We start from the raw sequence: 56,635 nt of genomic DNA, 5'->3' as shown, positions 1-56,635 counted from the left end.
CGCCTCGGCGAGTTGACGATCCCCGTCCTGGTCACCGCCGGCGCCGCGGACGTGCCGGATATCAGTCGACTCGCCGACCGGATAGCCGCCGAGGTCCCCGGCGCGGTACGGCTGCCCGACGTGCCGGACGCCGGGCACCTGCTGCCGCTGGAACGTCCGGAGCCGGTCAACGCCGCCCTGCTCGACTTCCTGAACTAGCGGCACGGGCGGCGAGCCGCCCGTGCCGCTGGTGTCGCCAGAGCGGGCGGACCGCGCCGACCGGGACGCCGCCGCCGAAGAGCGGCACCTCCGCGTACTCGGTCAGCACCGGGGCGTCCACACCTAGCCGGCGCAGCGCGGAGACCAGCACCGGCATCCGGGCCCGGTCGGCGCCGTCGTCGATCTTCAGTGCGACGGCGCCGACGCCCGGCAGGGCCACCGCGATCACACCCTCGGCACCAATCTTGGCCAGCAGGCCCGGGACCCCACGCATGAGCCGGGTGTCGTCGGCCTGGGTGCCACCGACGATCTCCGGGTACGCGCGCATGGCGTCGGCCACGGCGCGGGGCACCGAGCCGGGCTCGGCGTCGACCAGCCGGAAGAACGCCCCGGCAAGGCCGGTCAGCGACACGGCGAGCACCGGGGCGCCGCAGCCGTCCACGCCCACCGCCCCCGCCTGTTCCCCGGTGAACTCCTCGATGGCCGCCCGCAGCCGCTGCTGCAACGGATGCTCCGGCCGCCAGTAGCCATCCCGCGGCCACCCGGCGGCCGCGCAGGTCAGCAGCATCCCGCTGTGCTTGCCGGAGCAGTTCATCTGCACCCGGGTGGGTCCGCCACCGGCGCGCAACACGGCCTCCCGGGCCGCCGTGCCCGCCGGCAGGTCGGGTGGGCAGTGCAGGGCCGAGGCGTCCAGCCCGGCGCGCTCCAGCAGCGCACCGACCCGGGCCAGGTGGAAGTCCTCACCCGCGTGGCTCGCCGACACCAGGGCCAGGTCGGCCGGGTCGGTCAACGACAGACCGGCCCGAAGCATCCCGATCGCCTGCATCGGCTTACTGGCCGAGCGGGGGAAGATCGGCGACGTCACGTCCCCGGCGGCGGCCACCGCCGCCCCGGTGCGGTCCAGCACCACCACCGAGCCGCGGTGCGCACCCTCCACGAACCCGGACCGGACCACCTCGGCGAGCGGCGCGCCGCCCTCGTACGTCTTCGTCACGCGCTGGACGGTACCGACGGTCCCGGGGTGCCCGTCGGCGGGGTGACCAGGTGGTCCTCCACCCGGGTGACAGGAGCGCGGGACAGACCCGGCCTTACAGCCCGAGCAGCTCGCGGGCCTCGGTGGTGGTCAGTGGCGGGCGCTGGGCGAGCTGGGCGAACCCCACCGCGCGGGCGACCAGTTGCATGTTGGACTCCACCGGACGCCCCTTCGCGTACGTCACGGTGTCCTCCATGCCGACCCGCAGGTGCCCGCCGGTCGACAGCGCGGCCAACAGCACCGGAAGGGTGCTGCGGCCGACGCCGGTGGCCGAGAAGGTGGTGCCCTCGGGCAGGTCGCGCAGCATCCGGTGGGCGGCGACAAGGGTCTCGGTGGTGCCCGGCATGCCGCCGGGCACGCCCATCACGAAGTCGACGTGCACGTGCCCGCCAACCGGCAGCCCGTACTTGCCGAGCAGTCGCTGCAACGCGGACAGGTGGCCCAGGTCGAAGATCTCGTACTCCGGCACGATCCCGCGCTCCTGCATCCGCGTGTGCAGGTCGACGATGAACTCCCAGCGGTTGAGGAAGACGTCGTCGCCGAAGTTGACAGTGCCCATGGTGCAGGAGGCCATGTCCGGCCGGGCGTCGAGCACGGCGAGCCGGGCCGCCTCCGGGTCGGTCACCGCGCCGCCGGAGGAGAGCTGCACGATCAGGTCGGTGCTGTCCCGCAGCGCCGCCACCGTGTCGGCCAGCCGCACCGGGTCGAGCGTCGGCCGGGCCTCGTCGTCGCGGATGTGGACGTGGATCACGGCGGCGCCGAGCGCCTCGCACTCCTTCGCGGTGAGCAGCAGCTCGTCGAGGGTCACCGGCAGCGCCGGCACCTCCGCCTTGGCCGACTCCGCGCCCGTCGGAGCCACCGTGATCAACGTCCCTGTCGTCATGCCGGCGATCCTAGACGCCCCGCTCAGGACGGGTCGATCGCCGCCGCCGTCTCCCCGATCCGCAGCGCGGCGTCGTCCGGGACGTTCCGCTTCAGCACCGCGAGAGCGACCTGCCCCAGCTCGTGGTGCAGCACCGCGCTGCCGACGAAGCCCACCGCCCGGCCGTCGAGGGTCACCGGCGTACCGGCCACCGGCGGCTGGTCGGTGGTCACCCCGTCCAGGTGCAGCAGTACGAGGCGACGCGGCGGTCGTCCCATGTTGTGCACCCGGGCCACCGTCTCCTGCCCCCGGTAACAACCCTTGTCGAGATGCACCGCCGGGCCGATCAGATCCACCTCCGCCGGAATGGTCCGGTGGTCGGTGTCCACTCCGACCCGGGGCTGCCGAGCGGCCACCCGGATCGCCTCGTACGCCCACAGCCCCGCGACCGGCACGCCGGCGCCGCGCAGTTCCGCCACCACCTGGTCCATCGCCGAGCGGGGCACCAGCAGGTCCACCCCGAGCAGGCCGCGCCGCGCCCAGCCGCCGATCGGCAGCGGTTTGACGTCGTACCGGACACTCGCCCGCGGTGGCACGGCGCCGGCGGCGAACTTCGGACCCGGCACCGCGACCAGGTCCGGTGCGGCCAACCCGGTCACGCCGAGCGTGGCCAGCGCCTCGGTCGCCGCCGGCCCGACCAGCGACAGCAACGCCCGTTCGGCGGTCGCGTCGCGCGGGTCGACCCGGCTGAAGAACCGCATCTTCTCCAGGTAGGTCAGAAGGCCCTCGGTCGCACCCGGCTCGGTGTCCAGCCAGGCGGTCTCGCCGTCCTCCGCGACAAGCGCGTGCTGCTCCACGTGGCCGTGCGGGGAGAGCACCAGCAGCTCGGTGCCCTCACCGGCGGCCAGCGTCGTCAGGTGCTGCGAGGTGATCGTGTGCAACCAGCCGGCGCGCTCCTCCCCGGGCACCGCGATGACTCCCCGGTGCGACCGGTCGACCAGGCCGACCTCGGTGTCGAGGGTGCGCTGCTCGCGCAGCGGGTCCCCGTAGTGCGCGGCCACTCCCCGCACCCCGGCCGCGACGTGCGCCGGATCCGGCTGGTCGCGGCTCGCCTCGTCGATGCTCTCGACGGCCACCGCACCCGCGATGTCGATCATTTGTTGTCCCCGTTCTCGCAGCGTACGCAGACGCCGAAGAGTGACACGTGCCCGATATCCACCCGGAACCCCCGCTGCGCGGCCAACTCGTCGGCGAGCGGCCGGAGCAGCCCCGGATCGATCTCGTCGATCGCCCCGCACTCCCGGCAGACCAGGTGGACGTGTTGGTGCTCACCTGCGGCGTGATAGGTCGGTGAGCCGTGCGACAGGTGCGTGTGGGTGACCAGGCCGAGCCGTTCCAGCAGCTCAAGCGTGCGATAGATGGTGGTGATGTTGACGCCGGCGGCGACCTCCCGGACGGCGGTGTGCACCTGCTCCGGGCTGGCGTGCCCCAGATCGAGCACCGCCTGGAGGACGAGCTGTCGCTGGGGCGTCAGCCGCAGCCCACGGGCTCGCAGCATTTCCGCGAGGGAGGATTCGGACACCGTCCGATCATAGTTCGGCCACCGTGCCGGTCCGGGCACCGCGATCGACCGCCGCTACGCTCGATGGTCATGGTGAAGTCCCCAGCCGGAGAGGTCGGGGCCGATCCGACCGCGCGGACTGTCGTCCTCGGGCGCGGCCCGGTGCCGGCCGGTGACCCGATGCTCCGCGGTGACGACCTCGGCGTACTGCACGGCGACGGCCTCTTCGAGACCATGCACCTGCGTCAGGGCCGGCCGTGGCTGCGCGACGAACACCTCGCCCGGCTGGTCGCCGGGGCCGACGCCGTCGAACTGGCCGTGCCGCCCACCGCGGCGCTGATCGACCTGCTCGACGAGGTGTGTGCGGGCTGGCCAGCGGCTGTGGAGGGGGCACTGCGGTTGGTCTGCACCCGAGGCCCCGAGACCGGCGGCCCGCCCACGGTGTACGCCACGCTGGCGCCCGTACCGGCGGCCTCCCGAGCCGCCCGGCGGACCGGAATCAGCGTGGCCACCCTGCCGCTGGGGATGCCCGCCGACGCCCGCAGCGGACTGGGCTGGCTGCCCGCCGGGATCAAATCGACGTCGTACGCGCTCAGCAGCGCCGCCCGCCGCTGGGCCCGCCGGAGCGGCGTGGACGACGCGCTCTGGATCTCCTCCGACGGGTACGCGCTGGAGGGTCCCACCGCGAGTGTGGTGTGGCTCACCGACGACACGCTCTGCACGGTGCCGGCCGCCAGCACCGGCATCCTCGCCGGTACGACCGTGGCCTGGCTGCTCACCCACGCCGCCGAGCTGGGCCTGCGCGCCGCCGAGCGGATGGTCACCCCCGCCGAGCTGCACGCGGCGGACGGCGTGTGGTTCACCTCGTCGGTACGCGGGGCGGTCGAGGTCCACACGCTGGACGGGGTGCGTCGGGACCGTTGCCCGCGCACCCCCGCCCTACAGGCTCTGCTGGGTTTCCCCGGCTAGTCAGCCACCGACCCGGACGAGGCGGGCGGAGAGGTGCGGGCTGAGCCCGTGCCCCACGGCGGCCAACTCCTGGGCGTAGAGCAGCGCGCCCTCGACGATGCCGAAGAGCCGCTTCCCCCCGGTGACCTCCTTGGCGGTCGGAGTCCGCACCACCGCGTCGGTGGCGAACTCCACCTGCGTGCCGGTGCGCTTGCCCAGGTGCAGCTCCATGATCCCGGTCGGGGTGGTCAGCAGCACCTCCAGCTCATCGGTCGCCCGACCATCCACCAGCACCGGCCGCCACCAGCCGACCTCACGACCGGCCGGACGGACCGGCTTGCTCTGCTCGTCCAGGATCCAGGCGCGGGACTCGTAGTGCAGGAACGGCCGGCCGTCGTGGCTGATCCGGATCTCCTGCGCGTAGTCGAAATCCTCGATGGTGGGGAAACCGCCCTTGCCCCGGCCACGCCAGAGACCGATGTAGGGCAGGAGACCATCCAACGCCGGGTGCAGCTTCGGCCCGACCCGCAGGTCGTGACTCTCCTCGAAGGGGTACTCCTCGACCGGCGGCGCGTTCAGCCACGGCGGCTGCAGCGGATTCTCGCTCACCGGGCCACCTTTGTTCGCGACTGCGGGGCTCGCAAGCCCGGCTCACTCCTCGCGCTCACCGGGCCACCTTCGTTCGCGACTGCGGGGCTCGCAGACCCGGCTCACTCCTCGCGCTCACCGGGCCACCTTCGTTCGCGACTGCGGGGCTCGCAAGCCCGGCTCACTCCTCGCGCTCACCAACGTCCTCTCGAAATCCGTACGGCAAGGTAGACCAGGCCGCCGGCAAGCCCGCCTAGGCCAGCGACCAACAGGCTGACAAACCCGATCTCGGTAACCATCCCGACCATCCTATGCTGGGCCACATGGCCCGCACTCTCGTCGTCAAGGCCACCGCTGGGGCGGACGCCCCGGAGCGGTGCGCACAGGCATTCACGGTCGCCGCGACGGCGGTCGCGGCCGGCGTGGACGTATCGCTCTGGCTGACCGGTGAGTCAACCTGGTTCGCCCTGCCCGGACGCGCCCAGCAGTTCGAGCTGCCGCACTCCGCGCCGCTTGCCGAGTTGCTGCACGTCATCCTGACCAGTGGCCGGGTGACCGCGTGCACCCAGTGCGCGGCCCGACGGGAGATCGGCCCGGACGACGTACTGCCCGGGGTCCGGATCGCCGGTGCCGCCGTCTTCGTCGAGGAGGCGATGGCCGAGGGCGCGCAGGCGCTCGTCTACTGACCGCTTCACGCGGTTCGTCGATTCGAGCGGAGTGCGGATACCGGCCCGACAACCCGGGCAGCTGCCTACGATTCGGATGTGACCGAGGCGACGGAGAGGTTCTTCGAAGCACTGCCGTCCCGCGCCCCCGACATCCTGGGCGGCCTGGCCGACGGAACGCTTCAGATCGACCTCGGCGACGACCACCAGACCGAGCACTGGCTGGTCCGGATGCGGCCCGGGTCGGTGCAGGTCAGCCGAGGGCGCGGCCCGGCCGACGCCATCTGGTACAGCAGCGCCGCCCTCTTCGACCGACTGATCGTCGGCGAGGCACAGGGCGTCGCGGCGGTGCTGCGCAACGAGAGCACGTTCAGCGGAAACGTAGTGCTCTTCCTCGCCTTCCGCCGGTTCTTCCCGGACCCGCCCGGCACCCGCGACCCCCGCGAAACGGCGCGCAGGACAGCCGGACGACCGGCGTGAAGGAACTCGTCAGCATCCTGGACGGCAACACCTTCCTGGTCAGCGACCGGCGAGGGGACATCGAACCATCCTTCGACTTCCCCACCGGGCTGTTCTCCTTCGACACCCGATTCCTGTCCACGTGGGTGCTCACCCTGGACGGCGAACGGCTGCACGCCCTCTCCGTCGACGACGCCGAGTCGTACCGCACCAAGTTCTTCCTCGCCCCCGGGGAACCCACGCACTATCTGGACGCGAAGGCATCGGTGATCCGCAGCCGGGCGATCGTGGGCAGCTTCGAGGAGGAGCTGACCGTACTGAACCACCTCGGCGCGGAGGTCGAGTGCACCGTCCGGATCGAGATCGGGGCCGACTTCGCCGACCTGTTCGAGATCAAGAACTCGCGGCAGAAGCGGGGCCGGACCACCGTCTCGGTCGCCGAGAACGAGCTGCGGCTGACCTACCGGCGGGAGGCGTTCCACCGGGAGATGGTGGTCCGCAGCAGTGCGCCGGCGCAGGTCGATGCCAGCGGGATGACCTTCCGGATCCGGATCGCCCGGAACAGTAGTTGGACCACCCGGCTGCACGTGTCAAGCGTCGTCTACGGCGCCCGTGGCGAGGACATCCGGGCCACCCTGCCGTACGGGGGCAGCCGCAGCGCGGACGTCATCCGGGCAGAGCAGCAGGAACTGGTCGACCGGGCGCCGAAGCTCGGGTGCGACTGCGAACCACTGGCCGGGGCGTACCGGCGCAGCCTCAACGACCTGGCCGCCCTGCGCTACGAGTCGATCGCCCTGGGCGTGCGGCTGATCGCCGCGGGACTGCCCTGGTTCATGACCCTGTTCGGCCGGGACAGCATCATCACCTCACTGCAGGTGCTGCCGTTCCTGCCGGAGTTGGTCCCACCGACCATCCTGATGCTGGCCGGCCTTCAGGGGCACCGGGTGGACGACTTCCGGGACGAGGAGCCCGGCAAGATCCTGCACGAACTGCGGTACGGGGAGACCGCCGGCTTCGAGGAGCAGCCGCACTCGCCGTACTACGGGTCGGCCGACTCGACACCGCTGTTCATCATCCTGATCGACGAGTACGAGCGTTGGACCGGCGACTCCGCACTGGTACGCCGGCTGGAGCCGCAGGTCCGCGCGGCGTTGGAGTGGATCGACACGTACGGCGACCTGCTCGGCACCGGCTACCTCTGGTACCAGACCCGCAACCCGGAGACCGGCCTGCAGAACCAGTGCTGGAAGGACTCCTGGGACGCCATCTCGTACGCCGACGGCCAGTTCCCCGGGTTTCCCCGGGCCACCTGCGAACTACAGGGGTACGCGTACGACGCGAAGATCCGGGCCGCGCGGCTGGCCCGGACCTTCTGGAACGACCCGGAGTTCGCCGACCGACTGGAGGGCGAGGCCGCCGACCTCAAGCGGCGGTTCGACCGCGACTTCTGGATCGCCGACCGCGAGTACTACGCGGTCGCGCTGGACGCCGACGGCCGGCAGGTGGACGCGCTCACCTCGAACATCGGGCACCTGCTGTGGAGCGGAATCGTGGACGAGTCCCGTGCCGGCAAGGTGGTCGAGCACCTGCTCGGGCCACGGCTGTTCTCCGGCTGGGGGGTGCGCACGCTCGCCGCGGACGAGGGACGGTACAACCCGATCGGCTACCACGTGGGCACGGTCTGGCCGTTCGACAACTCGATCATCGCCTGGGGGTTGTGGCGGTACGGCTTCCGGAACGAGGCGGGGAAGCTCTGCGACACGTTGCTGGCGGCCTCCCGATACTTCGAGGGGCGGCTTCCGGAGGCGTTCGCCGGCTACGACCGGGATCTCACCGACTACCCGGTGGAGTACCCGACGGCGTGCAGCCCGCAGGCCTGGTCGACAGGCACCCCGCTGCTGCTGCTGCGGGTGATGCTGGGGTTGGAGCCGCAGGGCGAGCACCTGATCATCGACCCGGCCGTGCCACCGGGGATGGGCCGGGTCGAGCTGCTGGACATCCCGGGCCGGTGGGGCATGGTCGACGCGTTGGGGCGCAGCCGCGAACAGTCGGATCCACCGGGTGAGGGCTGACCCGAGGACCTGCCCGGTTCAGCTCGGGCAGCCGACGGTGGCGGCCAGCCGGGTGTCGTCCGGGACGAGCTCGGCGAGCACCGTGACCGCGCCGGTGCGGTACGCGTACACCGGGGGGTTGTCCAGCAGTGGGGTGGCGTCGGCCAGCGGAGCGAGGGCGGCCGGCGACACGGCCGGGCCGGGGCCGCCCGCGGACCGTGCGGTGCGAGCCGACCCGCCGCCCGGGCAGGGCGCGGTGACCAGCTCCGGCGCGGTGTCGCCGGGCCGGCCGAGGGCCGCCAGCGCGGCGGTCAGTGCGGCGGCTTCCGGACCGGCGGCGGTCGGCTGGGCTGGTCGGTAGCCGGAGCCGACCGGCCGGCAACCGGTGTCGACGAGCAACAGCACTCGGCCGTCCACGGTCGGCCGACCCTCGACGGCCACGAACTCACCCGCGTCGGCGTACAGCTCGGGGCCGTCCAGCCCGGAGCCGACGCCGGCCCGCCAGGTCGCCGGCAGCCGATCGGCGATGCCGTCCAACACGGCCTTCTCGGTGCCGGTGGGCGCGAGTACGCCGATCTCGCGTCGCAGCCTCGCCCCCTCCGCGAACGGGGTGACCCGGCAGCCGGCAGCGATCCGCGGCGGGCTCAGCTCCAGCAGGCCGGCGGCACCGGCGGCCCGCGCCAGCTCACCTATCGCCCGGTCGACCACCGGGCCGGCCTGGTCGAGGGAACGCTGCTCGCGAACGGTCGGCGGATCGGTGCGGACCGACATGGTGGTGAGCACGGCCAGCAGCACGGCCCACACCACGGTCGCGGCCAGCAGCCAACGCCGCCGTCGCCGGGCGGGTGCCGGCACGGTGGGACCGGCCGAAGAGGCCCAACCCGTCTGGACAGCACCGCTCACCCGGTCATGGTGTCACGCGCCCGCCGCCGGCCCGGCGGCGGAGGCAGTCGGCGGTACGGTCAGTGGCCGTTCAGCCGGGGCGGCGGGCCGAGTCGATAGCCGACGCCGCGCACCGCGTGCACCTGCGGTCCGCCCGGCAGGCCTCGTAACCTGCGCCGGAGCCGCTTGATCGTGGACTGCAGCGCCGCGGTGTCGGCGCCGCCCAGCGCGGAGGCGCAGAGCTGTTCGTAGCTCCACACCACCAGCGGCGGGCCGATGAGCCGGGCCAGCAGTTCCCGTTCGGCGCGGGAGAGCGGCAGCGGGTCGCCCCGCCAGGTCACCAGGTGTGCGGTCGGGTCGACGACCAGCTCACCCCAGCGGACGGGTCCCTGCGGCGTCGCGGGCGCGGCGACCGGCCCGACGACCGACGTCGAGCCACCCGGCGACGGGGACAGCAGCGCCCGCAACTGGGCCAGGTCGGCGCAGTTCACCACCGAGCCGACCCCGTCGAGCCGGCGCAGCACCCGACCGAGCACCCCGGCGTCCGCGCTGACGCAGACGACGATCGGAACCTCCGCGCCGGACTCGCCGCCACCCTGCGCACCAACCGTGATTTCCACCAGTAGATAGTGACGTACACCAATGGGTTTCGTTGGTCCGCACCGCCTGACGACCCTGCCGACAAACGACCGGGGCCGGCCACCCGCGTGGGTGTCCGGCCCCGGTCGATCGGAGCAGTGGGTCAGGCGACGGTGACGCCAACCTCGTTGACGCCCCGGCCGGCGGTGACGGCGGTGTCGCCGTTGCCGTGGCGGGACAGTGCCCGCAGCGTCCAGGAGCCCGGCGCGGCGAAGAACCGGAACTGGCCGGCCGCCGAGGTCACCACCTCGGCGGTGAACTCGCCCGTCGAGTCGAGCAGCCGGACGTACGCACCCGGCACCGGCTCGTCCTCAGCGGAGCGGACGATCCCGGTGATGACGGTTTCCTTCTCCAGGTCCAGGCTGGCCGGCAGCGGCGCGGCCTGGTCGGGTGCGGCGCAACCCGCGGCGGTGGGGAGCGTCATGATCAGGCCTCCCCGGGTTCGTCGCCGAGCGCGACCGGCACGCCGACCAGCGAGCCGTACTCGGTCCAGGAGCCGTCGTAGTTCTTGACGTTGCGGTGGCCCAGCAGCTCCTGGAGCACGAACCAGGTGTGCGAGGAGCGCTCACCGATGCGGCAGTAGGCGATGGTCTCCCTGCCGTCGTCGAGGCCCGCGTCGCCGTAGATCCGGCGCAGCTCGTCGTCGGACCGGAAGGTGCCGTCCTCGTTGGCCGCCTTGGACCACGGGACGCTGATCGCGGTCGGAATGTGGCCGCCCCGCTGCGCCTGCTCCTGGGGCAGGTGGGCGGGGGCGAGCAGCCGACCGGCGAACTCGTCGGGGCTGCGCACGTCGACCAGGTTCTTGGTGCCGATCGCCGCCACGACCTCGTCCCGGAAGGCCCGGATCGAGGTGTCCGGCTCCTGCGCGACGTACTGCGTCGCCGGGCGGGTCACCGAGTCGGTGACCAGCGGGCGGGCATCCAGCTCCCACTTCTTGCGACCGCCGTCGAGCAGCTTCACGTCGCCGTGGCCGTAGAGCTTGAAGTACCAGTAGGCGTACGCGGCGAACCAGTTGTTGTTGCCGCCGTAGAGGATGACGGTGTCGTCGTTGCTGATGCCCCGCTCGGAGAGCAACGCCTCGAACTGCGTCTTGTTGACGAAGTCCCGGCGGACCTGGTCCTGCAGGTCGGTCTTCCAGTCAATCTTGATGGCACCGGCGATGTGGCCGGTGTCGTAGGCCGAGGTGTCCTCGTCGACCTCGACGAAGACGACGCCCGGGGCGTCGAGGTTCTTCTCGGCCCACTCGGCCGAAACGAGTGCGGTGTCGCGACTCATCGAATCACTCCCTGGTGAGGATGGATGGTGAGCCAACGCGCGAGCATTGATGGGTGTAACTGTCGCACCACGCGCGGGACCCAGCGGAAGGACGGGATCACGGGTTCGTGCGACGGCGCCGCTGCCGGGCATTCGGTGGGATCACCGGAGGGTGCGAGAACCCTGTGCCGGTGGCCGCCGTCAGGCGGCCGGAGACAGCCCCGCCGTCAGATGACGGGGCGACACAGGCAGGTGGCCACGCGGCACAGGTCGACCGCGCGCCGTTTGGTGAGGTGGGTCCCCATGAGCAGGGAGCCTACCAGCCGGTGACCGTGCTGCCACTGGGTCGACCACCATCCGGGAACGACCCGGGCCGTCGTCCGGCCCGGGTCGCCACTCAGCTGACGGAATTGATGGGCACGTTCTTCGCGTCGGCGGTGACCGCCAAGCCTTCCGGCAGCGGGCGGACCTCCCGGACGGCGAGTTGGAACGGCAGATCCGGCAGGGGCACATCGATGGAGATGCTCTTGGCGAAGTTGTTCAGGAAGGTGCGGGCCAGCGGCAGGTTCGGCAGACCCGCGGCGTCCAGGTCGTTGAACCGCAGGGCGACCGCGCCGTTGTCGGCGACGGTGACGTCGGCGGTGCCGCTGATCGTGATCTTCTGACCGAGGATGTCGGCCGGACCTGTGACGGCGAGCTTGCCGTTCTGCTCGCCGAGGACGAGCCCCGGGCGCTTCAGCAGCGCGGTCAGACTCTCGTAGCTGATCGTGCCGGTGCCGTTGACGGTGTCCGCCACGACGTCGCCCTGGCCGGTACGCAGGGTGTCCAGCGAGGCCCGCACGTTGCGAGCGTCCACGTTGAGCACCGGCAACCGCACGGTGTCGCCCTCGACCGGGGCCTGCACGTCCCGCAGTTTGATCGAGATCCGCTCGTAGCGACCGTCGAGCACCTGGGTGAGGAACGGGACTCCGGCGACCTCCACGTCCGGCTTGGCGGCCTGCCCGCCCTGCTTGGCGACCTCCTGCTGGACGCGCTCGCCGATCATCCGCTCGGCGACCCCGACGGCCACCCGGTCGGCGACGACCAGCAACCCGGCCAGCAGCAGGAGCAGCACGAACAGCCCGATGAGCAGCTTGCGGCCACGCCGTCGGGGTCGCGCCTCGTCCACCGGATAGTCCTGCGCCACGCCGCCTCCTGTCTCCGCCCGTCGCGCCGCGACGGGTCGTTCATACCGACGCCGCAGGGCGGCGCACCCGTTGGTACCCGAGCGGCTCCGCGCTCAACCGTGACTCAGAGGAAGAGCATGCACATGGCGTACGCGGCCGGCGCCGCGAGGGCGAAGCCGCCGAGCGGACCCTGCATGTGCCGGGCCACCCACATGGTGGGCGTCTCGCCGGCCATCAGCCGCCCCGCCTCCGCGTACCCCACGGCGAGATCGGAGAGGACGGCGGTGACCGCCGCGACCAGGCCGATCACGGCGGCCCGGGTCGGCGTGAAGGGTGCCACCAGGTAGCTGCCCAGGAGTGCGCTGGTGAGCGTGCCGACCATCGCGCCGGCCACCACGCCAGCGGCGCCGCGCGGCACCTGCGGAGCCAGTCGGGGCCAGGGCAGCACGGCGTCGGTCAACCGGGCGACGGTCAGCGCGACGCCGCTGGCGGACAGGCAGACGGTGATCGCCTGGGTGCCGGCCGGGATCCGGCTGAGCACGATCAGGGTGCCGAAGGCCACCACCCCGACCACGATGAGCAGCGTGGCGCCGAGTGAGTCGGTGACCCGGACCCGGTCGACCCGACGGACCAACTGGCCGAGAACCGCGGCGAGGAACCCGCCGGCCGCCAGGTAGCCCAGCGGCGCCAGGCCGGCGACGTCGGTCTGCACCGCGGCGATGTCGACGAGCGCCGCGACCACGGCGCTGATCCCGGCGACGACCAGCAGCGCGGGCGGTCGCATGGCCATGGTCCAGGCCAGTACGAACAGCAACTGGACGCCGAAGATGATGAAGGCGAATGGCAGGCGGTGACCGGGACCCGAGGTCTGTGCGCCGAGCACCAGACCGAGGCCGAGCAGCGCGGCGAAGCCGGCGATGGTCACCGCCAACTGGCGGCGTACCTCGACCGGGGGTACGACCTCCTCCTCCGGCTCGTCGACCTCGTCCTCGGATCGGCGGGCCGGCTCACCGGCTCGCCGGGCCCGACGAGGCCCACCCCGTTCGCGGCGGTCGCCGTCGGTGGTGGTGGCCGGGCCGGTACGCGGCGCGGACGGTTGGCCGCGGCTCGGTGTGGCGGCCGGACCCGGGTGGGGCCCGGCGGGCCACGATTCGCGGCCGGCCTCGGGCGACGTGGAGGGAAACACGACCCGATCGTGCCAGACCGACGGCCCGAAGCGGTGGTCACGGGTTTCAGCAACGTTAAAACCTGGGCCACGATCAGGGGCAAGGTAGACAAACGGGAAATGGCCTGACGGCGCGGCCAAGGCGATCGGTTACGCTCATCCCGTTACCCCGCCCGTCAGCGACGCCGGGACCACGCAATTTCTCAGCGCGCTCCCCCGTGAGTGTGTCTGGTCGCGTGCGGCCGTGCGCCGCCGGGACGGAGGTGATCGTGGAAATCCTGCTGCTGGTGACTGCGCGCGCAGGCGAACCGTCGGCTGTGCTGCCGGCACTCGACCTGCTGCCGCATTCGGTTCGTACCGCGCCGCGCGACGTTCGCACCCTGGTCGCGGGCCCCAGCCCGGACGCGGTGATGGTGGACGCCCGCTCGGAGTTGAGCGAGGCCCGCGCGACCTGCCGCATGTTGCACGCCACCGGGCTCGGCGTGCCGCTCGTCGCGGTGGTGACCGAGGCCGGCCTGATCGCGCTGAACGCGGACTGGGGCGTCGACGACGTCATCCTCGCCTCGGCCGGCCCCGCCGAGGTCGAGGCCCGGCTGCGGCTGGCGGTGGGCCGGCTGAGCAACGCGACGGCTGGCGCGGGCGGCTCGATCCGGGCCGGCGAGCTGAACATCGACCCGGACACGTACGCGGCCAAGCTCAAGGGTCGGCCGCTCGACCTCACCTACAAGGAGTTCGAGCTGTTGAAGTTCCTGGCCCAGCACCCGGGTCGGGTGTTCACCAGGGACCAGCTCCTGCGCGAGGTCTGGGGCTACGACTACTTCGGCGGCACCCGCACGGTGGACGTGCACGTCCGGCGGCTGCGCGCCAAGCTCGGCTCGGAGTACGAGTCGATGATCGGCACGGTTCGCCAGGTCGGCTACAAGTTCGTCGTTCCGCCGTCGCGTTCGCTGCCCGAGGCGGAGCACGTGCCACTGCCGGTCTGATCCGCGAGTCGCCCCGAGCGATTTCCCATATGCCCTTTTTGCGCAGCTTGGCAGTCCTATTCTGACTGCCGGGTTTGTCGGAGAAGGGGGCGGCTGTGCGCGCAGTGACCACGGGGGCGACGGGCCGGCGTGACCGGCCAGGCGGGCACAGGCCGTGACGCGGGGCAACTCGACCGCGAGGGCGGCCGGGATCGTGACCGTGGTGGTGGCGGCACTGCTCGGCTCGGCGTACGCGCTGGGCCGCAGTCTCGTGCCCGATCAGGTTCCGGGGCTCTCCACCGGGGCCACGACAGGTGCCGACGGGCCGCACTACGCCGACCAGCCCAGCGGTGGCGAGCCGAGCGGCACCCCGAGCGCCAGCACCGGCCCCGCCGAGACCGGTCAGGACGGGTCGGCGCCGAATACGGGCACCGACAACCTGTTCGGCGCGCACGCCACCTCCGGCTCTCCGCGTCTCGCGCTGACCTTCGACGACGGCCCCGACCCGCGCTACACCCCACAGGTCCTCGCCCTCCTGCGCGAGTACGACGTGCACGCCACGTTCTGCGTGGTCGGCGAGAACGCGCAGAACCACCCCGACCTGATCCAGGCGATCGTCAACGAGGGGCACACCCTGTGCAACCACTCGTGGCACCACGACGTCGGCCTGGGTGCCCGCTCGGCCGACGCGATCCGCGCCGACCTGCTGCGCACCAACGCGGCGATCCGGGCGGCGGTGCCGAACGCTCCGATCGTCTGGTACCGCCAGCCGGGCGGCGCGTGGACGTACCCCGTGGTGTCGGTGGCTCGGCAACTCGGCATGACCCCGCTGCACTGGTCGGTGGACCCGTCGGACTGGGAACTGCCCGGCGCCGGCAAGATCACCGCGACCGTGTTGACGCAGGCCGAACCGGGCTCGGTGGTGCTGCTGCACGACGCCGGCGGGAACCGGCAGGGCACCGTGGACGCGCTGCGCCGGATCCTGCCCGACCTGACCGCGAGGTTCGAGTTGGAGGCGCTGCCCACCGACCCGACGTGAGGCGCGGCGTCCGGGTCCGCGCCGATGCTGGCGCGAGCGGTCACGCCCCTGGCCGGCCTGCGGCGCTCCCAGACGACGACCCGCCGCGTTGGAGATTCGTCCGGACACGCAGCGGATACGGTGGCGGAATGAGCAGCGCGGAGCCGACCAGCGACCAGGTGACCCGGACCGACCGACTGGCGCCGGCGGAGATCGGCGAGATACTGGCCCTCGCCAGCGCCGCCGGCGACACCGACGGCGCCGACCCGCTGGACGAGCACGTCCTGCTCCGCCTCCGTGACCCGGACGCCCCGGCCCTGCACCTGATCGCCCGCGCCGACGACGGCACCCTCACCGGGTACGCGCACCTCGACACCACCGACCCGGTCGGCGGGATCGGGGTCGAGCTGGTGGTGCACCCCGCGTACCGACGCCGGGGCACCGGTCGCGCGCTGGCCCGGGGCGTACTCGCCTCGGCCACCGGGCCGCTGCGGGCGTGGGCGCACGGCGACCACCCGTCAGCCGCGGCGCTCGGCGTCGACCTCGGGTTCACCCGGGCGCGGGTGCTCTGGCAGTTGCGCCGCCCCCTGGCCGCTCCGCTGGGTGAGCCGCGCCTGCCCGACGGGGTGGCGCTGCGCGCGTTCCGACCCGGGTCGGACGACGCGGCGTGGCTGATCCTCAACTCACGCGCCTTCGCCGAGCACCCCGAGCAGGGGCGGTGGACCTCGGACGACCTGCGCGTCCGCCTCGGCGAGCCGTGGTTCGACCCGGCCGGCTTCCTGCTCGCCGAGGAGACCGCCACCGGTCGACTGCTCGGCTTCCACTGGACCAAGGTGCACGAACGCCCGGGGTCGGCCCGGATCGGCGAGGTGTACGTGCTGGGCGTGGAGCCGACCGCGCACGGCGGCGGGCTCGGCCGGGCCCTGACCACCGCCGGGCTGGCGTACCTGCGGGACAAGCGGGGCCTGGACCGGGTGATGCTCTACGTGGACGAGTCGAACGCCGGGGCCGTCGCGCTCTACGAGCGGCTGGGCTTCGCCCGTTGGTCCGCGCACATCAACTACCACCTGGGCTGACCGTCGACCCGCTCCCCGGCCGGTCACCGCGCGGTAACGGCCGGGCCTCGGCGGCATAACGGCGAACCGGAAATATACCCATACTTCCGACAGGTGTATCCGGGTTCACTTAACGGACAACTCGCCCTCAGCAAGCGGTCATCTCGGCGGCCGTACGTGTTCACCTCGCGTTCACTTACGACCGGCGAACCGGCTACCTGGCACTTCTAACTTTCGTGTCAGCCGGTCAGTGCCGGTCCTCGGGCCCCGGGATCGGGGCGCCAAGTCAGACGCGAAGGGAAACCCCTCAGGTGAAGCTCCAGCGGTACGGCACTATTGCCTGCCTCGCTCTTGCCGCGACGCTCGGCCTCAGTGCATGCGGCTCGGACAACAACGGGCCCGCCTCCGGCGCGAACGCTTCGGGCTCGGCCGCCGCGGTCGACTGCGCTACCGGCACGCTGAACGCCCAGGGCTCGTCGGCGCAGAAGAACGCCATGGCCGAGTGGATCAAGGCGTACCAGCAGAAGTGCCAGGGCACCACGATCAACTACGAGGCTTCCGGCTCCGGCGCCGGCATCCAGGCGTTCATCGCCGGGACCGCCGACTTCGCCGGCTCCGACTCCGCGCTCAAGCCGGAGGAGCAGCCGCAGGCGGACGCCAAGTGCGTCGGTGGCAAGGCCATCCACCTGCCGATGGTGATCGGCCCGGTGGCCGTCGCCTACAACGTCAGCGGCGTGGACAACCTCCAGCTCAAGCCGGCCACCCTGGCGAAGATCTTCGCCGGCAAGGTCACCAAGTGGGACGACGCCACGATCAAGGCCGACAACCCGGACGCCAAGCTCCCGGCGACCACGATCCAGACCATCCACCGCTCGGACGAGTCGGGCACCACCGACAACTTCACCAAGTACCTCTCGAAGACCGCTGAGAGCGACTGGACCCTGGGCAACGCCAAGGCGTGGAAGGCCCCGGGCGGCACCGGCGCCAAGGGCTCGGACGGCGTGGCCAGCAAGGTCAAGGCTGCCGACGGCTCCATCGGCTACATGGAGTGGTCGTTCGCCGAGAACGCCGGCCTGAAGATGTCCAAGATCGGCAACGGCAACGGCGAGTTCGCCGCGCTGACCGCCGAGGCGGCCGGCAAGACCATCGCCGGCGCCAAGGTCGACGGCCAGGGCGACGACCTCAAGCTGTCGATCGACTACAACACCAAGGAGACCGGGGCCTACCCGATCGTCCTGGCGACGTACGAGGTCGTCTGCAGCAAGGGCCTCGCGGCCGACAAGTTGAAGCTGGTCAAGGGCCTGCTGGGCCACGCCGCCAGCGCCGAGGGCCAGGCCTCTCTCACCGAGCTGGGCTACGCCCCGCTGCCGGAGACGGTCCGCACCAAGGTCGAGACCGCGGTCAAGAACCTCTCCTGACCCGATTCCACACCTCCGCAACCGAATCGAGCGAGCAGATGGGTGAAACCCCTCACCGCTCGGCCGACGCCGGCACCGGTGGGACGCACGTGACTCAGAGTCACGAGTGGTCCGCCGGTGCCTCGGCGCGTGTGGCCGAGGCACCAGTCAGCACCCGTTCCCCGGGCGGCACCGAGCTGGGCGGCGGCGGCGCGCTGCCGCGCAGCCGTAAGTTCGGCGCCGAGCGGGCCTTCCGCGGTCTCACCCTGGCCGCCGGCACCGCCGTTCTGGTCATCATCGCCGCCATCGCGATCTTCCTGGTCGCCAAGGCGGTGCCGGCCCTCCGCGCCAACACCGAGAACTTCTGGTCCTACGAGGGCTGGTCCCCCAACGAAACCCAGCCGAAGTTCGGCATCGGCGCGCTCGCCTTCGGCACCGTGCTCAGCTCGGCGCTCGCACTGCTCATCGCGGTGCCGGTGGCGCTCGGTATCGCGCTCTACCTCTCGCACTACGCGCCGCGCCGGTTGGGCACCGCGCTCGGCTTCCTGGTCGACCTGCTGGCCGCCGTACCGAGCGTGGTCTTCGGTCTGTGGGGGCGGGACGTCTTCAGCAGCCCGGTGCGGGACTTCTCGGTCTGGCTGAACCAGCACTTCGGCTGGATCCCGCTCTTCGGCGGTGACGGCCCCTTCGGGGCGTCCGTCATGCTGGGCGCTCTGGTGCTCGCGATCATGGTGCTGCCGATCATCACCTCGCTCTCCCGCGAGGTGTTCCTCCAGACGCCGACCGCGAACGAGGAAGCCGCCCTCGCCCTGGGCGCCACCCGCTGGGAGATGCTCCGCACCGCGGTGCTCCCGTACGGCCGCCCCGGCATCATCGCCGCGATGATGCTCGGCCTCGGCCGGGCGCTCGGCGAGACCATCGCCCTGGCGCTGACCCTCGGCATCACCTTCAACATCTCGTTCAACCTGATCCAGAACGGCGGCAACACCATCGCCGCCAACATCGCCAACGCGTTCGGCGAGGCGAACGAGACCGGCCGGGGCGCGTTGATCGCCTCCGGCCTGGTGCTGTTCGCCATCACGCTGATCGTCAACATCACGGCGCGGGCGATCATCTACCGCCGCCGGGAGTTCACGGAGTCGGCCGCATGACCACAACCGTCACCTCCCACCGCACCCGGCCCCCGGCCCAGCCCGACTCGCTGCGGGCCAGGCGACTGCCCTGGTACGCCGCCCCGGCCATCGCCGTGGCGGCCCTGGCGCTCTCCGCCGTGCTCGTCTACGGCACCGACATCGGCGGCCCGGTCCTCGTGGTCGTCCTCGGCGCGGTGCTCTACCTGGTCGGGCTCTTCGCCGCGGCCAACGCGGTCGAGGGGCGCCGGTCGGCCCGCAACCGCACCTGGAGCGCGCTGATCCACTCCGCGTTCGTGCTGGCGGTGCTGCCGCTCATCTCGGTGGTCTGGACGCTGGTCAGCAAGGGCACCGAGCGGCTGGACGGCAACTTCTTCCAGACCTCGATGAACAACATCGGGGCCCGGGACGCCAACGGCGGCGCGTACCACGCGATCGTCGGCACGCTGGAGCAGGTCGGCATCGCCACCCTGATCACCGTCCCGCTCGGCGTTCTCTGCGCCATCTACATCGTCGAGTACGGGCGGGGCAAGTTCGCCTTCGCGATCCGGTTCTTCGTGGACGTGATGACCGGCATCCCGTCGATCGTCTCCGGCCTCTTCGTGCTGGCGTTCTGGGTGCTCGTCGTGTCGCCGTGGTTCAACGACGGCCGGCCCAGCTTCTCCGGCTTCGCCGCCGCGCTCGCGCTGAGCGTGCTCATGCTGCCCACCATCGTCCGGTCCACCGAGGAGATGCTCCGCCTCGTCCCGGCGCCACTGCGCGAGGGCGCGTACGCGCTCGGCGTACCCAAGTGGAAGACCATCCTGCGGGTGGTGGTGCCGACGGCACTGCCCGGCATCGTCACCGGCGTCATGCTCGCCATCGCCCGCGCGGCCGGCGAGACCGCACCGGTGCTGCTGGTCGCCGGCGGCGGCGCCGCGATCAACACGAACCCCTTCGAGAACAGCCAGTCGTCGCTGTCCCTCTTCGTCTACCAGCAGGCCGGTGACGCGTCGAAGTACGCACCGGCACGGGCGTGGACCGCGGCACTCACCCTGGTCGCCCTCGTGCTCATCCTGACGATCGCGGCGAAGTTGCTGGCCCGTCGCAACAGGCTCAGCCGATGAACCCCGGAGGTACCACCATGGCCAAGCGCGTCTCCGCCTCGAACGTCACCGCGTACTACGGCGGCTTCAAGGCGATCGAGAACATCAACCTGACCGTCGAGCCGAAGACCGTCACCGCCCTGATCGGGCCGTCCGGTTGCGGCAAGTCCACGTTCCTGCGGTCGATCAACCGCATGCACGAGGTGCTGCCGGGCGCCCGGGTCGAGGGCAGCCTGACCATCGACGACCAGGACATCTACGACCGGGACGTGGACGTCACCGCGGTCCGGCGCACGATCGGCATGGTCTTCCAGCGGCCGAACCCGTTCCCCACCATGAGCATCTTCGAGAACGTGGTGGCCGGGCTGAAGCTCAACGGCGTCCGCCGGAAGTCGATCCTGGAGGACGCGGCCGAGAAGGCACTGCGCTCGGCGAACCTGTGGGACGAGGTCAAGGACCGGCTGGGCAAGCCCGGCGCGGGCCTCTCCGGCGGTCAGCAGCAGCGGCTCTGCATCGCCCGGACCATCGCGGTCGAGCCGCAGGTCGTCCTGATGGACGAGCCGTGCTCGGCGCTGGACCCGATCTCCACCCTGGCGATCGAGGACCTGATGTTCCAGCTCAAGGACAAGTTCACGATCATCATCGTGACGCACAACATGCAGCAGGCCGCGCGGGTGTCGGACCGGACCGCCTTCTTCTCGATCGAGAAGACCGGCGACCCGGGCCGGCTGATCGAGTACGACAACACCCAGAAGATCTTCAGCAACCCGAGCGTGAAGAAGACCGAGGACTACATCACCGGCCGCTTCGGCTGAGCCGCATACCCCTACCCAGGATCGCGCTCGATCAGGAATGTGGTGGCCTCACCGTGCAACGGAGGCCACTACTTCCATGTTCGAGCGCGATCTTTCGGTAGGAGCGAGCCCGGCGGGCAGCGCGGCAACTCCCGGTCAGCCCAGGACGAAGCGGGGTGCGCCGTCCGGGGGCAGGTCCAGGCGTGGGGTGACCGGGCTGGCGGCGTCCCGATCGGCCGCCGCTCGCGCCACCCCGGCCAGGTCACCGGCCGCCGCCACCTGGGCCAGCGTGACCAGGGTCGGTGGCAGCATGGTCAGCTCGCCGGCCTGCGCGCGGGCCAGCGCGTCCGCCGGGCGTATCCACAGGGTGTGGTCGGCCTCGCCGGAGACGTCGCGGGTCCGCTGGCCCGCCGGCAGCAGGGCCACGAAGAAGTACGTGTCGAAGCGACGCGGCTCGAACTCCGGGGTGATCCACCGGCTCCACGGCAGCAGCAGGTCCGACCGCAGGGTGAGCTGCCGGTTGGCGAGCAGCTCGGCGAAGCCCAGCCGGCGCCCCTCCAGGTCCTGCCGGGCGGCCTCCCAGTCGTCCCCGCTGACGTCGCCCACCACGGTCGCCGGGTCCGGGCCGGCAAGCAGCACGCCCACCTCCTCGAAGACCTCCCGGGCGGCGGCATAGACGACGGCCTGCGCGGCTTCCGGGGTCACCCCGAGCCGCCCGGCCCACTCGGCGGGTGCCGGCCCGGCCCAGTCCAGGTGTGCAGCGGAGTCGGAGCGGTCCACCCCACCGCCGGGGAAGGCGTACATCCCGCCGAAGGTCATCGCGGCGACCCGGCGGATGACGTACACCTCGAAGTCGACGTCGGTCGGACGCAGCAGCAGCACGGTGGCGGCGACCCGCGGCGTCGCCGGGGTGCCGCCCTCGGCCTGGAACCGGCGGGCGTGCTCGACCAGGGCGGCCGGGGCGGCGAAGCCGTCACTGTCGATCGTCATGCCCGCGAGCCTAGTTCGCGGCAGCGCGACCGCCGGCAGCGCGCCAGCCTCGTCGGGTGGGTGGGGGCAGTGGCGGGTTTAGCTGGCTCGGCTAGCGTGCCCTGCATGACTCGTTGGGGCATCCTGGCCACCGGCCACATCGCCAGCCGTTTCGCCGAAGACCTCCGGCTGGTGCCGGACGCCGAGCTGGTCGCGGTCGGCTCGCGCGCCGTCGAGAGCGCGCGGCGGTTCGCCGACACCTACGGCGCGAAGCGCGCGTACGGCTCCTGGGTGGAGTTGGCCGCCGACCCGGAGGTGGACGCGATCTACGTGGCGACCCCGCACTCCGCGCACCACGAGGCGGCGATGACCTGCCTGACCGCCGGGCGGGCGGTGCTGTTGGAGAAGCCGTTCACCCTCGACCTGTCCACCAGCACCGAACTGGTGGACACCGCCCGCGCCGCCGGGGTCTTCCTGATGGAGGCCATGTGGATGCGGCTGAATCCGCTGATCCTGCGCGTGGTCGACCTGATCGCGGACGGGGCGATCGGCACGGTGACCGGCGTCCGGGCCGATTTCGGGGTGGCCGGGCCGTTCCCGCCGGAGCACCGGATGCGCAACGCCGCGCTGGGCGGGGGCGCCCTGCTCGACCTGGGGATCTACCCGATCAGCCTGGCCCACCTGCTGCTCGGCGTGCCGCAGCACATCCGCTCCTGGGCGCAGCTCGGCCCGGAGGGGACGGACGAGAACACCGGCATGCTGTTCGGCTACGACAGCGGAGCGCTGGCAACGCTGAGCTGCGGCATGGTCGGATTGAGCGGGCAGACCGCCTCGATCACGGGCACCACCGGACGGATCGACCTGCCGGAGCCGTTCTTCCGGCCGGGTTCCGTGGTCCTGCACCGGGCCGGCGCGGAGCCGGAGACGATCGTTGCCGACGGGGCCGGCAACGGCTACCAGTACGAGGCGATCGAGGTGCAGCGCTGCCTGGCCGCCGGGCTGACCGAGAGCCCGGTGGTGCCGCATTCCACGACCCTTGAGGTGATGGCGCTGCTGGACACGGTGCGCGAGCAGATCGGCGTCCGGTACGAGTGACCCGAACGGCCCCGGTCGCGGTGACCGGGGCCGTTTAGGTGCCGGGTCCGGTCAGCCGAAGAGCGGCCGGACCAGCAGGTAGGTGACGCAGGCGATCAGCGCTGCGGCCGGGAACGTGATGATCCAGGCGAGCACGATGTTGCCGGCGACGTTCCAGCGGACCGCGGAGAGCCGCTTCGTCGCGCCGACACCCATGATCGCCGAGGTGATCGTGTGGGTGGTGGAGATCGGGGCCTTCAGCACCAGGGCGTTGAAGTAGAGCACCGCGCTGGCGACCGTCTCGGCGGCGAAGCCCTCCGGCGGCCCCAGGTCGATGATCTTGCGACCGAGGGTCCGGATGATCCGCCAGCCGCCGGCGTACGTGCCCAGGGCCAGCATCGTCGCCGAGGTCCAGAACACCCAGCCCGGGATGTGCGTCTTGCTCTCCTGGAAGCCGCCGGTGTAGAGCGCCAGCACGACGATGCCCATGGTCTTGGCGGCGTCCTGCATGCCGTGACCGACCGACATGGCCGCCGCCGAGACGGTCTGCGCCCAGCGGAAGCCCCGGTTGAGCTTGCCCGGCTGCCCCTTCCGGAACAGCCAGAGGATGGCGAGCATCAGCAGGTAGCCGAGGGTCAGGCCGACGATCGGCGAGAGCACCATCGGCAGCAGCACCTTCTCGCCGATGTTGCCCCACTGCACGATGCCGCCGGTGGACAGCAGGGTCGCGCCGACCAGGCCGCCGAAGAGGGCGTGCGAGGACGACGAGGGCAGACCGAAGTACCAGGTGATCAGGTTCCAGGCGATCGCCCCGAGCACCCCGGCGAAGACCACGCCGAGACTGTTCACCCCGGTCGGGAGGGTGACCAGGCCGTCGCCGACGGTCTTGGCGACGCCGGCGCCGAAGTGCGCGCCGACGAAGTTGCCGACCGCGGCGAGACCGAGGGCGATCCTGGGGGTCAGCGCCCGGGTGGAGACGCTTGTCGCGATCGCGTTGGCGGCGTCGTGGAAGCCGTTGGTGTAGTCGAACGCCAGGGCTACCCCGATCACCGCCAGGACGGCGATGAGTTCGGGTGTGAAGGTCACCGGCTCAGGACTCCTTGACCGCGATGGTCTCGACCGTGTTGGCCACGTGCTCGAAGGCGTCGCAGGCGGCCTCCAGTTCGTCGGCGACCTCCTTCATCTTCAGCACCGTCAACGCGTCGTACTCACCGGAGAAGAGGCGGACGAGCAACTGCCGGTTGATCCGGTCGCCCTCGTTCTCCAGCCGGTTGCACTCGATCCAGTAGTCCTCAAGATCCTTCATCGACTTCAGTCGGGGCATCGCGTCGGCGGTCAGCTTGGCCTGCTGGTCGAGCACGTTGACCATCTCGTGCAGCTCGCGGGGCAGCGCCGGCAGCTCGGTCAGCCCGTAGAGGTAGAGCAGGTCGCCCACCGCTTCCAGGTGGTCCATCACGTCGTCGAGCAGCGAGCCGAGCCGGTAGATGTCCTCCCGGTCGAACGGCGTGATGAACGTCGAGTTGATCTTCTTGTACAGGTCGTGGGTGATCTGGTCGCTGTCGTGCTCGACCTCGGTCAGCCGCTCGCTGACGGACTGGACGTCCACACCCGGCAGGGCCAGCTCGTTGAGCAGCGCGGTGCCCCGGACCAGGTTCTGCGCGGCCCTGGTGAAGAGCTCGTAGAAGGCGCCCTCGGTGGGGCGGAAGGAAAACTTCACAGCACAGACCTCGTCGCGTCGGTGGAAGGGTGGCGGAGCCCGAAGAACGTCCGCTCGGTGAATGCTAGGAGCCGGTAGAACCGCGAATTCGCCGGCCCACCCCTGGCCAAGCCTCATTCACCGCTCGTTCACCTGCTGTTCATCTCGGCCGTCCCACCCGCATCCACTCCCCCAGCAACCAATCGCTCCCGCTCACGATCGACGTCGAAATCGGCAGCCGGATACCCCAGGTCGAGGGTGTCGAACGTCTCACGCAGCAGATGAGCCACCGCCCAGTCCCGGTACCACTTACGGTCCGCCGGCACCACGAACCAGGGCGCGGCGTCCGTGCCGCACCGGCTGAGGGCCTCGGCGTACGCGGCCTGGTAGTCGTCCCAGTGCGACCGGGAGTCGACGTCGGAGGGGTTGTACTTCCAGTGCTTGCGTGGGTCGTCGAGCCGCTCCAACAGGCGCTTGCCCTGCTCGGCGTACGAGATGTGCAGCATCACCTTGAGCACGGTCAGCCGCCCCTCGGTCAACTCCCGCTCGAACGAGTTGATCTCGTCATAGCGTGCTCGCCAGGTCGCCTCCGGCACCAGCGAGCCGACCCGGGCGATCAACACGTCCTCGTAGTGCGATCGGTTGAACATCCCCACGTACCCCGGCGGCGGCAACTCCCGCCGGATCCGCCACAGGAAGTCGTGCCGCAACTCCTGGCGGGTCGGCGGCCCGAACGAGCGGATGTGCAGGCCCAGCGGATTCATCGCGCCGGCCACCCGCTTGATCGTGCCGTCCTTGCCACCGCAGTCCATCGCCTGCAGCACCAGCAGCACCCGGCGCGCCGGGCGATCCGACCCGGTCTTGGCCATCGCGTAGAGCATTTCCTGCTGCCGGGCCAGCTCGCCGCCGACCAGCTCCACCTGCTCCCGCGCCCAGGCCTTACGGTGCTCGCCGCGCCCCGCCGTACTCGGCACGCCGGGCGTGGACCGCGGGTCGACCGCGCCCAGATCCACAGGTGCGGTGACCCGCAGCAACTCCCGCACGGAACCGCCGTCCGGTGCCACGATCTGCCCTTGCTGGGGTGCGCTCATCCACGGATCATCGCCCAATCGCAGGCGATCCGCCCGTCGAGGCCCACCCCGCCCCACCACCGGTCGGCACGGTCCGCGGGTCGGCCCGCCGTCGGACGCGGGGCTGCCGGCGCGCCCGGTCGGCGGGAGGATGGACGTCTGGGCGGTGCCGGCGGGGAGGGTGGTGGGTCGTGCAGGATCTGGCGACGGAGTTCGAGGCCGAGCGGGGGCGGCTGCTCTCGGTGGCCCGCCGGATGCTGGGCAGCCGCAGTGAGGCGGAGGACGCCGTGCAGGAGACCTGGCTGCGCTACGCCGGAGCTCTCGCCGACCCGAGCGCCCGCGCCGAGATCCGCGAGCTGTCCGCGTGGCTGACCACCACCTGCGCCCGGATCTGCCTGGACGTGCTCCGTTCGGCGCGGGTCCGCCGGGAGACGTACCCCGGGCAGTGGCTGCCGGAGCCGGTGGTGAGCCCGTTGGGCGCGGCGGCGCTCACGGACGGGTACGCGCCGGACCCGGCCGAACGGGCGGTCCGCACCGACCAGGTCGGCACGGCGTTGCTCGTCGTGCTGGAGCGACTCGCGCCGGAGCAGCGGGTCGCGCTCGTGCTGCACGACGTGTTCGCGATGCCGTTCGCCCGGGTCGCCGACGTGCTCGGCACCACCGAGGTGGCCGCCCGGCAGCTCGCCTACCGGGCACGTCGGGCGGTCACCGCGCCGGACGTGCCCCGGCACACCGCGGACCTGGCCGAGCAGCGCCGGGTGCTCGAAGCGTTCGTCGCCGCCACCGAGTCCGGCGAGCTGGACCAACTGCTCCAGGTGCTCGCGCCGGACGTGGTCTTCGTCGGTGACTCGGGCGGGCACTACCCCTCGGCCCGCCAGCCGGTCGTCGGCGCGGACGCCGTGGGTCGCTTCACGCTCGGCCTATTCGGTCGGACCGGCCGCTACGCCGGACGGGTGCTGGCCCGGCTCGTGCTCGTCGACGGCGCGCTCGGCCTGCAGATGGAGACCGTGCACAGTGACGGGCGGCCGATCCGCCTGGTCACCGTGTTCGCCGTGGACCAGGGCCGGATCACCGCCATCTACAACCAGATCAACCCGGAGAAGCTGGCCGACCTGCCCCCGCTCGGCGACGGCGACCGCTGGCCACCGCGCTGGTGAGCCGGCCGGGCGTGCGGCGTCAGACCACCAGGCCCAACCACTTGCGGTACGAGGTGGCGAACGGCTCGGTGCCGTCGCCGAGCGCCCCGAAGAGCCGTTGCGCCGCCGCCTCGGCCTCGGCGACCACGTCGTCCGGGTAGCCGAAGCGCGCCCGGTGCTCGGCGAACTCGTCCTCGTCCAGCAGCTCCACCAGGCCGGTGGCCCGACGCCGGACGACGTCCAGGTCCAGGTCGATCAGGTGGACGGTGTCGTCGGACTCCCAGCGGGCCGGGGTGGTGATGTCGCAGTAGACCTCGCTGGTGCGGGGCGGGGGGTTGAACATGGCCGTCCACCAGGCGCGGTGCGGCACCAGCAGAACGAACGGGATCTTCTCCACCGACGGCCGGCCGTGGTAGACCGACTCGGTGCCCTGGGGCACGCCGAGCCAGATGCCGAGGTCGTCCTCGGTGAGCCGGCGGGCCGGGTAGTCGCGGTGGGCGCTGCCGTCGTACTTGCGGTAGATCACGCGGACCATGTCGCTCGGCATGATTCGCACCCTAACCGATACTGCCCACCCGTCGTAGTGCGGCGGTAACCGGACGGCGCGACCTGGACGACCAGCGTGGCCCGTGGCGCGCCACGCGGCGGAGGGGCACGGCCGGTGTCGGCGGCGGCGGGTACCGTCGCACGGTGACTCCGCCCCGCAGCACCACCGGTTCCGCCACTCCGTCGGCCCGCGCCAAGGGCCGGCGGCGGGGTGCCCGGCCCAGCGGCACGGAGCTGCTGGCGGCGGCGGTCGGCGCGGTGCCCGGCGGCGCGGAACGCCCCGGCCAGCAGCAGATGACCACGGCGATCGAGGAGTGCGTGGCCGGCGGCGAGCACCTGCTCGTGCAGGCCGGCACCGGCACCGGCAAGTCGCTTGCCTACCTCGCGCCGGCGCTCACCGTGGACGGCCCGGTGGTGGTCTCCACCGCCACCCTGGCGTTGCAGTCCCAACTGGTCGACCACGACCTGCCCCGGCTGGCCGACGCGGTCGAGCCGGTGCTGGGGCGCCGGCCCACCTTCGCGGTGCTCAAGGGTCGCCACCACTACCTCTGCCTCGCCCGACTGGACAACTCCACCGAGGAGGAACCGGAGGACACCCTCTTCGACGCCCCCGCGGCCCGGCCGGGGGGCGGCACGAAGTGGCTCGGTGAGGCGGGCCGGTTGGGCAAGCAGGTCGAGCGGCTGCGCGACTGGGCCGAGAAGACCGCCACCGGCGACCGCGACGAGCTGGACCCCGGCGTCGACGACCAGGCCTGGCGGCTGGTGTCCATGCCGGCCCGCGAGTGCGTCGGCGCGACCCGTTGCCCGTTCGGGCAGGAGTGCTTCGCCGAGGCGTCCCGCGCCCGTGCCCGCGAGGCCGACATCGTGGTGACCAACCACAGCCTGCTCGCTGTCGACATGCTCGCCGACCGGCACATCGTGCCGCCACACAAGCTGCTCATCGTCGACGAGGCACACGAGCTGGCCGACCGGGTCTCCTCCGCGGCGCAGGCGGAGCTGGTGCCGGAGCTGATCGACCGGACCACCCGGCGGGCCCGTACGCTGCTGCGGCCGGAGACCGCCGAGGCGCTCACCGCCGCCGGTGACGCCCTCGCGGTCGGGCTGGCCGAGGCGCCGGCCGGGCGACTCACCGCCGGGCTGCCGACGCCGTTGCGGGAGGCGTGCACGCTGCTCGACGCGGCGACCCGCTCCGCCCTGGACGCGATCGGCGACATCAAGTCCGACGACCCCGACCCGGTCCGCAAGCAGCAGGCCAAGGCTGCCCTGGACGAGCTGTCCACCACCGCCCAGCGGCTGCTCGAGGAGGGCGACCACGACGTGGCCTGGGTGGAGAAGAACGACAGCGGCAGCCGTCGGGCGCTTGTCGTCGCGCCGCTGTCGGTGGCCGGCACCCTCGCCACCCACCTGTACGACGAGCGCACCGTCGTCGCCACCTCCGCGACCCTGGCGTTGGGCGGTCGGTTCGACACGGTGGCCCGCGCCCTCGGGTTGGACGCCCCGCCGCCCGCCCCGCCGACCCCCGCCGCCGCCGCACTGGCTGCCCGCACCGGCACGGGTCGCCCGGTCGCCGAGTCACCGGGCCGTCGGCTCGCCGGCGACGCCGCCCCGAGTGCTGTCGTACCGGCGACCGAGGGTCCCGGTTGGCGCTCACTCGACGTTGGTTCGCCGTTCGACTACGCCCGGCAGGGGATCCTGTACGTCGCCGCGCACCTGCCCCGCCCCAGCGTCTCCGGGCTGCCCGACGCCGCCGGGGAGGAGCTACTCGGGCTGGTCGAGGCGCTCGGTGGTCGTACTCTCGGGCTTTTCTCCTCTCGGCGGGCCGCGCAGCAGGCGGCGGAGCTGCTGCGCGCGCGGACCGACCTGCCGGTGCTGTTGCAGGGCGAGGAGGCGCTGCCGTTGCTGGTCCGCCGGTTCCGGGAGGAGCGGGCGAGCTGCCTGTTCGGCGTGATGTCGCTCTGGCAGGGCGTGGACGTGCCGGGTGACGCCTGCCAGCTCGTCGTCATCGACCGGCTGCCGTTCCCGCGCCCGGACGAGCCGTTGGCGGCGGCCCGTGCCGCGGCCGTGGACGCGGGCGGTGGTTCCGGCTTCTCGGCGGTCAGCGTGCCGATCGCGGCGGTCCGGCTGGCTCAGGGTGTGGGCCGGCTGATCCGGGCGACCGGCGACCGGGGCGTGGTCGCGGTGCTCGACTCCCGGCTGGAGACGGCCCGTGGCTACGGGCCGTTCCTGCGCCGCTCGCTGCCGCCGTTCTGGTACACGACCCGCCCCGAGGTGGCCCGAGGCGCCCTGCAACGCCTCGCCAAGTCCTGACCCAGCCGCGCCACGCCACGCCGCGCCGTCAAGATCGCGCTACAACAAGGAAACAGTGGCCTCCCCGAGCGGGGAGGCCACTGTTTCCACGATCGTGCGTGATCTTGGGACGGCGCGGGGTCAGGGTGCCTGGGAGGCGACGACCACCGCGTCGGGCGGGGTGTCCGGGACCCTGCGGGCGGCGAGCCGGCGGACCCCGGTGTTCAGCACCGCGATGAGCGGCACGGAGACCAGCGCTCCGGTGATGCCGGCGAGTACGACACCCGCGGCGATGCCGATGATCACCGCGAGCGGGTGGAGGGCGACCGCTCGTCCCATGATCAGCGGTTGGAGGATGTGGCCCTCCACCTGCTGCACGAGGATCACTGCTCCGAGGATGATCAACGCGATACCCGGGCCGCTGTCGACGAGTGCCACCAGCACCGCCACGCCACCGGAGAGCGCCGCGCCGACGATCGGGATGAACGCGCCGAGGAAGACGAGCGCGGCCAGCGGGAAGGCGAACGGGATGTCGAAGACGACCAGGAAGATGCCGATGCCGACCGCGTCGATGAAGGCCACCAGGACTGTCGCGCGCACGTAGGCGCCGAGCGTGTGCCAGGAGGCGCGGCCCGCGTCGTCGACCTTCCACCGGGCGGCCACCGGCAGCAGCCGGACCAGGAAGCGCCAGATCCGGTTGCCGTCGCGCAGGAAGAAGAACGTCGCGAAGAGCACCAGAAGCGTGCCGGTCAGCACCTCGGCCAGGGTGGCGGCGGTGCTCAGGGCGCCGCTGGTGAACTTGGAGGTGTTGTCGTTGATCCAGGCCTGCGCCTCGTCGATGTAGCGGTCGAGCTGCGTGTCGGAGAGGTGCAGTGGGCCCGTCTTCAGCCAGTTCTGGATCTGCCGGACGCCCTCCGAGGACTTCTCGCTCAGCTCGGGCACACCTCGGATGAACTCGTTCACCACGAGCGTCAGCGTGCCGATCACCGCGGCGAGACCGCCGACCAGCACCACCGCCGTCGCCAGCGACCGGGGCAGCCGAGCCCGCAGCAGCCAGCCCACCGCCGGCGCGAGCAGCGCGGAGAGCAGCAGCGCGATGGCCAGCGGAATGATCACGATCTTGACGGTGCTGACGATCCTGAGCAGGGCCCAGGCCACCACACCGATCACGATCAGCCGCCAGCACCAGGCGGCGGCGATCCGCAGCCCGTGCGGGACGTCGGCGTCGTCCCGGCTGGAGGTCGAGCTGTGCAGGTCCACCGGAGGTTCCGCGCCGAAGACCGAGGCCGTCGGCGGTGCGGTCGGCCCCGGCACGGCAGGCGACGCCACCCGTGCGGCGTCCGACACGTCACCCAACTCGTCGGGCGAAATGCCCTCGTCGGCGGGGGCCGACTCCTGTCGTGACTGGTAGGCGCGACGAAGCCGCCCGCGTACCCGCTCGAAGCGGCTCAAGCGCACCTCCTGGCAGTTAAACCGGCCCGCCCACAGCGACAGGTCGGACAGCATACGTCCGTTCCGGACACCGTAGGGCAGTTCCGCCACACAATGCCCCGACCACCACCGGCGTAACCACCGGCGGACCCGTCGTCGGCCACACGGTAGCGTCTGCGGCGTGACCGCGGACAATGATCTGGACGCCGGCCTGCCGATCCGCCTGCTGCACGATCGAGTGCTGGTGCGGATGGAGGGCAGCGAGGGCGAGCGCCGTTCCACCGCCGGCATCGTCATCCCGGCGACGGCCCAGGTCGGTAAGCGCCTCGCCTGGGCCACGGCGGTCGGGGTGGGGCCGAACGTGCGCGCCATCGTGTCCGGCGACCGGGTGCTCTTCGACCCCGACGACCGCTCCGAGGTCGAGCTGCACGGCCGCGGGTACGTGCTGCTGCGGGAGCGCGACGTGCACGCGGTGGCCGCCGAGCGGATCGAGAACGACCCCACCGGCCTCTACCTCTGACGCACCTCCCCCGGCCAGCAGGCCGCGCCGCGCATCGTTTGCCCGGCCGCACGACGGGAAGCCATCCGGCGACCGTGGCCCTGGGGAGGGACGATGCCAGTATTCGTGAAGAAGCTGTTGACCTGGGGCAGTGTTGCGTTCCTGATCTACTTCATGGCCTTCCGGCCGGACGGCGCCGCGCAGATCTTCAAGGCCATCGGTGGTGCGCTGATGGCGATGTTCCAGGGCTTCGGTGACTTCCTCACCTCGCTGATGACGTGAGGCCGCCGGCCGGGGGCGCCTGCCGTCAGGGGTGTCCCGTGGGCCACGGCGCCGCCGAGCGCGGGCCGGGCCAACCGGGCGGGGCGTAGCCCACCGGAGGCGGTGGCGCGGGGGCCAGCACCACCGGGATCGGCACCACCGGGTCGTCCGGCGCTTCCACCGGCCGCTGCGTACCGTCCGGGAAGCGCAGGTGGTAGCGGCTGCCGTCCCAGACCCCCGTCGGGGCCTGCGGGTCCCGGCCGACGAAGAACGACCGGTACGCGTTCATCGCGTCCAGCAGCTCCCGCTCCTCCCGCGCGGTCCGTTCCTGGTCGGCGGGCTTGCGGTCCAGGCCGCGCAGCGAGCCGTCGCGCAGCAGGGCCAGTCGGGTGGCGGCGGACTGGTAGCCGCGCATCGCCCGCACCCCGGCGTCGCCGGCCACCCGCCGCGCCCAACTGCGGGCCGCGTGCCGCCGGCCGAGGCTGCTCAGCGCCGCCACCTCGGGTGGGCTCAGCCAACCGGCGCGGACGTAGTCCGGCAGGGTCCGCTCGGTGAGCCGCCCCTCCCAGGCGCGCAACCACACCGCGAAACCCACCATGCCGAAGAAGACCGGCACCATCAGGCCCAGGAAGCCGTACAGCATGATCAACGCCTCGCCGGTGGCCTGGGTAAGCGTGGGCAGCAGGTTCCACGTGCCGTGCAACATCATCGCCAGCAGCAGGCCGGCGATCGGGGCGAGCACCCGGACCCGCCGGTCGGCCGTCCGCGCCGCGATGCCCAGCCCCACACCGGTCATCGAGGTGAAGAGCGGATGGGCGAACCCGAACAGCAGGATCCGCAGGATGAAGATCGAGATGACCTGGTTGACGCCGGTCACCGGACCGTACCGGTCGGCTCCGGACGCGTAGCCCAGCCCACCCAGGTAGAGGATGTTCTCCACCATGGCGAAGCCGACCGCGGACAGCCCGCAGTAGACCAGGCCGTCGGTGATCCCGGACCACTCCCGTCGCCGGAACACCAGCAGCAGGATCGGGCCCAGCGCCTTGGTCAACTCCTCGATGAACGGCGCCACCAGCACGCCGGTGAGCGCGTCGGGCAGCCCCCAGGCGGCGAACCGGTTGGCGGCGAATTCGTTGACCGTGAGCGAGGCGGCGGTGGAGACGAATGCTCCCCAGGCGAAGCAGAAGATCAGATACTTCAACGGCTCCGGTTCGTACCGGTCCAGCCAGAGGAAGCAGGCGACCAGCACCGGCACCGGCAGGATGGCGGCGGCCACCCCGATCAGCAGTGCCTGCGCGCCGAGCGACTGGCCGAGCCTGAAGACCATGAACACCGCGCAGGCGGCGATGAGCAGCACCACCCCGGCCAACGCCAAGAACCGCCGCCAGCCCAGCCGGCGCAGCGGCATCCGGGGCGCTCCGCCGACGGACGGAGCCACGGGCGCGGGCGGCGACGGCAGGGGCGTACCGGGCGGGGTGTCGGCCATGCGGTCAGCGTAGCCATCCGCCGCCGGCTGGTCCGGTCGCATCGGTTGCCGCTATGCTGCCCGCAGGTCACGAGTGCCAGCGTTCAGCCCCGGCTTGCTGGCCGGCAACCCTCGTCGAGTTCGCGGTGGGGTGCCCCGGGTGATGACCGGGCCCAGCCCGATCGGTGTGCTGGGCAAGCGCGGACCCCGTCCCGATGCCGCACCCGGGGTCCCTGACCCCGGAGGTTCCGGCGTGCCCGTCACCCTCGTTCCCTCGCTGCCCACCCTGCCCACCGTCGCGCCCGCGTCGGTGCCGCTGGACGTCCTCGGCGTGCCCGGTGAGATCAACCTGGACTACGCGGCGAGCGCACCCTGCGCGCGGGCCGCCGCCGACGCGGTGGCCGAACTGCTGCCCTGGTACGCCAGCGTGCATCGCGGCGCGGGCGCGCTGTCGCGGCGCTGCACCCTCGCGTACGAGCAGGCCCGGCAGACGATCGGTGACTTCTTCAACGCCCGGGCAGACGATCACGTGATCTTCACCCGCAACACCACTGACGCGCTCAACCTGCTGGCGCGGTCGCTGCCGGCCGGCACCACGGTGGTCACCTTCGCGGGCGAGCACCACGCCAACCTGCTGCCCTGGCCCCGCGGTTCGGTACGGCTGCCGGTGCCGGCCGATCCCGCCGGGGCGGTACGCGACCTCGCCGCCGCCCTCACCGAGCTGCGCCGGGGCAGCAGTCCGGCACTGCCGGTGCTGGTCGCGGTGACGGGTGCGAGCAACGTGACAGGTGAGCGGTGGCCGGTCGCCGAGCTGGCCCGGGTGGCGCACCGGCACGGTGCCCGGATCGTGCTCGATGCCGCACAACTCGCCCCGCACGCCCCGGTCGACCTGTTGGCGCTGGACGCCGACTACCTGGCCGTGTCCGGCCACAAGCTGTACGCGCCGTTCGGTGCGGGTGTGCTGATCGGCCGGGCGGACTGGCTGGACGCCGCCCCGCCGTACCTGGCGGGTGGGGGCGCCACCAGCCACGTCGGCCCGGCCACCCACGACGTGACCTGGGCAACCGGTCCGGCCCGGCACGAGGGTGGCACCCCGAACCTGCTCGGCGCGGTCGCGCTGGCGGCCGTGTGCGCGGCGCTCGGCGCGGCCGACCGGGACGCGCTGGCCGCCCACGAGCAGGCGCTGCTGGCACGACTGCGGACCGGCATCGAGGCGCTGCCGCACGTGGTGGAGCTGCGCACCTTCGGCCCGGCCGCGCCGCGGGTCGGCATCGTCTCGTTCGTGGTCGCCGGCTGGGACTCCGCCGACGTGGCCGCGCGACTGGCCAGCACGCACCGGATCGGCGTGCGCGACGGGTTGTTCTGTGCCCACCCGCTGGCCCGGCGGCTGCTCGCCGAGGCGGCGGGGCGTACCGGCCGACGGGACCTCCCGCCCACGGCGTTGCGCGCCAGCCTCGGCCTGGGCAGCACCGTCGAGCAGGTGGACCGGCTGCTCGCGGCGCTCGCCGAGTTGGGCTGAGGAGCGCGGCCGCGGTCAGCCGACGGGCGGGGCGGTCGGCGGTTTCGGCGCCTCGCCCGGCTCGGCCGGCTCACCGACCGGCCGCTCCTGCTCCCCGAAGGCGGTGCGGATCCACCGGTTCGCCTCCTCCTGTTCGATCCCGGAGGCCACCAGCAGGTCGCTGGCGGTGGTCCGGATCTGAGCGACGACCACGCTGCCGGAGAAGCCGACGCCGGCGCCGTACGCCCGACCCGCCTCGCTGACCGCGCGCAGCGACCGCTCCCGGGCCTTCTCCGGTTCCTCGCCGGCGGCGAACTCGTGTTTGAGCAGCCGGACCGACTCGGCGAGGTGGCCCATCGCGTCCGGCATCGGATCGGGTACCGGCTCGTCGTCCTCGATCAACGTGACGGACCGGCGGATCAGCGTGCCGGTGTTGCGCATCGCCCGGTCGATCGGGTCGGCCGCCTCCGCATAGTGGATCAGCTCGCTGCGGCGGTGCCAGCGGGCCGGCGAGAGGGTCGCGGTCTCCTTCGCCCCCTCGATCGCCTCGGCCAACGTGGCCAGTTCCTCCTTGTTGTTGCGCAGCCGGTCCAGGGCCCGTTGGACGCCGGCGCGGTCCCGGTTGCGCAATCCGTCCGCGGTGGCGTCGAGCTGGGCGGCGAGCAGGTCCAGCGCCGGCCGGGCGGCCCGGTTGATCACCCGGAGCGGATTCAGCGGCAGCAGCACGGCGGTCACCAGGAGCGCGATCCCGCCACCGAGGAAGGCGTCCACGAAGCGAGGGATCTCCAGATTCTGGGTTGACGGGCTCAGCGTCACGATCAGCACCGCCGTGGCCGCCGCCTGGATGACGATGGCGACGCTCGCCCCGGCGAAGATGGTGAACAGGATCGCGACGGTGACCACCAGGCCGAGCTGCCAGGCCCCGGTGCCGAGCAGGTAGATCAGGAAGTCGCCGATGGCCACCCCGATCCCCACCCCGGCGATCAGCTCGATGGTCCGGCGGAACCGCTGACCGACCGACGCGGCGAGGGTGCCGACCGCGGAGATCGGCGCGAAGACCGGTTGCGGGTTGCCGAGCACCTTGTGCGAGATCAGGTACGCCAGCCCGGCGGCAAGCCCCGCCTGCACGGCCAGCCCGCCGGCCATCCGTACCCGGTGCAGCCGGTCGTGCAGGGTGGCCCGGCCGCGGTCGCGCAGTTGCTCGGTGGCCTCGGCGATCCGTGCGCCGTCGACGTCCACCAGCCCGTCGCGCAGCGCGGTACGTCGCACCATTGGTGGTCGCTTGTCCCGGGCCACGGCCATGGGCGCGACTACCCGGGACAGGCCCGCTGAATCCTTCCGCGTCGCGCGCCGTGCCCGGATGCGGCAGACTCGGCCGGTGGTCGATCTGCTGGAGCGGTGGCGGGCGGCAGCCCGGGGTGCTGGTACGACGCCGGACGCGGGGTGGACGCGGGCCGGCGAACGGCTGCTCGACAGGTGGCGGGAGCCGCACCGGCACTACCACACGGTGGCCCACCTGACGGCGGTGCTCGATGTGGTGGACGAGCACGCCGAGCTGGCCGACCGGGCCGACCTGGTCCGGCTGGCGGCCTGGTGGCACGACGCGGTCTACGACCCGCGGGCCGGCGGTGACGCCAACGAACAGGACAGCGCCGCGCTGGCCGAGAGCGTGCTCGGCGGGCTCGGGGTGCCGGCGCCCACGGCGGCCGAGGTGCGCCGGCTGGTGCTGCTCACCGCCGGGCACGTCGTGGGTCCGGACGATCGGGACGGCGCGCTGCTCTGCGACGCGGACCTCGCCGTGCTGGCAGCGCCCCCGGCGACCTACGACAGGTACGCGACGGCGATCCGACGGGAGTACGCGCACGTGCCGGAGCCGGCCTTCCGGGCCGGGCGGGCGGCGGTGCTCGGCGGCCTGCTGGCGCTGCCCGCGCTGTTTCGTCTGCCGCCGCTGGCGGCCCGCTGGGAGGAGCCCGCCCGGGCCAACGTACGCCGGGAACTGGCCACCCTCACCGCTGCGGGGCCGCCGACGGGCGCGGGCTGACCAGGTGCTTCGGGCGGCGCAGATCGGCGGCGCGGAGCAACCGGACCAGCTCCCGGCTCGGCACCACCTGGGCACCGAGCCACACCGCCGCCGCGAACCGGTCGGCGGGGATGTCGTAGTGGTCCCGGTCGAAGCCGCGGCGGGGCGCGCCGAGGGCCTCGGCGAAGGCGTGCAGCTCGGCGTACGAGACGTCACTGATCAGGTGTGACCAGAGCCGACCGCGCCACGGCCAGGCCGGCCGGTCCAGGTAGAGCATGACGTCCAAGCTATCTCGCGTAGTTGATCACGTTGATGATCGCCGGCCGGCGACCTAGCCTCGGCTGCATGGCCCCCACCACGCTCCTGGACGATCTCCGCGCCGCGCTCGGTGCCGACGCCGTGCTCACCGACCCGGACCTGCTGCGCATGCACCAGCGGGACGAGGCCGACCTGTGCGCGGCCGGCACCCCGCTCGTGGTGACCCGTCCGCGCAGCACCGAACAGGTGGTCGCGGTGGTCCGGGCGGCGGCGCGCCACGGCGTACCTGTGGTGCCGCAGGGCGCGCGGACCGGGCTGGCCGGCGCGGCGAACGCGGTGGACGGCGCGGTGGTGCTGAGCACTGTCGCGATGGACGAGATCCGGGAGATCGACCCGGTGAGCCGGATCGCCGTGGTCCAGCCGGGGGTGGTCAACGCGGCGCTGGCCGGCGCGGTGGCCAGGCAGGGGCTCTGGTACCCGCCGGACCCCGGCTCCTGGGAGTCGTCCACGATCGGCGGCAACGTGGCCACCAACGCCGGCGGCATGTGCTGCGTGAAGTACGGGGTGACCACCGAGTACGTGCTCGGCCTGGAGGTGGTGCTCGCCTCGGGTGAGGTGCTGCGCACCGGCCGGCGGACGGCGAAGGGCGTGGCCGGCTACGACCTGACCCGGCTCTTCGTCGGCTCGGAGGGCACCCTCGGCGTGATCACCGAGGTGACCGTGGCGCTGCGGCCCGCCCCGGCCGAGTCGCTGACCCTGGTGGCGGTCTTCGGATCGACAGCGGCGGCCGGCGCTGCGGTGGCCGAGATCGCGGCCCGTGGGCTCACCCCCAGCCTGTTGGAACTGCTGGACCAGACCCATCTGCGGGCGATCGAGGCGTACCAGCCGATGGGGCTGCGGACCGACGCCCAGGCCCTGCTGCTGGCCGCCGCGGACACCGGCCCCCGGGCCGCCGACGACCTGGCCAGCCTGGCCGAGGTCTGCACGGCGGCCGGCGCCGACGAGGTCTACGCGGCCACCGACGCGGTGGAGGCGGCGGCGCTGTTGCAGGCGCGGCGACTGGCCCATCCGGCGATGGAGAAGTTCGCGGCCGACGCCTACCCGGGCGGCAACGGCGGTCTGGTGATCGACGACGTGGCGGTGCCGCGCGGCTCGCTCGCCGCACTGCTGGACGGGGTGGCCCGGATCGCCGTGGAGTGCGAGGTGCCGATCGGCGTGGTGGGGCACGCCGGGGACGGCAACATGCACCCGAACATCGTGGTCGACCGGGCCGACCCGGCGAGCGTGGAGCGGGGCCGGCGGGCCTTCGACGAGATCATGCGGCTCGGTCTGGACCTGGGCGGCACCTGTACCGGAGAGCACGGGGTGGGGCTGCTCAAGCGGGACTGGCTGGCCCGGGAGATCGGGCCGGTCGGCGTCCGGGTGCACCAGGCGATCAAGTCGGCGCTGGACCCGGCCGGTCTGCTCAACCCGGGCAAGGTGCTCTGAGCTGGCCGGGGAACAGCCCTTGACCTGAACTGGCCCGGGGTCAGCCCTTGATCTCGGCCGGGGTCGCCTGGGTGAGCAGCAGCAGGATCTCCCCGGCGACCGGCGTGCGCTCCTCGCCGGGGCAGTCCTGCGAGGTGATCAGCCCGGTCGAGGTGAGCAGGCTGGACGTGAGCGCGTCGATGCAGGTGGAGCGGTATCTCCGGACCTGATCGGTCTCGTCGGCAAGTGCCGGGTTGGCGAGCAGCACCTGGAGCCGTTCGGTCAACTCCGGGGCCAGGGTGCCCCGGGACGTGACCCCGTCACCGGCGCAGTCGAGGCACTGCCACGCGCCGTCGCGTTCGACACTCAGGGTGCGCAGTGGGCCGTCCTCGCCGAGCCGCTGAATCAGGCTGACCTGGCCGACCGCGACCGTGGCGGGGATCTCCAGCTGCGCGCCGCCACCCGCCGAGGACGTCGGTTCTGCCACCGGAGTGCCCCGTGGCTCCCGGTCGAACAGCGAGCACCCGGTCAGTGCGCCGCCGAGGACGACGGCGACGACCGGTAGTAGCAGACGAGGGTGCGCGCGGGGAAGCACGCGCGGAAACCTACCCCACCGTAGGTAGCGTTCGAAACCACCATCCGGGCCGGTATCGATGGTTACCAACCAGTAACGTTACAATTCGTCACCTAGTGGACGGCCGCAGCTCAGCCTGATCGTCACCGCCACCCCGATCGGCCGCATAACCCCGGACATCCGGAGCACCGAGCCGGGCCGCGTCCGCCGCGGCGTCGTCCGGCATCAACTGCGACTGCCGCTCCGCCTCCACCCGAGCGCGGTAGTGCTCGACCTCCCGAGCCCGGGTGGCCGCGTCCCAGCCGAGCACCGCGCCCATCAACTCGGCGGTGTGCTCCGCTGACTCCAACCCCCGGTGGCTGGTCTCGAACGAGATCCGGGTCCGCCGGGTCAGCACGTCCTCCAGGTGCAGCGCACCCTCGGCGCGCGCCGCATAGGTGACCTCTGCCGCCAGGTACTCCGGAGCGCCGGCCAGCGGAGACGCGAGCAGCGGATCGGCGTCGACAAGCGCCAACAGGTCCAGGGTCAGGGTGCCGTACCGCTCCAGCAGATGCTCCACCACGCCCACCGGCACACCGTGCCGGCGGGCCAGATCGGCCCGGTCCCGCCACATCGCCGGGAAGCCGTCCGCCCCGAGCAACGGCAGATCGGCCGTACGCGACGAGCGAGCGCCACCGAGCCGCCGGGCGGCCCGATCGACCACGTCGGACGCCATCACCCGGTACGTCGTGTACTTACCACCGGCGACCAGCAGCAGCCCGAGCATCGGCTCGAAGACCGCGTGCTCACGGGAGAGCTTCGACGTCGAGTCGGCCTCGCCGGCCAGCAGTGGCCGCAGCCCGGCGTACACCCCCTCGATGTCGGCGGTGGTCAACGGCCGGTCCAGCACCGTGTTGACCTGCTCCAACAGGTAGTCGATGTCGCGGGCCGAGGCAGCCGGGTGGGACCGGTCCAGTCGCCAGTCGGTGTCCGTCGTACCGATGATCCAGTGCCCGCCCCACGGGATGACGAAGAGCACCGACTTGGCCGTCCGCAGGATGAGCCCCGTCTCGCCGGTGATCGCCGAGCGGGGCACCACCAGGTGCACCCCCTTGGAGGCGCGCACCCGGACGCCGGGCCGCAGGCCCACGTCGTTGAGCATCCGCGACATGTCGTCGCTCCACACCCCGGTGGCGGCGATGACGGTACGGGCGTGCACCTCGAACTCCGCGTCGGGTGAGCCCGCCGGCGCCTCCAGGTCCCGGACGCGTACGCCGGTCACCTCGCGTGCCTGCCGGATCAGCCCGACGGCGCGGGCGCTGCTCACCACCGTGGCGCCGAGGCTGGCCGCGGTGCGGGCCAGGGTGACGACCAGCCGGGCGTCGTCGACCTGCCCGTCGTAGTAGCGGATCGCGCCGGACACCGCGTCGGCCCGGAGGCTCGGGAAGATCCTCCGGGCACCCTCCCGGGTCAGGTGCCGGTGCAGCGGCATGCCCCGGCCACCGCCGAAGACTCCGGCGAAGACGTCGTACGCGGCCACCCCGGCGCCGTAGTACGAGCGGCGGAAGATCCGGGCCGGCAGGTCCCGCAGGCCCCGTCCGGCCGGCAGCGGCACCATGATCGGCACCGGGCGCACCAGGTGCGGCGCGAGCCGGGTGGCCAGCAGGCCGCGCTCGGTGAGCGCCTCGTGGACCAGGTGGAACTCCAACTGCTCCAGGTAGCGCAGGCCGCCGTGGATCAGTTTGCTGGACCGGCTGGAGGTGCCGGCGGCGAGATCGCGCGCCTCGACCAGGGCCACCTTCAGGCCCCGGGACGCCGCGTCCAGTGCGGCACCCGCACCGGTCACCCCACCACCGATGACCAGCACGTCGAAGCGCTCGGCGCGCAGCCGCCGCAGGTCGGACGCACGGCGGATCGGCGAGAGCTGACCGGCGACGGATCGGGAGATACTGGGGTCACGCACCCTTCCACCGTAACCGCCGCGCCGGCATGTCGACATTCGCCGCCCGCTCCGTACGGCGTCTACCTGCGACGTGTCGCCCGCGACACGCCTCGCTGCCCCGTCCCCGAACGGACCACGCCGGTCCGGTCCACGCCTGTGCGCCGCGCGGCGGGGTCCGCCCACAACGCGACGGCCGGGTCGAAATTCGTCGTCGTGGTCGTAAGGTTCTCGGATGCACGGTCACCCTGCGTACCCCGGAGTCAGCGACCGCAGTTCCCCGTGGCCGGTGGTCGCGGCCGTGTTCGTCGGCTGCTGGACGGTTGCGGTCACCGTGGCCACCCAGACCGGTGGTTGGCTCACCGATCAACTGCTGCTGGGCTTCGGACGGGACCGGATCGCCTGGCTCTGGCCGGTGCTCGGCCTGGCCACCGTCGTGCTGGCGGGCACGCCCGCCCTGCTGCTGGCCATGCTGCCCAGGTCGGCGACGGTCCGGGCCACCGGGCGGGTCTGGCTGATCGGCACACTCGTCCTCGGGGTGCTGACGCTGCTGCGGGTCGTGCCGCCGGTGCACCACGAGGCGTACCTCGCCGCCCTGACCGGCGTGGCGGCGCTCAGCACACTCGCCGTGCGCTGGTCGGCGCGCCGGCGGGCGTACCCCGGACCGGCCGGCTCGGTCGGCGGCCCGGCACCCACCGACGACGGCGACGCCGCACGGACCGAGCCCACCGGAGACCGCGACGCCGCACCGCCCGAGACCCTCGGGAGCGCGGGGCCGGTGGGGCGTTTGCGGCGACCCGGTCCCGTTCCGCTGCTCGCGGTCGCCGCCGGGGTGGCGCTGCTGTTGCCGTGGGCCTGGCTGGGCGCGCTCGGCGGGCTCCTGGAGACCGCGCTCGCGCTCCTGGCGGCGGCCACGCTCGGGGGGCTTGCCGCGACGCTGCTGGACGCCACCTTCTGGTCGCGGTTCGCGGTCGGCCGGCCACCCCGGCCGGCTCGGCTGGTGCTGGTCGGCGGTCTGGTCGCCGGGGTGGCGCTGCTGCTGGTCGCCGCCGGCGCCGGCCAGTCCGGCGCGCAGTTGCCCGCGTTGCTGACCCTGCCACCTGTGGGTTTCGCCCTGGCCGCGCTCTGGGCCGCGACGTGGCGGCCCGCCGCCGACCCGGCCGACGCCGCGCGCGCCGGCCGATCGGCGACCGGCTGGCTGGTGGGCCTGGCCGCACTCGGCCCGCTGGCCTTCACCGACCCGGAAGAGATCACCCTGCTGCTGGTCGGGACCCGCGACATCCCGTTCTGGGTGGCGGCCGCCGCCGCTGCCGGGCTCGCCGTCGCCGTCCTGGTCGCCATCGGGTACGCGGTGCTGCTCGCTCGGCCGACGGCACGCACCCCGAGCCGTCGGGTCGCGGCGGTGGCAGCCGTGGTGCTGCTGGTGACGTTCGGCGTGGTCGACCTCGGCCCCGGCCAGCCGGGCCTGTACGGGGAGCGGCTGTTCGTGGTGCTGCGCGCGCAGGCCGACCTGACGGGTCTACCGGCCGGGCAGCCCGGTCGGGCCGGGCGGGACGCCCGCGCGGCGGAGGTCTACCGGCGGTTGGTGACGACCGCCGAGCAGAGCCAGGCCGACCTGGTCCGGGGGCTGAGTCGACTACGACTCGACCCGATCTCGTACTACCTGGTCAACGCGGTCGAGGTGGACGGCGGCCCGGCGGTGCGAGCCTGGCTCGCCCGTCGCCCCGAGGTGGCCCGGGTGCTGGTCAGCCAACGCCTGCGGCCGCTGCCCGCCCCGGCGGGGCAGAGTCGGGGCACCGCGCCCAAGCCCTCCGGGCCGGAGTGGAACATCAGCCAGATCGGCGCCGACCGGGTGTGGTCCCAGCTCGGGGTGACCGGCACCGGCATCGTGGTCGGCAGCTCCGACTCGGGCGTGGATGGCACCCATCCGGCGCTGCGGCCCGGGTTCCGTGGCGGGGACGACTCCTGGTACGACCCGTGGGACGGCACCCGCAGCCCGACCGACCAGGGCGGGCACGGCACCCACACGGTGGGCAGCGCCGTCGGGCGGGACGGCATCGGGGTGGCGCCGGACGCGCAGTGGGTGGGCTGCGTCAACCTGGACCGCAACCTCGGCAGCCCCGCGCACTACCTGGACTGTCTCCAATTCATGTTGGCGCCCTTCCCGGTCGGCGGCGACCCGTTCACCGACGGCCGTCCGGAGCGCGCCCCGCAGGTGCTCACCAACTCGTGGGGCTGCCCGCCGATCGAGGGCTGCGACAGGGGTGTGCTGCGGCCGGCCACCGCCGCGCTGGACGCCGCCGGGATCTTCGTGGTCGCTGCCGCCGGTAACACCGGGCCGTGGTGCGCGTCCATCGACGACCCGCCGGCACCGTACGCGGACGTGTTGACCGTGGGCGCGGTGGACAGGCAGCGCCGGGTCGCGGAGTTCTCCTCGCGCGGGCCGGCGCCCGGTGGCCCGGGTAAGCCGGACGTGCTGGCCCCGGGCGTGGGTGTGGTGTCGGCGATGCCGGGCGGCACGTACGCGGCGTTGGACGGCACCTCGATGGCGACCCCGCAGGTGGCGGGCGTGGTCGCGCTGATGTGGTCGGCGAACCCGGCGCTGGTCGGCGACGTGGACCGTACCCGGCAGATCCTGCGGGACACCGCGACGGCGGCGACACCCACCTATCGCTCCGACAACCCGGCCGACGCCTGCGGGGGTCCTTCCAACGTCACCGGCTCGGGCCAGGTCGACGCGTACGCGGCCGTCCAGGCCGCCCGGCGGTGAGGTACCCGGACCGGCACCCGGTGATCTAGGGTCGGCGACCATGGACGCCGAGATCACCGTCACCGAACTGACCCCCGACCTGGCCCCCGCCGTGGCGCGGCTCTGCGAGCAGGCCCTCGATCTGCCCGAGGACGCCGCCGAGGCGGCCCCCATCGTGGACGTGCTCTGGCCCCGGGCCGCCGCCGACCGTTCGGTGGTGGGGCTGGGCGCGTACCGGGGTGTGGACCTGGTCGGGGTGCTGCTCTGCTCGGTGTCGGCGATCGAGCCGGGTGTCGGGCACGTGGACCTGGTCGCGGTCCTGCCGGAGCACCGCCGCCGGGGCGTCGGTCGGGCGCTGCTGCGGTCGGCCGAGCAGGCGCTGGCCGAGCGCGGAGCGACCGAGGTGTTGCTGGCCGGCAACCCGCCGTACTACGCGTGGCCCGGCATCGACGTCCGCTACACGCCTGCGGTCTGCGCCGCCCTCGCGCTCGGCTACCAGCAGGACCGAACCGCCTGGAACATGACCGCGGACCTGTCGTACGACGGGTCGCCGGCCCTGCGGTCCACCGAGGCGGCGGAGCGGCGGCTGGCCGGTCAGGGCGTCACCGTACGTCGGGCGGAGCCGGCGGACCTGCCGGCGTTGACCGCGTTCGCCAGGTCCACCTTCGGCGGTACGTGGGACGGTGAGCTGGTCGGGTCGGTGGGGCGCGACGACGCCGGCTGTCACCTGGCGGAGCGGGACGGCGAGGTGCTCGGCTTCGCCGCGTACGGGTCGTCCCGGCCGAGCTGGTTCGGGCCGATGGGCACCGCGCCGGCAGCCGAGGGGTCGGGCATCGGCGGGGTGCTGCTGCGGCGGTGCCTGCGGGATCAGCAGGCGGCGGGGCTGACCCGGGCGGAGATCGGCTGGGTGGGGCCGGTGCCGTTCTACTCGGGCAGCGCGGGTGCCCGGATCGAACGGGTCTTCTTCCTGTACCGGCGAACCCTGCCGGTGGCGTAACCGGGGCAAAAGGGGCATTGCCTCATTCGCCCGCGTCGGCCATCGACGCCCCCTACCGTTTTGGTAGAGGAGGCAGCCATGACCACGGATGACGACCAGACCGAGGACGGCCCGCCGATCACCTGGAAACCGGTAGGCGAACTCCCCGGTCACGTGCCGTTCGACCGGCTCGACTACGGCGACGCCGAGCAACTGGCCGAGATGACCACCGACGGCGAGTCGGCGGTCGTCGAGGAGCCACGGGAGATGGTGGACGCGCCGATCAAACTGCTTCCGCCGTACAACCGGGCACAGAAGCGGCGCAACCAGCGCCCACTGCCGACCTGACGACGAACGGGGCGGACCGCGTCAGCGGCCCGCCCCGTTCGGTGTCGGAACTGGACTCAGAAGTCCATGTCCCCGCCACCCGGGCCAGCCGGGGCAGCCGGGGTCTTCTCCGGCTTGTCCGCGACAACGGCCTCGGTGGTGAGGAAGAGCGCCGCGATGGACGCGGCGTTCTGCAGCGCCGAGCGCGTCACCTTGGCCGGGTCGATGATGCCCGCGGCCAGCAGGTCGACGTACTCGCCGTTGGCGGCGTTGAGGCCGTGACCCGCTTCGAGGTTACGGACCTTCTCCACCACGACGCCGCCCTCAAGGCCGGCGTTGACGGCGATCTGCCGCAGCGGGGCGTCCAGCGCCACCTTGACGATGTTCGCACCGGTGGCCTCGTCGCCGACCAGGTCGAGCTTGTCGAAGGCGGTCTTGCCGGCCTGCACCAGCGCGACGCCACCACCCGGGACGATGCCCTCCTCGACGGCGGCCTTCGCGTTGCGAACGGCGTCCTCGATGCGGTGCTTGCGCTCCTTGAGCTCGACCTCGGTGGCCGCGCCGACCTTGATGACCGCAACGCCGCCGGCCAGCTTGGCCAGCCGCTCCTGCAGCTTCTCCCGGTCGTAGTCGGAGTCGCTCTTGTCGATCTCGGCCCGGATCTGGTTGACCCGGCCCTGGATCTGCTCGGCGTCACCGGCACCGTCGACGATGGTGGTCTCGTCCTTGGTCACCACGACCTTGCGGGCGCGGCCCAGCATGTCGAGGCTGGCGGCGTCGAGCTTGAGGCCGACCTCCTCGCTGATGACCTGGCCACCGGCGAGGATGGCGATGTCGGTCAGCATGGCCTTGCGGCGGTCACCGAAGCCCGGCGCCTTGACGGCGACCGACTTGAAGGTGCCACGGACCTTGTTGACCACCAGGGTGGCGAGGGCCTCGCCCTCCAGGTCCTCGGCGATGATCAGCAGCGGCTTGCCCGACTGCATGACCTTCTCCAGGATCGGGAGCAGGTCCTTCACCGACGAGATCTTGCTGTTGGCGATCAGGATGTACGGGTCGTCGAAGACGGCCTCCATACGCTCCGGGTCGGTCATGAAGTAGGCCGAGATGTAGCCCTTGTCGAAGCGCATACCCTCGGTGAGCTCCAGCTCCAGCCCGAAGGTGTTGCTCTCCTCGACGGTGATGACGCCTTCCTTGCCGACCTTGTCCATCGCCTCGGCGATGATCTCGCCGACGGTGCTGTCGCCAGCGGAGATGGAGGCGGTGGAGGCGATCTGCTCCTTGGTCTCGACGTCCTTGGCGAGCTTGGACAGCTCCTCCGAGACGCTCGCGACGGCGGCCTCGATGCCCCGCTTCAGGGCCATCGGGTTGGCGCCAGCGGCCACGTTGCGCAGGCCCTCGCGAACCAGGGCCTGGGCCAGGACGGTCGCCGTCGTCGTGCCGTCACCGGCAACGTCGTCGGTCTTCTTGGCGACCTCCTTGACCAGCTCAGCGCCGATCTTCTCGTACGGGTCCTCGAGCTCGATCTCCTTGGCGATGCTCACACCATCGTTGGTGATGGTGGGGGCACCCCACTTCTTCTCGAGCACGACGTTGCGGCCCTTCGGGCCGAGGGTCACCTTTACGGCGTCGGCGAGCTGGTTCATGCCCCGCTCGAGGCCGCGGCGCGCCTCTTCGTCGAAAGCGATCATCTTGGCCATACGGCGTTGTCCTCCTGGACACTCACGGGCCACCCGAGTTGTGTGCCCCGGATGGGCCGCCTGGTGTACGCACCTTGGGACGTCGCCACCTGGCGACGACGACGTCCTTCGGCCGGGCCGGATAGCCCGCGACGACCGGCCATGTGTCGCCCCGGCGTCTCCACGCCGGTGCAACCTGGCCCCACCGTCCCGACCGCTGGCACTCGCGGTATGCGAGTGCCAATGACTTGTTTAGCACTCTCCCCTGGCGAGTGCAAGCACGATGGGGCCGCTCAGCCGAGTTCCGCGGCCAGTCCGGCAGTGTTCACCGGCGCCTCATGGGCGCGCCGCTCCACGTACGTCACCAGCAGACCGATCAACTGGGCAAGGTGGGCCGGCAGGCAGGTACGGCGGTGACCCCGATCACCGCCACCGCCCCGACCGCGGTGCGCCCGCGTCGCGGCCCCGACGCGCGGGGCCGATCGAGGAGGGAAACTCAGGCGATGACGCGTACGTGTTCGGCCTGCGGGCCCTTCTGGCCCTGGGCGATCTCGAACTCCACCCGCTGGCCGTCGTCCAGCGCCTTGTAGCCGTCCATCTCGATCGCGGAGAAGTGAACGAAGACGTCCTGACCGCCGTCGACGGCAATGAAGCCATAGCCCTTTTCGGCGTTGAACCACTTCACGGAGCCCTGTGCCACGGTGCACTTCCCTCACTATGCGCGGTGTTGCCTGACCTGGCGCACGGCACGGCCGGACGCCGACCGGCCACCACCTCAGCGATCGATGGCGACCATTGAAAAAGGTGACCGAAATCGCACGCTACACGAGGAGTCAGCGCCGCGCACGGCCACAAATCGGGCATGCTCTGGGGCGCTCCGATTGCGCTGGACGGTCGGGTTTCGGGCCACCGGATCCAGGGCGGCGACTGCCGTACACAGCTCGGCCGTGACGGCCACCGACGCTGTGATAGGCATGCGGGCATGACCACCGACACGGGCGCGACCGCCCTCCGGCGGGCGGAGATCCGCCGGGTCCGGCCGGAGGACGCCGCCCGGATGCGGGCACTGCGTCTGGAGATGCTCGCCGACGCACCGTTGGCCTTCCTGGAGACCCTGGCGGACGCGGCGGCCCGGCCGCACACCGAGTTCGCCGCCCGGGTCGCGTACACCGCGACCGGCCCCGGCAACGCGCAGTTCATCGCCGACCCGGGTGGCCGGCTCGTCGGACACGCCGGTGGCACGGTCTCCCCGGGCGAACCCGGGCTCACCGTGATCTACGCGGTCTACGTCACGCCGGCCTGGCGGGGGCACGGGCTGCTCGGTGAGCTGATCGACGGGGTGGCCGCCTGGTCACGCGCCTGCGGCCGAGGGGAGTTGCTGCTGGAGGTGGTGGTCGGCAACGACCGCGCCTACCGCGCCTACCAACGGCTGGGCTTCAAAGACACCGGGGTACGCGTCCCCCACCCCACCATCCCCGCACTGACCGAACTACAAATGCGCCGCCCCGCCTAACCCCGAAAACCGGAAACCCATCCCACGGCAAAACCCCGGTGCTGCTGCCCCAAAGCCGGCAGCGCCTGAGGACAGCCTGCCCACAACAGGTTTCCGGGGGGAGCCCGCCCGCGGAAGGATCAAGCCTGACCGCCTGGAGCGGGTGGGCTCCCCCCGGAAACCCCAACCGCAACTAAAAATCAGACGTGACGCCGCGACTGCACGATCCGGAACCGGTTGGCCACGTACGCCCCGTCGGTCAGCGCGGCGTTGGCCGCCGCGTTGGCGCCACTGCCGTGGAAGTCGGAGAACGCCGCCGACTGGTTCACGAAGACCCCGCCGGTCAGGTTGCAGGACAGGTGCACCCCGACCTCGACCGCGACCGCCTCGGTGGCGTCCAGCACGGCCTCGTCGGTGGAGTAGACCCCCGCGGTGAGCGCACCCTTCTCGCCGACCGTGCGGCGCAGCAGCTCCAGGCTGTGCGCGGTGGAGTCGGTCGCGATGGCGAACGAGATCGGCCCGAACCACTCCCGGCCGTACGTCTCCGCGTCGTCCGGGGTCAGCTTCACGATCGTCGGGGTACGCACCACCGCGTCGGCGTACGACGGGTGGGCCACGGCCCGTGACTCCAGCACCGGCTCGCCCACCTTGGTGACCTCGGCCAGCCGCTCCAGCACCCCGTCGTTGACGATGGCGCCGGTCAGCTCGACGCCCCGGGCCGGGTCGGCGGTGAGCTTGCCGACGGCGGCGGCGATCCCGCCGGCCACCTCGTCGAAGCTCTTGTGCCCCTGGTCGGTCTCGATGCCGCCGGCCGGGATGAGGATGTTCTGCGAGGTGGTGCACATCTGACCGCTGTACAGGGTCAGCGTGAAGCCCAGGTTGCGGCACATGCCGGCGAAGTCGTCGGTGGAGTCGATGACGACCGTGTTCAGGCCGGCCTTCTCGGTGTAGACCGACGCCTGCCGGGCGTGCGTCTCCAGCCAGTCGCCGTACTCGGTGGAGCCGGTGAAGTCGACGATCTTCACGGCGCGGTGCAGGGCCAGGTCGCTGGCGAGCTTCTCACCGGGCGCCTCGGCCGCCAGCATGATCAGGTTCGGGTCGAACCCGGCCTCGGCCAGCACCTCCCGGGCGTACTTCACGGTGATGGCCAGCGGCAGCACCGCGCGCGGGTGCGGCTTGACGAGCACCGGGTTGCCGGTGACCAGCGAGGCGAACAGCCCCGGGTACGAGTTCCAGGTCGGGAAGGTGTTGCAGCCGATCACCAGCGCCACCCCACGCGGCACCACGTGGAACGTCTTGGTCATCCGCAGCGGGTCGCCCTTGCCGGCGGCCTTCTCCCAGCCGGCCGTGCCCGGGTGCCTGGTCATCTCGGCGTACGCGTACGCCAGCGCCTCCAGCGCCCGGTCCAGCGCGTGCGCGCCGCCGGCCTGGAAGGCCATCACGAACGCCTGCCCGCTGGTGAACTGCACCGCGTTGGCCAGCTCGAAGATGTGCTTGTGCAGCCGGTCGAGGATCTCCAGGCAGACCCCCACGCGGGCCTGCGGGCCGGCGTCGCGCCAGGCCGGCAGCGCGGCGGAGGCGGCGTCGATCAGCTCGCCGGGGCCGGCGTGCGGGTAACGCACCGCCAACTCCACCCCGAACGGGCTCGTCTCGGTGGCGACCCGAGCGCCGGTGCCCGGCTGGTCGAGCGGGAAGTCACCACCGAGGTACGCCTCGAAGGCGGCCTTGCCGTCGGCGGCGGCGGTCTCGCCGTACACCCGGGGGCTGGGAGATTCGGGATAGGCGGACCAGTAGCCCCGCTCCGTGATCGCGGTCAGCGCACGGTTGAGGGTGTCGGCGTGCCTGTCGTACAGGGGCTGCGGGGTCTCCGTCATGCCCGCCATCATGCCTGAGTCCGGTCCGCGAGCAGTAGCGCGAATGCCGGACAGCGGCTCATGCCTGAGCCCGGCCCGCGAGCAGTAGCGCCAATGACTGACAGCACCGGGGTTGCCCGGGCCGGCAGCGGGTAACCGCGGGCCTCCGGCCAGGAAGCCGGCCAGGAAAGGGCGGCGGGTGAGGATCACCGAGATCCGGGTGCACGGGGTCGCCAACAAGGGGCCGGAGACGATCCTCGACCGCCCGATCGTCAAGCGGGTCGCAGGAGACGACAACGCCGGCTTCTACCGGCCGCGGCCCGGCTACGGTCCCCAGTCGGATCGCGACGGGGTGGCGGTTGAGGCGTACCGCTGGAGCCGGCTGACCGGCGGCACGGCGACCCGGACGTTCTCCCTGGTCCTCCTCCTGCCGTTCATGCTCAGCAACATCGCGGTGTGGATGCTGCCGGTCACCGGTCGCGGCGGCTACGCCGCCCGGGCGCTGTGCCGGCTGCTGGCCGCGACGATGACCGCGATGTACGTGCTGTCCACCGTCGGGGTGTCCCTCGACCTGATCGCCTGGCAGTGCGCGGCCTACCCGAGGTGCCTGGAGGGGCGGCGGGAACTGTCCTGGCTGGGCGACGTGCCCCCGGGGCAGCGGCTCGCGCTGCTGGCCGCACTGCCGATCATCGCGATCGTCCTGATCTGGCGGCTCGGTGCCCGGACCTGGCAACTCCCCGAGGACAGCGACCACGCGCCCGGGGTGGGTGCGGACCGGCTCGACGCGCCCGCCTTCTGGGACACCCGCTCGCTGCTGCGCCGCCTGCGCTCCGTGCACGTCGCGGTGGCGCTGGGCACGCTCGATGTGACTCTGCTGCTGGCTCTGGCGCCGCACGACGCCACCCTGCCCGGCTGGCTGCTGCTGGCCGCGGTCGTGGCGCTGCTCGCCGGCGCGGTGGTGCTGCTCTGCCGGCCGGCGATAGAGCGGGGCGGAGAGCAGGACCAGCGGAGTTCGCGGACGATCCGCTGGGTGGCCGTCGCGCTCACCGCGCTGACCCTGGGGTACGCGTTGCTGCCACGGCCGCCGTGGAAGGCCGAAGGGATGTTGCCGGGGTACGGGATGCTGGCCGCCGGGCTGTTCGCCGGGCAGGTGGTGCTGCTCGCGATGCTCGGCCTGGTGGTCGTGGTGCAGCGCCGTTCCCTTCCCCGCCCCCTCTTTCGGCTGGCCGGGGTGGGCGCGCCGGTGCTGATAACCGTCGCGATCGGGTTGGGCGTCGCCTACGACTCGGGCTTGACCTACGGGCTCGCCGAGTATCTGGACCGTGGTTCCAGCCCGACGCCGGCAAGGCCGCTGCCGCCTGGTGCGCCTCCGCTGTCGCCGCCGATTGCCTTCCGCTGGGCCACCCTCGGCTTCTCCCTCGCCGTGCTCCTGGTGGTGGTGACGGCCCTGCTCCGACCCCGGATCGGCCGGGATCGTCGCCGCCGAGAGGCCGAGGAACTGGTTCGGCAGGACTATCCGGAGGCCTCCCGGGCGGCCCCGGAACGGGTCCGGGCCGTCCGCGACGCGATCATGCGCGCCCGACTCACGGATCGGCTCGGGCCGCTGCTGGCCACCGCGTACGTGGTGTTGGCGCTGCTCACTCTCGCGGCGGCGGGGCTCTCGGTGATCGGTCCCGGGCCGGGTGCGCTCGCCCTCCGACTCGGCGGCGAGTCGCTGGCCCGTCCGGTGATCTTCGTGACCGACCTGGGCGCCCTGCTGATCGGGCTGTTCGCCGTGCTCCTCGCCGTGCTGGGCCTGGTCGCCTACCGATCCGGCGCGATCCGGCTGGTCGGGGTGCTCTGGGAGCTGGCCACCTTCTGGCCGCGTGCCGCACACCCGCTCGCCCCGCCGTGCTACGTCGAGCGGGCCGTCCCGGAGTTGACCCGCCGGATCGGGCAGCTCACCGCCGACGGGAACGCGGTGGTGCTGTCCGGTCAGAGTCACGGCAGCGTGCTCGCGGCGGTGACGGTCCTCCAACTCCCCGACCACTGCCGCCAGCGGGTGGCCCTGCTCACCTACGGCACCCCGCTCGGAAACCGGTACCGGCGGATCTTCCCCGCGTACGTCAGCGACGAGATGTTGCGCGACGTCGGCAGCCGGTTGGCCTGGCGGTGGATCAACCTGTGGCGGTACACCGACGCGGTGGGCGGACCGGTGTTCGACCCGCCCATCGACGGACCCGACGACCCGGCCGCCCACGTCGACCGTCGGGTACGGGATCCGAAGGGACTCCTCATTCCACCGACGGACACCGTGCCCCCTCCGGTGCAGGGCCACCGGTACACGCCGGACGACGACTTCCAGGCCGCGATCCGCGAGCTGGTCGAGCGCTGGGAACGGCCGGACGGGTGACCGCCCGGGTCAGAGCGTGAGCTGCCAGTCGGTCCAGGAGTCCACCGGGCGGAAGCCGAGCTGCTCGTTGATCGCCACCATGTAGCCGTTGCTGGCCGCGTTCCAGGTGTCGATCACGCGGACCGCCGGCTCGTGGGTGAGCAGGTGGTGCAGGTTCTCGGCCTTGGCGATGAGGCCGAGCCGGTGCCCACGGTGGGCCGGGTCGACGATGGTGATCTGCTGGTACGCGTGCCAGTCGGCGGAGGCGCCCACGTCCAGCAGGGTCCAGGCGACCAGCCGGCCGGTCGCCTCGTGGCGCATTCCGAGGTGGTAGCGCCGCCGGCCCCGGGCGTCGAACGCCCGCTCGTTGCCGCGGATGCGCTCGGCGTCCACCTGCTCCGGCTCCCACTGCACGTCACCCATGGGCGCGTCCATCATCAGCCGGCCGTCGAGGTAGGCGATGTCCGCGACGTACTCCTGCGGGGTCGCTCCCTGCCAGCAGACCGATCGGTAGCCCTCGGCCCGCGGTTGGGCCTCGGCCAGCGCCGCCCGGAGCGCGATCCGGTCGATCTCGTCGACAACGAGCCGGCGGCGTACCTCGGCGAGGGCGGGCTGGGCGCCGGTGGCGGCGGCGAACGCGTCGCCCGCCCCGCTTCGGGCCGGCCCGCCGGGCAGCGCGGAGACGGCCATCGCGACCATCCGCTTGCGGCCGCGCTCGCGGAGCAGGCGCACCCCGTACTCGTGCAGCGCCCGCCCGACGCCTTGCCGCCGCAGATCGGGATGCACGGTCAGCTCCGCGCCGGCGTTGTCGGTGTTGTCGAGGTAGGGCAGGTCCAGTTGGAGGTGACCGGCCGGCACCCCGTCGAGCCGGGCCAGCGCCCAGAGCGACTCGACACCGGGCATCGGCGTGTGGAAGATCGCGTCGAAGCGTCGCCGGCAGAAGGGTGGAAGGTCCGGCAGATCGGCGTCTTTGGCCGCCGCGCCGATCAGGTACGCCTCGTCGACCGCGGCTCGGTCGGTGCCGTCGAACGACGCGATCGTGATGCTCATGGCGCTGAGCGTGCGCCCGGAAAAGCGATCGGGCCAGCGAATTACTCGCTGGCCCGATCGAACGTGGTCGGGAGGGACACTCGCACAACGCCTCCGGCGTTGGGTCGCAAGAACTTCAAAAGTCTTCGGCGAAATGCCCTCCCGCACGGAGCATCTTGCGCCGTCCGGTTCCTGCCGTCAAGTCCGCAGCGGCGGGTTTTCCACACTCACAGCGAAATCTCAGTCACAGAGTGATCCACTCGGATTTCCTGGGAACGGGGTGTCCGGGCCGGACGGACACCGCGCCTTCCAGGAACCCGAGTGGATCAACCCCAACCGACCGACGGCCGCCGGCGAACGGCCACGGGCCGGCCGGCGAGCGGGTGGCGGGGTGGGTCAGCCGAGGAGGCCGGCGTCGCGGGCGGCGCGCAGCGAGGGCTTGATGTGGTGGGTCGGTCCGACCTGGCCGGCCACCGCGTCGACGGTCTTCAGACCTTCGCCGGTGTTGAACACCACGGTCTCCGCGGTCGGGTCGAGCCGACCGGATTCGACGAGCTTGCGGAGCACCGCCACGGTCACCCCGCCCGCGGTCTCGGCGAAGACGCCCGTGGTGCGGGCCAGATCGCGGATGCCGGCGCGGATCTCGTCGTCGTCGGCGTACTCCATCCAGCCGCCGGTGCGGCGGACCGCCTCCAGCGCGTAGACGCCGGCGGCCGGGTCGCCGATGTTGAGCGACTTGGCGATGCCGGTGGGCTTGACCGGGATGATCGTGTCGGTGTCCGCGTGCAGCGCGGTGGCGATCGGGTTGCAACCCGCGGACTGGGCGCCGAAGACCTTCCAGCCGCCGGCCGGCGCCTCGACCAGGCCGATCTCCACCAGCTCGGAGAACGCTTTGTCGATCTTGGTGAGCAGCTCGCCGCTGGCCATCGGGATGACCACCTGCGCCGGGATGCGCCAGCCGAGCTGCTCGGCCACCTCGTAGCCGAGGGTCTTGGAGCCCTCCGCGTAGTACGGCCGGACGTTCACGTTGACGAACGCGGTGTCCTCGAACTCGTCGGTCTCCACCAACTCGCCGCAGAGCCGGTTGACGTCGTCGTACGAGCCGTCGATGGCGACCAGCTCGCCGCCGTAGACGGCGGTGGTGATGACCTTGCCCTGCTCCAGGTCACTGGGAATGAAGACCACCGAGGGCGCCCCGGCACGGGCGGCGTGCGCGGCCACCGAGTTGGCCAGGTTGCCGGTCGACGCGCAGGCGAACCGGGTGAAGCCGAGCGCCTTAGCGGCGGTGAGGGCAACCGAGACGACCCGGTCCTTGAACGAGTGGGTCGGGTTGGCGCTGTCGTCCTTGACCCACAGCGGCGCGGTGATGCCCAACTCGGCGGCGAGGTGCGGGGCCGCCACCAGTGGGGTCAGCCCCGGGTCGAGGGTGACCCGGCTGGCTGGGTCCTGCCCGGCGGGGAGCAGTGCGGCGTAGCGCCAGATGTTCTCCGGGCCGGCCTCGATCTGCTCACGGGTGACGGTGGCCAGGGCGGCGATGTCGTAGTCGACTTCGAGGGGGCCGAAACACTCGTAGCAGGCGTGCTGGGCGACGAGCGGGTAACGGGCCGAGCAGGCCCGACAGACCAGGGCGCGGGCGGGGCTGGCGGAGGTGTCGATGCCGGAGGCGGCGAGCGTCGACGTCATGTCGAGGGTCCTCTCATCTTTCCCCACATCGCACGGTGCGGCGGGGACGGAATTGGCACCTGCCCCGCGGGTCGCTCAGCGGTGAGCGCGCAGGGTGGTTGCCGGGGCGTCGTCGGGCCGTATCCCTCAGCCCCTCTGGATGAGGTATGCAGTTGTGCCGTCGAGTCTAGGCAACTATCTCCGTGGCCTCTACCGCGGATCCCACGCTGTGAGCCGAACAACTCAGCGAGTCACCGGCGGCGGCGCCTACCGTCCCCAGCTGCGGGGCCCGGGGGCGCCGGCAGGTGGGTCAGCGGGCGCTCACCGCGACCGGGTCGACCACGGCGATCTGGTCCGTGGTCGCGGTCGACTGCGGCGGGGACGAGGGCCGGATCCGAGGCCGGGTGGCGAGGTTCGCGGCGACCAGCGCACCGATCGTGATGGCGGCTCCGACCAGCTCGATGGGCTCCGGGCGGTAGCCGCGGGCGATCTGCACCGCGAAGGTGGTGACCGGGACCAGGTTCATGAACAGCGCCGCGTTGGCGGCACCGAGCCGCTGCACACCGGTGTTCCAGGCCAGGACCGCGATGACCGCGCCGACGACCACCGCGTACGCCAACTGTGGGGTGACCGCCGCGAGGTCGGCGGCGGCCGGCGCGTGCTGCCAGCCGACGGCGTCCGCGCCGATGCTCGTGACCAGCATGGCCGCCGTGCCGGCGAGCGCCGTCAGGGTGGTGAAGCGCAGCGGGGACCAGTCGCCGAACCGGCTGGCACCGTGTGTGTAGATGCCCCAGCCGAGGACCGCGCCGATCATCATCAGCCCACCGAGACCGAACTGGCCGAGCCCGGCCAGGCTCCCGCGGGTGATCACCAGGCCGACTCCGAGGAGCGCCACCAGGGAGAGGGCCAGCAAGAGCGGCTTCGGCCGTACGCCGTCGCGCGCCCAGCGGACCAACTGGGTGATCAGCGGGGTGGTGGCCACGAACAGGGCGATCTGCTGCGGGGCGGCGTGTTCGAGCGCCAGGTTGGTGAGCACGTTGAAGCCGGCGAAGCCGACCACGCCGAGCAGCACGATCTCGCCCGTCCGGCCGCCGTGCCGCAGCGCGCCGGAACCTTCGCGGAGCAGCAGGATCGCGACCAGGATGGCGCTGGCGAGCAGGTAGCGGGCGGTGGTGAGGTTGAGCGGGTCGACCCGGGTCAGCGCACTGGCCAGGACCGGGAACATCACGCCCCAACCGAGCACGGCGAGCAGCGGGTAGGCGGCGGCACGGGGTCGCATCGTCAGCTCCAATGTTCGAGTATCGTCGAACCAACGACACCGACCCTAGGGCGTGTCTTCAAAGGCTCACAACCATTGGAGTAGCGCGGCGATGGTGACTGTGGCCTGGAACGAGGTCGCGGTCTTGTCGTAGCGGGT

General features: G+C 72.3%; 54 protein-coding genes, 1 pseudogene and 2 riboswitches (1 of these 57 cut by a window edge). Of the genes and pseudogenes, 25 read left to right on the top strand and 30 right to left on the bottom strand.

Annotated features, from left to right (window positions below; translation table 11 throughout):
- On the top strand, positions 1–198 hold the 3' end of the coding sequence (locus AB0A90_RS28155) for an alpha/beta hydrolase (RefSeq protein ID WP_357253788.1). The gene continues 600 nt to the left of window position 1, outside the view; only the last 198 of its 798 coding nucleotides appear in the window; its start codon lies beyond the left edge, outside the window; its stop codon occupies positions 196–198.
- Positions 199–235: 37 nt separating this feature from the next.
- Here AB0A90_RS28155 and AB0A90_RS28150 read toward each other — a convergent pair.
- The 4 genes and pseudogenes from AB0A90_RS28150 to AB0A90_RS28135 form a co-directional block, all read right to left on the bottom strand.
- Positions 236–1,192, bottom strand: a pseudogene (locus AB0A90_RS28150) (asparaginase); the annotation flags it as partial.
- Positions 1,193–1,286: 94 nt separating this feature from the next.
- Entirely contained in the window at positions 1,287–2,114 is an 828-nt protein-coding gene (locus AB0A90_RS28145; RefSeq protein WP_357253786.1) for a 3-keto-5-aminohexanoate cleavage protein, read from the bottom strand.
- A gap of 23 nt (positions 2,115–2,137) precedes the next feature.
- Complete coding sequence (locus AB0A90_RS28140; protein ID WP_357253784.1) at positions 2,138–3,250, bottom strand: folate-binding protein; 1,113 nt, start codon at positions 3,248–3,250, stop codon at positions 2,138–2,140.
- On the bottom strand, positions 3,247–3,675 hold the full coding sequence (locus AB0A90_RS28135) for a Fur family transcriptional regulator (RefSeq protein WP_357253782.1): 429 nt from the start codon (positions 3,673–3,675) through the stop codon (positions 3,247–3,249). Before AB0A90_RS28135 ends, AB0A90_RS28140 begins: the two co-directional genes overlap by 4 nt.
- A 69-nt stretch (positions 3,676–3,744) precedes the next feature.
- Here AB0A90_RS28135 and AB0A90_RS28130 point away from each other — a divergent pair, with 69 nt between their 5' ends.
- Positions 3,745–4,623: an aminotransferase class IV gene (locus tag AB0A90_RS28130; RefSeq protein ID WP_357253780.1), complete on the top strand. Its 879-nt coding sequence runs from the start codon at positions 3,745–3,747 to the stop codon at positions 4,621–4,623.
- Here AB0A90_RS28130 and AB0A90_RS28125 read toward each other — a convergent pair whose 3' ends face one another.
- Positions 4,624–5,211, bottom strand: coding sequence for an FABP family protein (locus AB0A90_RS28125; RefSeq protein WP_357253779.1), 588 nt, complete (start codon positions 5,209–5,211; stop codon positions 4,624–4,626).
- A 173-nt stretch (positions 5,212–5,384) separates the two neighbouring features.
- Positions 5,385–5,489: a small membrane protein MtfM gene (mtfM, locus tag AB0A90_RS28120; protein WP_030327764.1), complete on the bottom strand. Its 105-nt coding sequence runs from the start codon at positions 5,487–5,489 to the stop codon at positions 5,385–5,387.
- 12 nt (positions 5,490–5,501) lie between these two features.
- On the opposite strand from mtfM, the gene AB0A90_RS28115 reads away from it, so the two are divergent.
- From AB0A90_RS28115 to AB0A90_RS28105, 3 genes are all read left to right on the top strand, one after another.
- Positions 5,502–5,876, top strand: a complete 375-nt coding sequence (locus tag AB0A90_RS28115; RefSeq protein WP_030490116.1) for a DsrE family protein — start codon at positions 5,502–5,504, stop codon at positions 5,874–5,876.
- 78 nt (positions 5,877–5,954) lie between these two features.
- Positions 5,955–6,335, top strand: coding sequence for an SCP2 sterol-binding domain-containing protein (locus AB0A90_RS28110; RefSeq protein ID WP_357253777.1), 381 nt, complete (start codon positions 5,955–5,957; stop codon positions 6,333–6,335).
- Positions 6,332–8,386 (top strand): glycogen debranching N-terminal domain-containing protein, encoded by a 2,055-nt coding sequence (locus tag AB0A90_RS28105; protein WP_357253775.1) that lies wholly within the window; start codon positions 6,332–6,334, stop codon positions 8,384–8,386. The genes AB0A90_RS28110 and AB0A90_RS28105 overlap by 4 nt, the downstream gene beginning before the upstream one ends.
- An 18-nt stretch (positions 8,387–8,404) precedes the next feature.
- On the opposite strand, the gene AB0A90_RS28100 is transcribed toward AB0A90_RS28105, so the two are convergent.
- The 7 genes from AB0A90_RS28100 to AB0A90_RS28070 form a co-directional block, all read right to left on the bottom strand.
- Complete coding sequence (locus tag AB0A90_RS28100; RefSeq protein ID WP_357253975.1) at positions 8,405–9,172, bottom strand: hypothetical protein; 768 nt, start codon at positions 9,170–9,172, stop codon at positions 8,405–8,407.
- A 155-nt stretch (positions 9,173–9,327) separates the two neighbouring features.
- The gene (locus tag AB0A90_RS28095) at positions 9,328–9,813 is read right to left on the bottom strand and encodes a winged helix-turn-helix domain-containing protein (RefSeq protein ID WP_357253973.1); all 486 of its coding nucleotides are present in this window, start codon (positions 9,811–9,813) and stop codon (positions 9,328–9,330) included.
- A 176-nt stretch (positions 9,814–9,989) separates the two neighbouring features.
- Positions 9,990–10,310, bottom strand: coding sequence for a DUF1416 domain-containing protein (locus AB0A90_RS28090; protein WP_357253773.1), 321 nt, complete (start codon positions 10,308–10,310; stop codon positions 9,990–9,992).
- Between the two features lie 2 nt (positions 10,311–10,312).
- Positions 10,313–11,161: a sulfurtransferase gene (locus AB0A90_RS28085; RefSeq protein ID WP_357253771.1), complete on the bottom strand. Its 849-nt coding sequence runs from the start codon at positions 11,159–11,161 to the stop codon at positions 10,313–10,315.
- A gap of 206 nt (positions 11,162–11,367) precedes the next feature.
- Positions 11,368–11,445, bottom strand: a complete 78-nt coding sequence (locus tag AB0A90_RS28080; protein ID WP_310503780.1) for an Ms5788A family Cys-rich leader peptide — start codon at positions 11,443–11,445, stop codon at positions 11,368–11,370.
- 92 nt (positions 11,446–11,537) lie between these two features.
- Positions 11,538–12,326 (bottom strand): DUF2993 domain-containing protein, encoded by a 789-nt coding sequence (locus tag AB0A90_RS28075; protein ID WP_357253769.1) that lies wholly within the window; start codon positions 12,324–12,326, stop codon positions 11,538–11,540.
- Positions 12,327–12,430: 104 nt separating this feature from the next.
- Positions 12,431–13,492, bottom strand: coding sequence for a hypothetical protein (locus AB0A90_RS28070; RefSeq protein WP_357253768.1), 1,062 nt, complete (start codon positions 13,490–13,492; stop codon positions 12,431–12,433).
- Positions 13,493–13,734: 242 nt separating this feature from the next.
- On the opposite strand from AB0A90_RS28070, the gene AB0A90_RS28065 reads away from it, so the two are divergent.
- The 7 genes from AB0A90_RS28065 to pstB all read left to right on the top strand — a co-directional run bounded on the left by AB0A90_RS28065 (position 13,735) and on the right by pstB (position 20,933).
- The gene (locus tag AB0A90_RS28065) at positions 13,735–14,454 is read left to right on the top strand and encodes a response regulator transcription factor (protein ID WP_357253767.1); all 720 of its coding nucleotides are present in this window, start codon (positions 13,735–13,737) and stop codon (positions 14,452–14,454) included.
- A gap of 193 nt (positions 14,455–14,647) precedes the next feature.
- Positions 14,648–15,472 carry a polysaccharide deacetylase family protein gene (locus AB0A90_RS28060; RefSeq protein WP_357253765.1) on the top strand — a complete coding sequence of 275 codons (825 nt, stop codon included), beginning with the start codon at positions 14,648–14,650 and terminating at the stop codon, positions 15,470–15,472.
- 128 nt (positions 15,473–15,600) lie between these two features.
- Complete coding sequence (mshD, locus tag AB0A90_RS28055) at positions 15,601–16,527, top strand: mycothiol synthase (RefSeq protein ID WP_357253763.1); 927 nt, start codon at positions 15,601–15,603, stop codon at positions 16,525–16,527.
- A 290-nt stretch (positions 16,528–16,817) separates the two neighbouring features.
- Complete coding sequence (gene pstS, locus AB0A90_RS28050) at positions 16,818–17,924, top strand: phosphate ABC transporter substrate-binding protein PstS (protein ID WP_357253761.1); 1,107 nt, start codon at positions 16,818–16,820, stop codon at positions 17,922–17,924.
- A 38-nt stretch (positions 17,925–17,962) separates the two neighbouring features.
- Complete coding sequence (pstC, locus tag AB0A90_RS28045) at positions 17,963–19,054, top strand: phosphate ABC transporter permease subunit PstC (RefSeq protein WP_357253759.1); 1,092 nt, start codon at positions 17,963–17,965, stop codon at positions 19,052–19,054.
- Positions 19,051–20,139 carry a phosphate ABC transporter permease PstA gene (gene pstA, locus AB0A90_RS28040; protein WP_357253757.1) on the top strand — a complete coding sequence of 363 codons (1,089 nt, stop codon included), beginning with the start codon at positions 19,051–19,053 and terminating at the stop codon, positions 20,137–20,139. The genes pstC and pstA overlap by 4 nt, the downstream gene beginning before the upstream one ends.
- 17 nt (positions 20,140–20,156) lie before the next feature.
- On the top strand, positions 20,157–20,933 hold the full coding sequence (gene pstB, locus AB0A90_RS28035) for a phosphate ABC transporter ATP-binding protein PstB (RefSeq protein ID WP_355027583.1): 777 nt from the start codon (positions 20,157–20,159) through the stop codon (positions 20,931–20,933).
- A gap of 135 nt (positions 20,934–21,068) precedes the next feature.
- Here the strand turns inward: pstB and AB0A90_RS28030 are convergent, their stop codons facing one another.
- The gene (locus AB0A90_RS28030; protein ID WP_357253755.1) at positions 21,069–21,902 is read right to left on the bottom strand and encodes an NUDIX hydrolase; all 834 of its coding nucleotides are present in this window, start codon (positions 21,900–21,902) and stop codon (positions 21,069–21,071) included.
- Between the two features lie 105 nt (positions 21,903–22,007).
- Here AB0A90_RS28030 and AB0A90_RS28025 point away from each other — a divergent pair, with 105 nt between their 5' ends.
- The gene (locus AB0A90_RS28025; protein WP_357253753.1) at positions 22,008–22,976 is read left to right on the top strand and encodes a Gfo/Idh/MocA family oxidoreductase; all 969 of its coding nucleotides are present in this window, start codon (positions 22,008–22,010) and stop codon (positions 22,974–22,976) included.
- A gap of 51 nt (positions 22,977–23,027) precedes the next feature.
- Here AB0A90_RS28025 and AB0A90_RS28020 read toward each other — a convergent pair whose 3' ends face one another.
- The 3 genes from AB0A90_RS28020 to AB0A90_RS28010 form a co-directional block, all read right to left on the bottom strand.
- Positions 23,028–24,041, bottom strand: coding sequence for an inorganic phosphate transporter (locus AB0A90_RS28020; RefSeq protein ID WP_357068198.1), 1,014 nt, complete (start codon positions 24,039–24,041; stop codon positions 23,028–23,030).
- Between the two features lie 4 nt (positions 24,042–24,045).
- A complete protein-coding gene (locus tag AB0A90_RS28015) occupies positions 24,046–24,672 on the bottom strand; it encodes a DUF47 family protein (RefSeq protein ID WP_053655020.1) in 627 nt (208 codons plus the stop codon).
- Between the two features lie 128 nt (positions 24,673–24,800).
- Positions 24,801–25,742: a PPK2 family polyphosphate kinase gene (locus AB0A90_RS28010; protein WP_357253751.1), complete on the bottom strand. Its 942-nt coding sequence runs from the start codon at positions 25,740–25,742 to the stop codon at positions 24,801–24,803.
- 170 nt (positions 25,743–25,912) lie between these two features.
- On the opposite strand from AB0A90_RS28010, the gene sigJ reads away from it, so the two are divergent.
- Positions 25,913–26,878, top strand: coding sequence for an RNA polymerase sigma factor SigJ (sigJ, locus tag AB0A90_RS28005; RefSeq protein ID WP_357253749.1), 966 nt, complete (start codon positions 25,913–25,915; stop codon positions 26,876–26,878).
- Between the two features lie 19 nt (positions 26,879–26,897).
- Here sigJ and AB0A90_RS28000 read toward each other — a convergent pair whose 3' ends face one another.
- Entirely contained in the window at positions 26,898–27,404 is a 507-nt protein-coding gene (locus AB0A90_RS28000) for a DUF402 domain-containing protein (RefSeq protein WP_357253747.1), read from the bottom strand.
- Positions 27,405–27,547: 143 nt separating this feature from the next.
- On the opposite strand from AB0A90_RS28000, the gene AB0A90_RS27995 reads away from it, so the two are divergent.
- A complete protein-coding gene (locus AB0A90_RS27995; protein ID WP_357253745.1) occupies positions 27,548–29,710 on the top strand; it encodes an ATP-dependent DNA helicase in 2,163 nt (720 codons plus the stop codon).
- A gap of 120 nt (positions 29,711–29,830) precedes the next feature.
- Here AB0A90_RS27995 and AB0A90_RS27990 read toward each other — a convergent pair whose 3' ends face one another.
- Positions 29,831–31,195, bottom strand: coding sequence for an AI-2E family transporter (locus AB0A90_RS27990; protein WP_357253743.1), 1,365 nt, complete (start codon positions 31,193–31,195; stop codon positions 29,831–29,833).
- A 106-nt stretch (positions 31,196–31,301) separates the two neighbouring features.
- Between AB0A90_RS27990 and AB0A90_RS27985 the strand changes: the two genes are divergently transcribed.
- Positions 31,302–31,640: a co-chaperone GroES gene (locus tag AB0A90_RS27985; RefSeq protein ID WP_355027574.1), complete on the top strand. Its 339-nt coding sequence runs from the start codon at positions 31,302–31,304 to the stop codon at positions 31,638–31,640.
- A gap of 93 nt (positions 31,641–31,733) precedes the next feature.
- Positions 31,734–31,901 carry a hypothetical protein gene (locus AB0A90_RS27980; protein ID WP_357253742.1) on the top strand — a complete coding sequence of 56 codons (168 nt, stop codon included), beginning with the start codon at positions 31,734–31,736 and terminating at the stop codon, positions 31,899–31,901.
- 25 nt (positions 31,902–31,926) lie between these two features.
- Here the strand turns inward: AB0A90_RS27980 and AB0A90_RS27975 are convergent, their stop codons facing one another.
- Positions 31,927–33,408 (bottom strand): PrsW family intramembrane metalloprotease, encoded by a 1,482-nt coding sequence (locus AB0A90_RS27975; protein ID WP_357253740.1) that lies wholly within the window; start codon positions 33,406–33,408, stop codon positions 31,927–31,929.
- Between the two features lie 23 nt (positions 33,409–33,431).
- A riboswitch (SAM riboswitch) is annotated at positions 33,432–33,552 on the top strand.
- Between the two features lie 46 nt (positions 33,553–33,598).
- On the opposite strand from AB0A90_RS27975, the gene AB0A90_RS27970 reads away from it, so the two are divergent.
- Positions 33,599–34,864, top strand: a complete 1,266-nt coding sequence (locus AB0A90_RS27970; RefSeq protein ID WP_357253738.1) for an aminotransferase class V-fold PLP-dependent enzyme — start codon at positions 33,599–33,601, stop codon at positions 34,862–34,864.
- A gap of 15 nt (positions 34,865–34,879) precedes the next feature.
- Here AB0A90_RS27970 and AB0A90_RS27965 read toward each other — a convergent pair whose 3' ends face one another.
- Entirely contained in the window at positions 34,880–36,082 is a 1,203-nt protein-coding gene (locus AB0A90_RS27965; protein ID WP_357253971.1) for an FUSC family protein, read from the bottom strand.
- Positions 36,083–36,221: 139 nt separating this feature from the next.
- On the opposite strand from AB0A90_RS27965, the gene AB0A90_RS27960 reads away from it, so the two are divergent.
- On the top strand, positions 36,222–36,884 hold the full coding sequence (locus tag AB0A90_RS27960; protein ID WP_357253736.1) for a metal-dependent phosphohydrolase: 663 nt from the start codon (positions 36,222–36,224) through the stop codon (positions 36,882–36,884).
- On the opposite strand, the gene AB0A90_RS27955 is transcribed toward AB0A90_RS27960, so the two are convergent.
- Complete coding sequence (locus AB0A90_RS27955; RefSeq protein WP_357253734.1) at positions 36,850–37,140, bottom strand: DUF4031 domain-containing protein; 291 nt, start codon at positions 37,138–37,140, stop codon at positions 36,850–36,852. The two genes, AB0A90_RS27960 and AB0A90_RS27955, sit on opposite strands and share 35 nt — an antisense overlap.
- Positions 37,141–37,208: 68 nt before the next feature.
- Between AB0A90_RS27955 and AB0A90_RS27950 the strand changes: the two genes are divergently transcribed.
- On the top strand, positions 37,209–38,609 hold the full coding sequence (locus AB0A90_RS27950) for an FAD-linked oxidase C-terminal domain-containing protein (RefSeq protein WP_357253732.1): 1,401 nt from the start codon (positions 37,209–37,211) through the stop codon (positions 38,607–38,609).
- Between the two features lie 40 nt (positions 38,610–38,649).
- Here AB0A90_RS27950 and AB0A90_RS27945 read toward each other — a convergent pair whose 3' ends face one another.
- Entirely contained in the window at positions 38,650–39,183 is a 534-nt protein-coding gene (locus AB0A90_RS27945; RefSeq protein WP_357253730.1) for a hypothetical protein, read from the bottom strand.
- An 88-nt stretch (positions 39,184–39,271) separates the two neighbouring features.
- Entirely contained in the window at positions 39,272–41,089 is a 1,818-nt protein-coding gene (locus AB0A90_RS27940; protein ID WP_357253969.1) for a glycerol-3-phosphate dehydrogenase/oxidase, read from the bottom strand.
- A gap of 226 nt (positions 41,090–41,315) precedes the next feature.
- On the opposite strand from AB0A90_RS27940, the gene AB0A90_RS27935 reads away from it, so the two are divergent.
- The 3 genes from AB0A90_RS27935 to AB0A90_RS27925 all read left to right on the top strand — a co-directional run bounded on the left by AB0A90_RS27935 (position 41,316) and on the right by AB0A90_RS27925 (position 45,153).
- Positions 41,316–43,850 (top strand): S8 family serine peptidase, encoded by a 2,535-nt coding sequence (locus AB0A90_RS27935; protein WP_357253728.1) that lies wholly within the window; start codon positions 41,316–41,318, stop codon positions 43,848–43,850.
- A 40-nt stretch (positions 43,851–43,890) separates the two neighbouring features.
- The gene (locus AB0A90_RS27930) at positions 43,891–44,826 is read left to right on the top strand and encodes a GNAT family N-acetyltransferase (RefSeq protein WP_357253727.1); all 936 of its coding nucleotides are present in this window, start codon (positions 43,891–43,893) and stop codon (positions 44,824–44,826) included.
- Between the two features lie 78 nt (positions 44,827–44,904).
- A complete protein-coding gene (locus AB0A90_RS27925) occupies positions 44,905–45,153 on the top strand; it encodes a hypothetical protein (protein WP_357253725.1) in 249 nt (82 codons plus the stop codon).
- A gap of 56 nt (positions 45,154–45,209) precedes the next feature.
- On the opposite strand, the gene groL is transcribed toward AB0A90_RS27925, so the two are convergent.
- A complete protein-coding gene (gene groL / locus AB0A90_RS27920) occupies positions 45,210–46,832 on the bottom strand; it encodes a chaperonin GroEL (protein WP_030490078.1) in 1,623 nt (540 codons plus the stop codon).
- A gap of 475 nt (positions 46,833–47,307) precedes the next feature.
- The gene (locus AB0A90_RS27915; protein ID WP_088950422.1) at positions 47,308–47,511 is read right to left on the bottom strand and encodes a cold-shock protein; all 204 of its coding nucleotides are present in this window, start codon (positions 47,509–47,511) and stop codon (positions 47,308–47,310) included.
- Between the two features lie 282 nt (positions 47,512–47,793).
- Here AB0A90_RS27915 and AB0A90_RS27910 point away from each other — a divergent pair, with 282 nt between their 5' ends.
- Positions 47,794–48,324, top strand: coding sequence for a GNAT family N-acetyltransferase (locus tag AB0A90_RS27910; protein ID WP_357253722.1), 531 nt, complete (start codon positions 47,794–47,796; stop codon positions 48,322–48,324).
- A gap of 179 nt (positions 48,325–48,503) precedes the next feature.
- On the opposite strand, the gene paaN is transcribed toward AB0A90_RS27910, so the two are convergent.
- Positions 48,504–50,177, bottom strand: coding sequence for a phenylacetic acid degradation protein PaaN (gene paaN, locus AB0A90_RS27905; protein ID WP_357253720.1), 1,674 nt, complete (start codon positions 50,175–50,177; stop codon positions 48,504–48,506).
- Positions 50,178–50,355: 178 nt separating this feature from the next.
- Here paaN and AB0A90_RS27900 point away from each other — a divergent pair, with 178 nt between their 5' ends.
- On the top strand, positions 50,356–52,548 hold the full coding sequence (locus tag AB0A90_RS27900) for a hypothetical protein (RefSeq protein WP_357253719.1): 2,193 nt from the start codon (positions 50,356–50,358) through the stop codon (positions 52,546–52,548).
- Between the two features lie 9 nt (positions 52,549–52,557).
- Here the strand turns inward: AB0A90_RS27900 and AB0A90_RS27895 are convergent, their stop codons facing one another.
- The 3 genes from AB0A90_RS27895 to AB0A90_RS27885 form a co-directional block, all read right to left on the bottom strand.
- On the bottom strand, positions 52,558–53,577 hold the full coding sequence (locus AB0A90_RS27895; protein WP_357253718.1) for a GNAT family N-acetyltransferase: 1,020 nt from the start codon (positions 53,575–53,577) through the stop codon (positions 52,558–52,560).
- Positions 53,578–53,952: 375 nt separating this feature from the next.
- Entirely contained in the window at positions 53,953–55,239 is a 1,287-nt protein-coding gene (thrC, locus tag AB0A90_RS27890) for a threonine synthase (protein ID WP_357253716.1), read from the bottom strand.
- 10 nt (positions 55,240–55,249) lie between these two features.
- Positions 55,250–55,385, bottom strand: a riboswitch (SAM riboswitch).
- Between the two features lie 143 nt (positions 55,386–55,528).
- Entirely contained in the window at positions 55,529–56,497 is a 969-nt protein-coding gene (locus AB0A90_RS27885) for a DMT family transporter (RefSeq protein WP_357253714.1), read from the bottom strand.
- Between the last annotated feature and the right edge of the window lie 138 nt (positions 56,498–56,635).

Source organism: Micromonospora sp. NPDC049204, assembly GCF_040647935.1.
GTDB lineage: Bacteria > Actinomycetota > Actinomycetes > Mycobacteriales > Micromonosporaceae > Micromonospora.
This window is presented reverse-complemented; position numbering and strand designations above follow the sequence as displayed.

Bases quoted from the DNA above. Each gene is read 5' to 3' on its own strand.
- AB0A90_RS28145 (WP_357253786.1), bottom strand. From the start codon at position 2,114: ATGACGACAGGGACGTTGATCACGGTGGCTCCGACGGGCGCGGAGTCG.
- AB0A90_RS28140 (WP_357253784.1), bottom strand. From the start codon at position 3,250: ATGATCGACATCGCGGGTGCGGTGGCCGTCGAGAGCATCGACGAGGCG.
- AB0A90_RS28130 (WP_357253780.1), top strand. From the start codon at position 3,745: ATGGTGAAGTCCCCAGCCGGAGAGGTCGGGGCCGATCCGACCGCGCGG.
- mtfM (WP_030327764.1), bottom strand. From the start codon at position 5,489: ATGGTTACCGAGATCGGGTTTGTCAGCCTGTTGGTCGCTGGCCTAGGC.
- AB0A90_RS28115 (WP_030490116.1), top strand. From the start codon at position 5,502: ATGCTGGGCCACATGGCCCGCACTCTCGTCGTCAAGGCCACCGCTGGG.
- AB0A90_RS28090 (WP_357253773.1), bottom strand. From the start codon at position 10,310: ATGACGCTCCCCACCGCCGCGGGTTGCGCCGCACCCGACCAGGCCGCG.
- AB0A90_RS28085 (WP_357253771.1), bottom strand. From the start codon at position 11,161: ATGAGTCGCGACACCGCACTCGTTTCGGCCGAGTGGGCCGAGAAGAAC.
- AB0A90_RS28080 (WP_310503780.1), bottom strand. From the start codon at position 11,445: ATGGGGACCCACCTCACCAAACGGCGCGCGGTCGACCTGTGCCGCGTG.
- mshD (WP_357253763.1), top strand. From the start codon at position 15,601: ATGAGCAGCGCGGAGCCGACCAGCGACCAGGTGACCCGGACCGACCGA.
- pstC (WP_357253759.1), top strand. From the start codon at position 17,963: ATGGGTGAAACCCCTCACCGCTCGGCCGACGCCGGCACCGGTGGGACG.
- pstA (WP_357253757.1), top strand. From the start codon at position 19,051: ATGACCACAACCGTCACCTCCCACCGCACCCGGCCCCCGGCCCAGCCC.
- pstB (WP_355027583.1), top strand. From the start codon at position 20,157: ATGGCCAAGCGCGTCTCCGCCTCGAACGTCACCGCGTACTACGGCGGC.
- AB0A90_RS28030 (WP_357253755.1), bottom strand. From the start codon at position 21,902: ATGACGATCGACAGTGACGGCTTCGCCGCCCCGGCCGCCCTGGTCGAG.
- AB0A90_RS28025 (WP_357253753.1), top strand. From the start codon at position 22,008: ATGACTCGTTGGGGCATCCTGGCCACCGGCCACATCGCCAGCCGTTTC.
- AB0A90_RS28010 (WP_357253751.1), bottom strand. From the start codon at position 25,742: ATGAGCGCACCCCAGCAAGGGCAGATCGTGGCACCGGACGGCGGTTCC.
- AB0A90_RS28000 (WP_357253747.1), bottom strand. From the start codon at position 27,404: ATGCCGAGCGACATGGTCCGCGTGATCTACCGCAAGTACGACGGCAGC.
- AB0A90_RS27990 (WP_357253743.1), bottom strand. From the start codon at position 31,195: ATGCTGTCCGACCTGTCGCTGTGGGCGGGCCGGTTTAACTGCCAGGAG.
- AB0A90_RS27980 (WP_357253742.1), top strand. From the start codon at position 31,734: ATGCCAGTATTCGTGAAGAAGCTGTTGACCTGGGGCAGTGTTGCGTTC.
- AB0A90_RS27975 (WP_357253740.1), bottom strand. From the start codon at position 33,408: ATGCGACCGGACCAGCCGGCGGCGGATGGCTACGCTGACCGCATGGCC.
- AB0A90_RS27955 (WP_357253734.1), bottom strand. From the start codon at position 37,140: ATGCTCTACCTGGACCGGCCGGCCTGGCCGTGGCGCGGTCGGCTCTGG.
- AB0A90_RS27950 (WP_357253732.1), top strand. From the start codon at position 37,209: ATGGCCCCCACCACGCTCCTGGACGATCTCCGCGCCGCGCTCGGTGCC.
- AB0A90_RS27935 (WP_357253728.1), top strand. From the start codon at position 41,316: ATGCACGGTCACCCTGCGTACCCCGGAGTCAGCGACCGCAGTTCCCCG.
- AB0A90_RS27930 (WP_357253727.1), top strand. From the start codon at position 43,891: ATGGACGCCGAGATCACCGTCACCGAACTGACCCCCGACCTGGCCCCC.
- AB0A90_RS27925 (WP_357253725.1), top strand. From the start codon at position 44,905: ATGACCACGGATGACGACCAGACCGAGGACGGCCCGCCGATCACCTGG.
- groL (WP_030490078.1), bottom strand. From the start codon at position 46,832: ATGGCCAAGATGATCGCTTTCGACGAAGAGGCGCGCCGCGGCCTCGAG.
- AB0A90_RS27910 (WP_357253722.1), top strand. From the start codon at position 47,794: ATGACCACCGACACGGGCGCGACCGCCCTCCGGCGGGCGGAGATCCGC.
- paaN (WP_357253720.1), bottom strand. From the start codon at position 50,177: ATGACGGAGACCCCGCAGCCCCTGTACGACAGGCACGCCGACACCCTC.
- AB0A90_RS27895 (WP_357253718.1), bottom strand. From the start codon at position 53,577: ATGAGCATCACGATCGCGTCGTTCGACGGCACCGACCGAGCCGCGGTC.
- thrC (WP_357253716.1), bottom strand. From the start codon at position 55,239: ATGACGTCGACGCTCGCCGCCTCCGGCATCGACACCTCCGCCAGCCCC.
- AB0A90_RS27885 (WP_357253714.1), bottom strand. From the start codon at position 56,497: ATGCGACCCCGTGCCGCCGCCTACCCGCTGCTCGCCGTGCTCGGTTGG.